A 57671-nucleotide genomic window follows, 5' to 3' on the forward strand; every position below is an offset into this window, starting at 1 on the left:
TTTGCTGCCCGAATTCATAAATACCTTGGATCTTATGCAGCCCGAATGTCAGGGGTCGACGCAATAATCTTTACGGCAGGTGTAGGCGAAAATAGTGACATTATTAGAGAAAAAGTGTTGACCGGTTTAGAATTTATGGGTGTTTACTGGGATCCATCGCTAAATAAACTGCGAGGTCAGGAAACCTTTATCAATTATCCACATTCACCTGTAAAGGTAATTGTAATTCCAACTAATGAAGAAGTTATGATTGCAAGAGATACTGTTCGATTGACGAATTAACGATTTGTCACTGTTGGGAGTGAGAAAATGTCCGTTACGGAACATAAATCAGAAAAATACCGAGTAACTTGTATGGTAGTCACAATTAGTGATACACGTAACGAAACAACGGATAAAAGTGGAAACTTAATCGTTGAGATGTTGGAAACAGCAGGATATGATGTGGAAATCAAACAGATTGTTCCTGATGAAAAAACTGCAATAAAAAATATGCTTGACGCAGGTAAAGAAAATCCAGATATAGATGTAATTTTAACCAACGGTGGAACAGGTATTGCCTATCGTGATGTAACAATTGAGACAGTTCGTCCTATGTTAGATAAAGAAATACCTGGATTTGGAGAAATATTCAGATCACTAAGTTTTACAGAGGATATTGGTTCTGCAGCAATCATGTCACGAGCGATAGCTGGTGTAGCTAATCACACAGCAATATTTTCTATGCCTGGTTCTTCAGGAGCAGTTCGTTTAGCAATGGAACGACTTATTTTACCTGAACTGTCTCACGTAGTAAATGAAATAAAAAAAGATAGTTGAAATGCCGTTCATAATTTCATTTCTTAATAGCAAAGTAATTAGCGCCCTTAAGAGCTTCTTGACAATTGGTATTGTCATTGTGCAGTTAAGGGCGCTATTTAGCTTGTTAATTAGTAAGTTAATGCTAAGCCATAAAAAAAATCATGGATTAGTATCACTTTATGGTAAAATATAGCTAAAGATTTCAAATATTCTCATCTTAACCTAACTGGCAGTTTAATGTCATAGAGGAGTGGGGTTTTGACAAAGGAAAAAGTTATTGAATTCCTATTTAACGGCGAAAAGTATCGGATCCATAATTTTGTTCTTATTATTATTTTTTGGCTAGTAGTTTATTATTTATCTTTCACCTTTCAAGTTTCTCTCCATGTAATACTTGTTCCTGTTTTAATTCTCATATCGATAATATCTGTAATCAAAATAATGTGGTACAACAAGAAAAAGAATATCAAAACAAGCGTAACCGATTGGGGAGGATTGGTAATTGCTCTTATAGTCTTAATAGTGATGTTGTTTCAATTCTTTACAGAAATTAAAATGGAAAATGCTGTTCATGATGTGATTGAAGAAAAAGTAGAAGGTGAAACTTTTACAATAAATTTTATTCATGAAGTGGAGTTCAAAGAGGAGTATATTGTTGTTGGCTATACCATCAAAGGGGAAAACGCTCAATATTTAGATCGGTATTACTGGAGAGATGGGGAATTGGTTCATGATTTAACTAGAAAAAGTGAAGATAATAATTAATTTTTTCAATTAACAGGGCTTTAATTAAATACTGATTAAAGTTAAAAAGCTTGTGGTTTAAAACCCCCCAAGCTTTTGTATTTTTATCTAACCACAAGCACATCACACTGTGCATAACGTGTAATATTTTCCGAAACACTACCGATGAAAAAACGTTCTACTGTACTCATTCCTGTGGCTCCGCAAATAATCAAGTCTGCTTTAAAACTTGGAGCAATTTCTTTGGCAATTTTAACTTTCGGAGATCCATATTCTACACACCGGACAATATCAGTAACACCTGCTGATTTTGCTTTTTCCATATAACCATCTAACAGTTCTTGTGCATAATCTTCAGCTCTTTCGGCTAAAGTACGATCATATGCCTCCGCTGTCGCAAATGTTCTAGAATCAACAACGTGTGCCAAAATAAGACGCGCATCATTTCGCTTTGCAATGTCTAACGATTTTTCAAAAGCAATTTCTGAAGCGTCCGAACCATCTACGGCAACTACGATATCCTTATATTCAAAAGGCATTTCCAATCTCCCCTTTCTTTAACTATTATTTACCCTTTTATATAGGAACATAATCAATGATGGAAAAAATTAATCATCAACTAATATCACTTTATGGACAAACTAATTATGGAGGTGGTACTATTGGGAAAGAAACAAACACAGTCATTGCAGGAAGATAAAAAAGGCATTGCAGTTGTGCAAAATCAGTTATTTGAGAGTTATCAAAGTGGTGTGGTCGAAGATCAGCTACACAATAATAAAGGTATTCACCACTTTAATAACGGAAAAAGATAATTTTTGTCAAATAGCCCCAAGATCACTTTCAAGAAGAAATATGATCCATCCTTTATTAGGGTGGATCAATTTCTGTTAATCTTCATAATATGAAAGCGTTTTTAAATTTATGCATTGTGGGAATAAATCTGATACAATTGATATGCTCTTATTAGGACATTATTTTTTCTGTAGTACATAATATCACGAATGAAAGTTAGGAGTGTGTAAAGATGAAAATTGGGGTTCCAAGAGAGATTAAGAATAACGAAAATAGAGTTGCCATGACACCTGCTGGGGTCTTAACGTTGAAAACTGCTGGACATGAAGTGTATGTTGAAACTGGCGCAGGTCTGGGATCAGGTTTTGTTGACGAACAATACCAAGAAGCAGGAGCAAAGATTGTTTCCACAGCGAAGGAAGCATGGTCACAAGAAATGGTAATGAAGGTTAAGGAGCCATTAGCGGAAGAATATGATTATTTCTATGAAGGATTAATTTTATTTACATACCTTCACTTAGCTGCTGAACCTGAATTAACAAAAGCGCTTATTGATAAAAAGGTTGTCGGTATCGCTTATGAAACAGTTCAGCTTGAAAACCGTTCACTTCCATTGTTAACACCAATGAGTGAGGTTGCAGGTAGAATGGCAGCACAAATCGGTGCTCAGTTCTTAGAAAAATCAAAGGGTGGCAAAGGAATTCTGTTAGCTGGAATCCCTGGTGTTAAACGTGGAAAGGTTACCGTAATTGGTGGTGGTGTTGTCGGCACGAACGCAGCTAAAATCGCTATGGGACTAGGGGCAGATGTAACAATTGTTGACTTGAATCCTGAACGTTTACGTGAGCTTGATGATATTTTTGGATCATCTATTAATACATTAATGTCCAACCCACTAAATATTATGGAAGCTGTTGCTGAATCTGATTTAGTAATTGGTGCTGTGTTGATTCCTGGTGCAAAAGCGCCAAGATTAGTCACAGAAGATATGGTACAAGCTATGCCTGAAGGATCGGTTATTGTCGATGTTGCGATTGATCAGGGTGGAATTTTTGAAACAACTGACCGAATCACTACACATGATGACCCAACGTATACGAAGCATGGCGTTGTACATTATGCGGTTGCAAATATGCCAGGTGCAGTTCCTCGTACTTCAACAATCGGATTAACAAATGTTACAGTTCCTTATGCTTTACAACTTGCTAATAAAGGCTATGTTCAAGCTTGCTCGGATAATGTAGCGTTACGCAAAGGTATTAATACATTAGACGGTTATGTAACGTATAAAGCTGTTGCAGAATCTCATGGACTTCATTATGACGAGGTTCAATCATTACTAAACAAATAATAAAAAAACGGACCAATTACGGTCCGTTTTTTTTATAAGTTTTCTAATACCATTAATCGATAATGCGTAACTCTTTTGGTGATTTTGTTAGAATTTCTGGTCCTTTTTCAGTCATGTAAATCATATCTTCAATCCTTACGCCACCTACATTTGGAACATAGATACCTGGTTCGACTGTGTAGCACATTCCTTCTTTTAGTGGAAGCTCGTTCTTACTATGCATCGATGGATATTCATGTGTTTCGATGCCAATTCCATGACCAATTCGGTGGGTAAAGTATTCGCCATATCCAGCATTCTCGATATGTTTTCTTGCTGCTAAGTCCACTTGTCCGACTGAAGCACCGATAGTGGAAATATCAATGGCCTTTTGTTCTGCTTCTAGAACTGTTTCATATATATTTTTTTGTTCATCCGTAATAGATTTATATGCAACCGTGCGAGTGATATCTGAACAATATCCCTCATAGATAACGCCTAAATCAAAGAGTATCATGTCACCTTTTTCAATTTTCTTCATACCAGGATTACCATGTGGTGAAGCTGTTTTTGCACCTGAAAGCGTCATTGTTGAGAAAGACATCCCTTGGATTCCTCTTTTCTTCAATTCATACTCGATTTTTGCAATGATTTCAATCTCGCGAACACCTTCACTAATAGCTTTTATCCCTGTTTCCACTCCAAAATCTGCAAGATCCGCTGCTTGTTTTAAAAGCGTATATTCTTTTTTGTTTTTAATCACACGTAAGTTGGCCAGCGTTTCTTTTGCATCTTTTATCGCCGTGTTAGGAAGAATATCTTTCACTGCATGGTATCGATCCATCGTTATTTGATCATATTCAATCCCCATTGATTGAGGCAGCTTATTACTTTTTTGTAACGCTGTCTTAAATAGGTTCCACGGATCTTCATGGTCATGATAACCAATTATGTCATAGGTCCAACCAGCAGCAACAGCGTCTTCTTTTTCCATATTAGGCAATACCAAAATCGGATCTAAGTCTGTACTTATGTAAATGGCAATTACCCTCTCATGTGGGTCAGTTAAATAGTTGCTCAAATAATAAACATTCGCACTAGATGTTACAAGCATACTATCGAGATCATTGGTCTTCATTTCTGTAAGTAGTGTTTCGATTCGGTTTGTCATGTTCTCACCTCATAAACGTAGAATATCCTTAGTATAACAAAAACCTTATTACTATTCATAAAATCAAAAAATGATACAATGAAGAAAGAATAATGAAACCTTTTCGTATGTATTAGCGTAATACAATTGTAGCAAGCAATATTTGATGTAAAAGAGGTGAAGCTGTGGGTTTATTTTCAAATATATTTAAGAAAAAGGAAACAGATAGGCCAGCACCAAAAGAACGTGATGCGTTATCGATTAAAGTAGGTGATATCATCACTTATGATTTAAGAGATTTTGAAGTCGTCGGAAAAATCACCTACCGAGACGGTAGTTATAAATGGTATGGGTATCAACTACTTGAGGGCCGTGATACCATTTGGCTAGCCGCTGAAATGGATGATGAGCTTGAATTGGGGATTTATAAGAAAGTAAATGTACCTGTTAGTAAGCCGTTTCCAAAAGAATTAGTATATGAAAATAAAACATACTACTTAGAAGAGGAAGGTAAAGCTACTGTAACAGGTGAAGGAAGAAGCTCGAATTTACATGGATCAGAGACACACTTTGCTGATTACAGCGATAGTGAGGACGAGAATTATTTAAGTATAGAATCATGGGGAACCGAATTTGAAGTGAGTTACGGATTCCCTATTGAAGAATATGAAATAAAAATATTAGCGGGATCAAATTAGAGGAGGAAAAAGAATGTTTAAATTTTTTAAACGCGTTTCAACAGTAGTTAGCTCCGAGTTAAATACATTATTGGACAAAGCAGAAGATCCAGTAAAAATGCTAGACCAATTTATGCGAGATATGGCAGAAGATATTCGTGAAGTAGAGGCTGCGGTAGCAAAACAGATTGCGAATGAGAAAATGTTAAAAAGAAAAGCGGATGACGCACAAGCTATGGTTGATAAGCGTCAACAACAAGCTGAAAAAGCATTGAATGCAGATGATGAAGATTTGGCTCGTCGTGCATTAGAAGATAAAGCTGAACATGAAAAACAAGCAACTGTATTAAAGGAATCTTGGGAACGTGCGAAAAAGGATTCAGAAGTTCTTCGCGATAAGCTTGATGAGATGAAAAAGGAATACCAAGAAATGAAACTGAAAAAAGACTCGTTAAAGGCACGTGCAGAGTCAGCTAAAACACGTACAAAAATGAATCGTACGATGTCATCGATTGGTAGCGATCAATCAAGAGCAGGTTTTGAACGTATGGAAGAAAAGGTTATGCGAATTGAAGCTGAAGCTGAAACTAGTGAAGATTTATCACAGGCAAATCGATCATTAGATGATGAATTCGAAAAACTAGACGATAACAACGTAGACGATGAATTAGCTGCATTAAAAAAGAAAATGGGCAAAAAATAAAGTGAAACTTCATCCAGTGGGGGGGCTTTTCCTCCCCACTAAATGATAGTTGAACAGAATCGAACTTTTACGGGCAGTCCTCCCTTTGTTGGAGAGCTGCCCAATATCTATGGAGAAGGGAGGGAAATTGGTGAAAAAGTGGATAGTACTAACCTGTTCATTATTTGTTTTAATACTCGTTGCTGGTTGTTCCTCACCTTTTACTGAACGAGGGATACAAGAGGATGTTCAAATTACAGCTGGTGATATTCCAGAAGAACCATCAAAAGATGAAATCATAAATAAAATAAAAAATAATTCGAGTAATGAGATAGATGATATTATTGAAGCAAACTTTCCATTTATGGGTGCAGTTAATGGAGAATCAACTCAGGCAGAAATCTATGCAACTACTCAGTTTACAATAAATGAACTAGCTTCTGCTTTAACAAATGCTATTCAACCAGAAAAAATAAGTGAAGTAATCGATGATCAACAAATACTTATTTATCCCAATTACTTTGTTACATTGAAAGTAAGCCCAGACGATAATGACGTTCTTTTAATTGAGGTTGCAGATGATGAATTTGTACGACGTAATTATTCACCAAGCTTTTTAGGTACATATTTTGCTTTTCGGATACTTGATGATGTACTAGATGCAGATGATTGGGCAAAGCGTAGATCTCGTGCGTGTAAGTCTGCGAATTGTTATGGAGGATATACAGGAATACCAAGCCGTGGGGATACTTCATTTAGAGGTGGCGGTCCAGGGTCTGGAAAATAAAATGATAAAACTTCTAATTGACTGACAAATGTGATTTTTTATACTAATTATTCATATTTTATTAAATGATTAGTCAAAAACATTCAAGGAGGGATAAAGTAAGAATACTCGTTGCAATTAGTGGCCTGATCGATAGGTGTTATTTATACGTATGACCAATATGTAGGTGGATAGAAGACAATAATCCATATAAGGGTATCAACGAACAATCAATAAAGATGACTTACGAATCAAACTTCGTTTCATCAGGCTTTTTCCAACTCAAAAAGACATTATTGTTGAATCTTTGATACACACAAAAATAGCATTAAATTTTTGGATATGATTAGTTTAAACGATTTCTTAACTCTAAAGAAGTGGGTTGTTCAAAACAATATATCTATCCTATAGTCTTTAGTTGCAGAATATATGGTCTAATAAAGTATAATAAACGAATAAAGGAGGATTATCAGGTGCAACGAGCATTTAAAACGGAAATCCAATTGACTAAAGATCAACAGAATAAATTTAAGCAATCGGTTGGTGTTTGTAGATGGTTGTACAATTTCTACCTAGACAAGAACATGGAATTATATCAAATGTATAAAGACGGCCATTTAGACAAGAAAAATTCATTTATGAGTGCGAATGACTTCGACAAATATATTAATACAGAAGTCAAAGTATTAAATGACTTTCAATGGATTAACAATTGCGGGAGTAAAGCAAGAAAAAAGTCAATCGTAAACGCAGAGCTTGCATTTAAAAGATTCTTTAAAGGACAAAGTAAATTTCCCAGGTTTAAAAAGAAGAACAGACAAGATGTAAATCTATATTTTCCTAAGAACAACAAAGGTGATTGGATAATAGCGAGACATAGAATAAAAATCCCTACTTTTGGTTGGGTTCAGTTAAAAGAAAAAGGCTATATCCCAATCGACAAAACAGTTATTAGTGGTACCATTAGTCAAAAAGCCAATAGGTACTATGTATCTGTGATCATGAACTGTGTGAGTAAAACACCAACGGATATTTCCAATACCGATGGTATTGGAATTGATTTAGGAATTAAACATTTTGCCATAACAAGTGATGGTTTCACCTATCCTAATATCAATAAAACATCTAGAGTAAAAAAACTAGAAAAGAAATTAAGAAGAGAACAAAGAAGGCTTTCGAGAAAATACGAAGGTCATAAAAAATCTAAAAACAAAAAGGAGGGATCTGCTGCTAGGCAAAATATCCAGAAGCAAGTGCTATCGGTACAAAAAGTTCATCAAAGACTTTCTAATATTCGTATGGATTACATTAATAAAGTATCTTCTGAAATTGCAGAGCGAAATCCAAGCTTTGTTACAATGGAAGATTTGAATATTAAAAGTATGATGAAGAATAGGCATCTATCAAAATCAATATCACAACAAAAATTTTATCAGTTTAGAGTTTTACTCGAAAGCAAACTTTTCAACAAAAGCATTGAGCTTAGATTTGTAGATACATTCTATCCATCTTCTAAGTTATGCTCCGATTGTGGAGATAGAAATGCTAACCTAAAATTATCTGATAGAGTTTTTCATTGTGTTAATTGTGGAACATCAATTGATAGAGATTTTAACGCGAGTTTGAATCTCAAAAGTGCCAAAGAATATAAGATCGCTAACTAACAATAGCACTTATATATGTACCGATGGCTAGTCGGGAATTAACGCCTTTGGAGTGTCATACCAACTGGAGTAGCACTTGCGAAACAGGGCACGTTGAGGAAGGAACTATCTCGATATGGGTATGCTTGTCCATATTTTGAGTAGCAGAGTGGAAAGATGGGTCCATATGTAGCAACGTTTGTTTATTTTGCAATTTCAGTAGTTATTGTTTTAATCGGTTTATTTATCTTTGAATTATTAACTCGCAAATACAAAGATTTGGATGCTGTGCATGAAGGAAATGTCGCGGTAGCATTGTCAATCGCTGGAAAGGTTATCGGGATTTGTATTATCTTAGCATTCGCAATTTATCATAGCTCAGAAATAGTTGAAACCTTAATTTGGGGTATCTATGGTGTAGTGCTTCAGATGATTGCCTACTTACTGTTTGATTTGTTTACTAGAAAATTCTCCGTGGAGGAACAACTTAAAAACAATAATATTGCTGTAGGAGTTTTATCGATCGGTGTATCAATTGGCTTAGGTTTAGTAATCGGAGCTTCCATTACGTAATTAGATGCATGAACATGTGCTAAGTTGGGTATATGATGTAAGTGACTAATTTTATACTATTTTGTAAGGAGAGGTTAAGTTGAAACTATCTTATCATGGACATTCAGTAGTGAAGGTTGAAACAGATACGCATACGATTTTAATCGATCCATTTATTACAGGAAACGAGTCGTGTGATTTAGATCCTAGCACAGTTAAAGCAGATGTTATTCTACTTACACATGGACATAATGACCATGTAGGTGACACGTTTCAAATAGCTAAGAATAATGACGCATTGGTCGTTGCTCCAAACGAACTTGCAGGCTATCTTGGTTCAAAAGGATTGAATACGCATCCGATGCATATTGGAGGCGCACATGAATTTGATTTCGGTAAGGTTAAATTCACGCAAGCTTTTCATGGCTCTGCATATACAGAAGATGACGGAACAATGATTTATACTGGAATGCCCGCTGGTATTCTACTGACAATTAACAATAAAACGATCTATCATGTTGGAGACACTGGCTTATTCTCCGATTTAAAATTAATTGGTGAATTGAATGATATTGATGTGGCATTTGTCCCAATTGGTGACAATTTTACAATGGGACCAGAAGACGCATTGATTGCAGCGGATTGGATTAAAGCAAAAACGGTAGTTCCCGTACATTACAATACGTTTCCTGTCATTGAACAAAATCCGGAAGAATTTGTTTCGAAAGTAAAGACAGGAAAAGGTAAGGTAATGCAGGTTGGAGAAATTTTAGACGTATAAAAATAAGTGTGTGAGGAAAAATTCTCACACACTTATTTTATTTCAATACATAAATATCATAACCAGAAGGTTCAAAACAACTTTTTGCGTTTTCCCGAATAGAATATTCTTTTACTGCATTCTTAGTCTTAATTTCTTTTTTAATACATAGTGCCCCCTTGGAACCTTTAAAATCCAGTGTCCCAAATATATAAAAGTTTCCTTCAACCGTAACTTTAACCTTATTTTTAATGGTCAAGTCATCTAGAAATGCAGCACTTCCTTTGACAAGATATTCATTTTGGCATTCTTCATTTTTTTTGTTTTTTAGTAAGGTATCATTAAACTTCGTATTTCCATTAAAAACACAATTCTCATTCATATCCCCTAAGGCGAAGTTCTCAGGATTCTCTTCTAAATTTAGAACGTAATCTTCTTTCGTAGATAAGGTCGTTTCAATAAAAAAACTCTCTTCTTCTGTCTTTGTGGTTAACTGAATGGAGAGTATCTCATTTGAGTTTACCCCGCTTACACATCCATCAATAATTGATAATTTGCGCTCACCATTTATAAACATGGTTTCTACTTTGTTTATTAATTTATTGCTTTCCTTAAAACAAATAGCTGACTCCCCATCATAATATTGACTCCGTATCTCAGCCATCAACACATTCGTTTCTTGCTGCAACGAAATAGAATCACTTGTTTTTTCTTCACTTTCCGCTAATTGAACGATTAAAGTTGACGATAAAACTAGTAAGATAGCAAAAAGACTGATTGCTGCTAGTAATTCTATTAACGTAATCCCATTTTCATTTTTTAATTGTCTGAATTTCATCTTTCACACATCCAATTACATGATATAATAGGTGAAAAGTCACGGTGTAGGAGAGAGTTTTCTTGATTAATAATTATTCCAAGTCAACTAGTAACGGTTTTACTCTTATTGAAATTATAGCATCAATTGCGATTTTGGGAATGGTTATTGTCGTTTTTCTTCCAATATTCCCGCAAATTTTGGCATGGAATAATAACTCTGAACAAGAACTGACAGCAGGAAATTTATTAGAACAGGCTGTTTATGATGTTAAACAAGAAGAATCAATTGTTTCTAATTTAATCGGAAAATCTATTCCGGAATGTGAGGATGGAAGGTATACAGTATCTGGTGAACTTCCGACGTACTCACTGAACGGAATAGTATATTCGACTTCCGTATTTGTTTGCCAGTCAACTAAAGAAAAAGAACTTAATTTATATCGAGCAAACATCAACGTTACATCAGCGGAAGGAAACACAAATGAAACGTATACATACCTACAAGGTGATTCCAATGAATAGCTTCAAAAACGAACGTGGAGCTGCTCTTGTCCTTACGTTGATGATTATTACATTACTTCTTTTATTTGTTATGACTCTATTTTTTCAGCTAACAAATACTGCTAAGCAGGTACAAACTGTCGAGCATACGATTGATGCACGGCTTATTGCCGAAATGGGAATCGAGTATTATCGAAGCCAAGTGGATAATTTCACAAATGAAGAACCAATCGAGGAATTTTTAAAAGATTTTGACTTGAATGTTACGCTTGATGAAAATCATTCATTCAAGCTACAGAAAAAAACTATAACAGAAGATGACGAAACAATAATTATAAAAATAGAAAGTACTGGAATAGCGTTTGACGAAATTAAGACAATCAATGATACATTAACGATAAATTTACCATAAATGGGGTTTCACGATGATTACACGTAAACGACTAGGCGATTTATTACAAGAGGCAAACCTTGTAACGAATGAACAGATTAATGAAACGCTCCAGAATAAAGGGAACAACCAAAAGCTTGGAGATGCATTGTTAGAACGCGGGTATATTACAGAGCGTCAATTAATTGAGGTCCTGGAATTCCAGCTTGGAATACCACATGTTTCTTTGTATAACTATCCAATTGATGAAAATGTATTAGGGTATGTAACAAAGGAAGTTGCACAAAAAAGTAATATTATGCCTTTGAAAATCCAAGATAATGAGTTAATCATTGCAATGAAAGATCCAATGGATTATTACGTAATCGATGATTTAGAAATGGCTACAGGACACAGTATTTCACCGGTAATTGCAGCTAAGGACGATATTCTTTATGCGATTAACAAGTATTATTTCAAAGGGGAACTAGACGATAATACAAAACAAACAACAGATAAGGCAGAAGCCCCTGTAATACGAATATTGGATCAACTTTTAAACACCGGTGTACAGCTTAAAGCAAGTGATATTCATATTGACCCACAGGAGACAAATATTCTTATTCGTTATCGAATCGATGGTAGATTGCAGACAGAAAAAGTACTACAAAAGCATTTACAAAACTCGTTGATTGCTCGGATAAAAATATTGGCCGATTTGAATATCACCGAAACAAGGCTACCACAGGATGGGAGAATTAAAACAACTGTAGGAGTAACTCCAGTTGATTTGCGTATTTCTTGTTTGCCTACGGTTTATGGTGAAAAAGTAGTAATTCGTATATTAGATTTAAAAAATGCATTAATGCAATTAAGTGAATTAAATTTTTCAGAAGAAAATTACAGACGCTACTTAAACTTAATTGAACAGCCATCAGGGCTTATTCTGTTAACTGGCCCAACTGGATCAGGTAAATCATCTACATTATATGCATCGATTAATCACTTAAATAAGGAAAATGTAAATATCTTAACTATTGAAGATCCGGTTGAATTCCAACTAGAAGGAATTAACCAGGTTCAAGTTAATAGTAAAATAGGATTGGATTTTGCTACTGGACTACGATCCATTCTACGACAGGATCCGAACATCATCATGATTGGTGAGATACGAGATCAAGAAACGGCTGAAATAGCAATTCGCGCGTCAATGACTGGACATTTGGTGTTTAGTACATTACATACTAACAGTGCAGTTGATACGGTACCTAGATTAATAGATATGGGAATTGAGCCATATCTGGTAGTCAACTCGTTAAATGGAATAGTTGCTCAACGACTAGTTAGAAAAATATGTCGTGACTGCAGAACGGAACGTCAACCGACCGAAATGGAACAAGATTTATTCCGTAAAAATGGGATGACGGTGGAAAAATTACATTATGGTAGAGGTTGTAATAGCTGTCATCAACAAGGTTATCGTGGAAGGATAGCGGTTCAAGAAGTAGTCGTGATTAATGAGACAATTAAAAATATGCTATTGAATAATCAGTCGCTGTCACAGGTTCGAGCATATTTAAAGGAACAAAACAATGCTGTATTGTTACAAGATGGACTAGCCAAAATTAAAAAAGGGTTAACCACTATGGAAGAGATCCTGCAGGTATCTATTAACATCTAGGGGGGATTATATGCGTCAACACTTTGATCATTGGTTAACGGTAGCATACAATAAAAAGGCTTCGGATGTTCATCTTACGATCGGAAAACCACCAATTTTCCGGATTAATGGAAATTTAGAAATACAGGAATTTGACGTATTAAGACCCGAGGATACGTATCAAATTGTAAAAGAAGTTATATCTGAAAAACATTGGAAACAGCTAGACGAAAATCGAGATTTGGATTTTACATATGGAATTAATGGTGTTTCCCGTTTTCGTATCAATACTTTTTACCAGCGTGGACAGCTTTCATTAGCGATTCGGTTAGTTCCGAGAACAGTTCCATCAATTGAGGAATTATATTTACCACAGGTTGTAAAACAGTTAGTTGAACATCCACAAGGTTTGATTCTAGTAACCGGCCCAACTGGAAGTGGAAAAAGCACAACCCTTGCTGCAATGATTGATTATATGAATCGAACCATGCGAAAACACATTATTACACTGGAAGATCCAATTGAATACATGCATAATCATGACAAATGTGTCATTGACCAAAGGGAGTTAGGATTTGATACCAATAGTTTTGCGAATGGACTGCGCTCAAGCTTACGTCAAGATCCAGATGTCATTTTAGTCGGGGAAATGCGTGATTTAGAAACAATCTCGACAGCAATTACAGCTGCAGAAACTGGCCACTTAGTGCTCGGAACACTTCATACGACGGATGCTGTTTCAACTATTGAACGAATTATTGATGTCTTTCCATCAAACCAACAAGCTCAGATTCAGATACAGTTATCGTCTATCTTAAGAGCAGTTATTTCGCAGCGGTTGTTGATTACGAAGGATCAGACAGACCGCGTTGTAGCGACAGAAGTGTTAGTAAACAATTCTGCAGTAAAAAACTTGATTCGAAATGAGAAGTTACATCAGGTTCAGAATGTATTGCAAACGTCAAAAGAATATGGAATGCATACACTTGAAATGGATCTTAGGCGGTTATTACAAGAAGACCGAGTTTCGTATGATACAATTGCTCCTTTTATACAAGAAAGGAATTTGTAAAAGATGAACTTTCAATATTCTGGTAAAAGAATATCAGGGCAGAAAATTAGCGGTAAAGTGGAGGCAGACACAAGAGAAGAAGCGATTAAATCGCTTGAACGCGAAGGGTATATTATTTTTGATATTTCTGAAACAAAACCATGGAATAAAGACATTATATTAAATAAAAAAGTAAAAAATAAGGATTTTGTAGTATTTTTACGACAATATTCAACGCTAATCCGTGCAGGGATTTCTATTTCAGATGCTACAAAAACGATGGTAAAACAAACCGATAATTATGCCTTACGTCAAGCGTTATCCGATATAGACAAGCAGTTAGAGAATGGTCAATCCCTTTCAGTGGCAGCTGAGCGACACCCAAAAGTCTTTCCTTCTCTATTAGTGAATATGATTCATGCAGGTGAGGTTAGTGGTAAGCTAGACGAAATTTTAAACGAAATGGCAGATTACTATGAAAAAGAATATCGGAATAAACAAAAGGTAGTTTCTGCATTGCTTTACCCAAGTGTAGTTGGAATCATTACTATATTCTTAAGTGCATTTTTACTCATTTTTATCGTTCCAAGGTTTGTTAGTATGTTCCAGTCTTTTGGGGAAGATATTCCACCTTACACACAATTTATCATTACATTAAGTCAACTAGTTGGAACTTATTGGTGGATCCTTTTTCTCCTTATTGCCATGGGAGCCTTATTGTATAAATATTTTATGCAGTTTGACAGTTTCATCTATCGGATGGATGTAATTAAAATGAGGTTTCCGTTTGTAGGTGTATTAGTCCATAAAGGTGTATTGGTTCGAATGTTGCAGACACTTAGCACCTTATTTAATAGCTCTGTCCCAATTATTCGATCTGTCGAAATAACCGAACGAGTAGTAGCAAATCGCGTTATACAGTCCGCGTTAGCGAAATCAAGGCAGTCATTAGAAGTTGGTGAATCATTAACGAATCCAATGAAGAATCACTGGGCTTTTCCAGCATTGGTCGTACAGATGATTCAAATCGGTGAAAAGACAGGGACATTAGACCATATGTTAATGAAAGCCGCTGAGTTCTACGAGGAAGAAGTAGAACAACTGTCTAATAGAATTAAAGTTTTAATAGAGCCATTAATGATAATTGTATTAACAGTAATGGTCGGAAGTATTATCATGGCAGTAGTCATACCAATGTTTTCACTTTTTGAAAATTTTCAGTAAAACTGGTAGATATTTGTCAGATTGTAAACTATAATAGACTATAAGACGAAAGTAGGAGACAATGATAGATTATCGATAGAATGGGCACTGAGATAATCTGGAGTCAGTAGTGCAACCGACCAACTGGGTCTATGGAATAATCGATCTATAAAAAGGTGGGGTCAACATGGTCGAACGATTAAAGAAAATGTTAAAGAGAGAGAAAGGTTTTACATTAGTTGAACTTTTAGCGGTTATTGCGATTTTGGCAATTGTTGTGGCAATTGCGGTTCCGACGATAGGTGGAATTATCGATGATGCAGAGACAAAAGCTGATACTGCTAGTCAAGAGCTAATTGAAAATGCCGCTAGATTAGCAAATGTAGCAGCTGGTGATAAAGGTAAAGATGAATATTCTATTAAAGACCTTGTAGATGATGGATATTTAGAAAATGTACCAGAAGGTTTTTCAGAAAGTGACACTGTAGCCAAAGTAGGAAATGAATGGGTATTCGGTGGTACGGATACTTCTAACCCAGAAGAACCTGAAGAGGAAGAAGAATAAATTTCAATTATATTTTCAACGCCTTGCATCATTTGTTGCAAGGCGTTTTCTTCCATTATACATAGTTAAGGGGAAACACAATGGAAATTGCACTATCAATCATATTTTTTATCCTTGGATTAATCTTTGGATCTTTTTTTAATGTAGTTGGGTTACGGTTACCATTAAAACAACCTTTTGCCAATGAACGTTCATGCTGTCCAAGGTGTAAGAATTCGCTTGCATGGTACGAACTGATTCCTGTATTGTCATATGTCTTACAGGGAGGAAAATGTCGGCATTGTAAATCACCAATTTCCATTATTTATCCTATCGGTGAGTTGGCTACTGGTTTATTATTTACTCTATCCTATCTTAGAATTGGAACTGAGCTCGAATTAGTCACCGCATTCATGCTCATTTCCATGCTAATGATTATCTTTGTAGCCGATATAAAATATATGTTAATACCGAACAAGATACTTCTTTTCTTTTTACCGATATTTATCGTTTTGCGCATAGTACAACCGCTTGATCCATGGTTTACTTCGCTAACAGGAGCAGTTGCAGGACTTGGAATTACTGCATTAATCATCATCATAAGTAAAGGTGGTATGGGCGCAGGAGACATGAAGTTGTTCGGTGTTCTAGGGATCGTGTTAGGTTTAAAAGGAATTTTATTGGTATTTTTCCTTTCAACAATCATCGGGGCTATCGTAGGTACTGTGTTGCTATTATGTATGGTGGTCGATCGGAAACAGCCAATACCTTTTGGACCATACATTGTGGTTGCGAGCATCATTTCCTACTTTTATGGCCCTGCTATTATTGATTGGTATACAAAATTTTTACTGTAAGTAGGTGTAGAGCAGATGGCAATCGGAGTAAATGGTAGAGTAAACATTGTAATCACTAATCGTGTTTTGCGTTACTCGTACCATAAAAACGCATCATTAGATGGTCTTGTTGAACAAGGCGAAGTAGAATTACCACTAGGTACAGTAAAAGACGGAAAAATTATGAATAGAGCAGCTTTACTTGAAATCATTAATCAACTTGTACATAAACAAAAATGGAAGCGAAAAAAACTTTTTTTTTGTGTTCCAGATGATACAGTTGTCATTCGTGAGTTGAATGTGCCTGTAGCACTTTCAGGAGAAGAGGTAAAAGGGTATATAAAAACGCAAATAGGAAATAGCTTTCACCTTCCGTTTGGTAATCCAGCAATCGATATAGAAATACTAGACACCAATAAAGAAGAACAAACCGTTTTATTATTTGCTTATCCAAAAGAGAAACTTAACGAATTTGTTTCCGTTTTTCATGATGCGGGGTTAAAGGTTGAGGCGGCTGATCTTACGTCGTTATCCATTTACCGTTATTATTATCTTCATGAAAAAAATAAAAATGATGATGTGTTACTGATTCATTGGAATGTTGATTCGTTGATTTTGACAGCTTTTAATAAACATAAAGCCATATTTACACGATATAGAAGTTTGGAAACTACCAAAGAAAAGATTGATGAACAGCTTGCTATCGAGCTAATTAACGAGCAAATCATTGAGATTAATCGAATAATCGATTTTTACCAGTTCAACATAACGAATGGAGCTTCAAGTATCACTAAGTTATTGATATCTGGTGATTTTCCTTTTTTAGATCTGGTCAAAAATGAAATGGAATCTCGTGTATCGATCCCTGTTGTTTTAATTGATGAGTTAAATGAAAACCAAGAAACGGATATCCGATTTATTGATGTACTTGGCCTTGCTCTAAAACAAGAGGCGTAAAGGGGAATAGTAATGAATACAGAAATCAATCTGCTAGAGAAACAACCGAATAAATACGCCCCCTTTATAAAGCTTGGGACAGCTTTTTTCATCTTACTGTTAATTGTTGTAGGCATCATTTTGTTTCAACAACATCATTACGATACTAAGATTGAACAACAATCATCCAAGTTGGAACAATTGGAAAATACACTTAAGGAAAATCAGGAAAAGCTAGTTGATGAGCAGCTGAAGAAACAATTGATTTCGGACGTTAACATAATTAAATCAATGACTGTCCCTAATGTAAAACTCTATCGTAATATACAGGAGTTACTCCCTAATGTAGAACAGTTTGTCTCGTATGAGGTAACGGAAACGAATGATATCGTTATGGAAGCGCAATTCAAGACGTTAACGGATGTTGCTGCATATGTAAAAGCGTTGTTTCAACAATCTTATATTCAGGGAGCAGAATTAACCTCTATTTCATTGAATGAATCAACGTACCAGGCCATCATAACTATCACTGTTAATCAGGAAATTTTGATGAAGGAGCTTGGGAACAATGAATAAACCATTAACTAAAACAAAGTTATACGGCATACTTGGGCTAATTGTAACGAGTGCTCTTATTTACTTTATTTCCTATACGATACTGATCAAACCGATGCAAGCGGAGCTAGCTTCAATGAAGGATAACGTTGCACTGTTTCAGGATCAGGTAGAAAAAATCAACAACCAATCGAGTAATGATCAGGAGACAAAAAGTAATTCTGTAACCGAACAAATTCCATTAAGCGAAGAGCCGGCATCTATTTTATTACTTATCGAAAAAATCGCAAATACGTCTGGAGTGACAGTTAATCTACTCGAGACCGTTGAGGGTGAGTCGAGTGAACGGAGTAAAGAGATACCAAAGGGAATTAATGGTCAAACCTATACGTTAGAAGCAACCGCCCCTAGCTTGGCGATGGCAAACAAATTTTTGACAGCGTTTAATCAAACGAACCGATTACTTAATGTAGAAGGTTTAACCGTAAACGAAGCAGAAAATGGTGTTACATTACTGGTTACATTTACAGCTTTTCACGCAAATAATAATTAAATCCTCCCATAAGTGGGAGGATTTAATTATTTCTCACCATCTGCTTCTGGCTTTATGGTTTTAAAGGCTAAAAAAGCAGCGATAAGTGCTAATATGGAAAGCAGACTTACTAACCAGGTTAAATTCTGTTTCATTAATATGGCAATTACTGGTGGTCCAGCTGCAACACCGACAAATCGTGCGGAGCTATAGACCGCTGTAATCGTTCCTCTAACACTCTTCTTTATACTTTCCGTTATTAAAGCGTCCATACAAGGAAGAACTGCGCCGATTCCAACACCACAAATAAGAAAAACAACGATTAAGTAAATAAACTGCTCTGAAAATCGGACTGCAACTACAGCACATCCAGCCACAACAATTCCAATAAAAGTAATCCATTTCATCATAATTAAATTGTCTTTTATTTTCTTACCGGTAATGTACGATGCTAAGCAAAGTGCGGCTAGGGGAATAGCAAGAAATAATCCCTTTTTTATACCTTTAAAATCGTATACCTCTTCTAAAATGCTAGAGAGGTAAAATAAAATGCCAAATAAAATAAACATTAATATAGCGCCAATAACAAAAATAGATAGTAGCCATCGTTTATGTTTATGGAACACCTCTTTTGTATTTTTCATAAATTCTTTAAATTTTGGTCCCTTTTTATCATCCTTTGGTTTTTTGACCAAAAATAGGATAAGTAAAATAGAAATAATGCAAAATATCGGTATAGAGAAGAATGGTAAGAACCAAATCATTCCCGCTAGTACCGCACCTAGTATTGGACTTAATACTTTTCCAAAAGTATTAGACGTTTCTATAATACCAAGCGTAGAGCTAACATCTTTATCCTTTTGAAAAATATCACCTACTAACGGTAAAACGATTGGTGCTGTTCCGGAGGCGCCGATACCTTGAAGAATTCTTCCAACAATAATCATTAAAAATGGTTCATCTAATTTCCAGGACGCAAACCCTGCTAACAAAGCTCCTATCCCCGCAATGGCTAAAGAAGGAATGATCACGACTTTCCTTCCGAATCGATCAGAGAGAAATCCAGCTATTGGTATAAGAAATATAGCTACGATTGAATAAACACTAATAATGTAACTGGATTGTAGCTTTGAAATACCTAATTCCGTCTCCATAATAGGTAAAACGGGAATTAGCATCGAGTTTCCTAAGGTCATAATTAATGGAATTGATGCCATCGAAACAATTGCCCATCTTTTATCGTGGACTTCATTGCTCTGTTGTTCGTTACCTTTCATTGTGCAAGCTTCCTCTCTAAACATAGACTATTCCTTACTATTCACTCTTTTTTTGTTCTTTATCCTAGTTGGAAAAAACTACTTTTTACCAAGTTCTGAATTGAGTCGTTGAATCATATGGTAAACCATAGGACAAGGAGGGAGTTTTATGCGACATTACGCAGTATTACGTTTATTATTAGCTTGCTTTTTTTTATATTTTGCATGGCCAGTTATTCCTACAGCAACAACACAGATGGAGGCATTGTTCTGGGGAATGTGGTTAATTTTCTTACTATTAGTTGTTGCAGCGAATAGTGCAACACTTTTTCGAATTACAGAACCTCCATCTATGGAACAGGAAAGAACTAGAGTACGTCAAAGGCTTTAACATTGAGGTTTGGCCAATTCAACTGTATAATTAACACTATGAAATTGACTAGTACAGTTGAAAGTTGGTGAGGACCAATGGCAACGAAACATGAACAAATTATTCAGCATATAGGTTCTTTGGGAATCGGAAAAAAAATATCTGTTCGTCAAGTAGCGAAAGACTTAAACGTTAGTGAAGGGACTGCTTATAGAGCAATAAAAGAAGCGGAGAATCAAGGCTTAGTTAGTACAATTGAGCGTGTTGGAACTATCCGAATTGAGCGAAAAAAGAAAGAAAACTTCGAACGTTTAACTTTTGCCGAGGTAATCAATATTGTTGATGGTCAAGTACTTGGTGGTCATACTGGATTACACAAAACGTTAAGTAAGTTTGTAATAGGTGCTATGCAATTGGATGCAATGATGCGTTACACAGAACGCGATTCGCTTTTAATTGTTGGTAACCGCGTAAAGGCCCATGAACTAGCTTTGCAAGAGGGGGCAGCGGTTCTTATTACGGGTGGCTTTGATACGGACGAACACATTAAAAAGCTTGCTGATGATAAGGAAATTCCAATTATGTCCACCAGCTATGATACCTTTACCGTGGCAGCGATGATTAACCGTGCGATATATGATCAACTGATCAAAAAGGAAATTGTCTTTGTTGACGATATTTTCACTCCAGCTGATCAGGCTTATGTATTGAAAATTAAAGATCCACTTGAGCGCTGGTATACATTAAATGAACAGTCTACCCACTCAAGGTTTCCTGTTGTTGATGATAAAAAACGTGTAGTTGGAATGGTTACTTCTAAAGATGTTATTGGTAAGGATGGACAGGCACTAGTTGAAAAAGTTATGACAAAACGTCCGCATGTTGTACAGACAAAGACATCTTTAGCGTATGTAGCCCATATGATGGTTTGGGAAGGTATTGAAGTAATGCCTGTTGTTGACCAGTCAAATAAGTTACAAGGTGTCGTTTCAAGGCAAGATGTGTTAAAGGCTTTACAACAAATCCAACGTCAACCTCAGGTCGGTGAAACAATTGATGATATTATTTCACGCAATTTAGAAGCATTAGACGAAGATCAGACGATTTTTCAAACAGATATTACGCCGCAAATGACGAATCAACTTGGGACTTTATCAAACGGGGTATTTACTTCACTTATTTCGGAAGCTAGTAGTCGTTTGCTATTACAAGTAAAAAAAGGGGATTTAGTCGTTGAAAATATTACTGTCTATTTTATGAAACCAGTTCAAATTGACAGTAAAATACTCATAAAACCAAAACTGCTTGAGGTAGGTAGAGTCTATGCAAAAATAGATGTGGAAGTATTTAACGATAATAAGATGGTTGGAAAAGGTCTACTAATGGCACAATTAATTGATCGATAAGAACAAGAGGTTGGGACAAAAGTATTTCTTATCATTAAAATCCGAACGATGGAGATCAGTGTAAAAACGCTTCGGAAATATACTTCGCTTTCCGCGGGAGAGTGTCGAGCCTCCTCGGACTGCGTCCTCCGGGGTCTCGTCAATCTCTTACTTCCCGCAGGAGTCTACGTATATTTCCGAAGCTAATTATGATTATCGTTCGTTATTTTTTAATGATAGAATAAGTTATGCCCCGGCCTCATTCCCTATTTATTCGTCTATATTCATTACGGTAATGTTTTGTCTCTTTGAAACCACGGGAAAGTTGCATCCAACCGAGAATAAGAAATACAATACCTATAAATAATGAAATTTGTGTTTGATAAAATATGTATTGGTTTATCGCGAACGCGAAAATAAAAGCACCGAGACATATTTTTGATTTTGCGTTAAAATATGCTTGTGATAGTCTATCACGAGTCCGTAAAATAGCAACTTTATAATAAAGCCAAAATACCAATGACAGCATAATAATAACTGGTAAAATAAACATGTAATCTACTCCATAACATAATTTAGTTTAGAAAAATCCTTTATTTATTGTAGCTTGTTTTTGCTAATTTTACTAGAACAAATGATTATGATGTTTTGAGAGAATGGATGTGATTGTATGAATTTTGATCAAATATTGGATGCGATTGAGAAATACGAAACGATAATAATCCACCGTCATGTACGACCTGATCCAGATGCACTTGGATCCCAGGGCGGATTAATGCATTTGATAAAAGAAACATTTCCGACAAAAAAAGTGTATGTCGTAGGTTCTGAGGATCCATCACTTACATTTCTTATACAGATGGATACAATTGAAGATAGTACATATACCGATTCGCTTGTGATCGTCTGTGATACAGCAAATGCTGCTAGAATCGATGATGAACGCTATGATAAAGGTGATATGCTAATAAAGCTAGATCATCACCCGAATGTTGATGAATACGGCGATATCATGGCAGTTGATACTACAGCAAGTTCAACAAGTGAAATTATTTACGATTTATACTTACATGCGAAAAGTCGGGGTTACAATATGAATAATGAGGCTGCACGCCTTATTTATGGTGGTATTGTTGGAGATACAGGGAGATTTCTATTTCCGAGTACTACTACAAAAACCTTTCAATATGCAGCTGAACTCGTATCTTATGATTTTGATCGAACTGCGTTATACGACGGTATTTATGACACGAAAGAATCAATTGCACGACTCCGTGGGTATATCTTACAAAACTATACGCTAGCTGATTCAGGTATGAGTACAATTAAATTAACCCAATCTACCTTAAAAGAATTTGATGTAAGCGTAATGGAGACAGGTCAATTAGTAGGTGTACTAGGTGATGTTGAAGGTATTAAGGCTTGGGCATTTTTTATTGAAGAAGAAGATTTAATCCGAGTGCGACTGCGATCAAAAGGTCCTGTAATTAATACAATCGCCGCGAAATACAACGGCGGTGGGCATCCAATGGCTGCAGGTGCATCGGTAGATTCATGGAAAGAAGTAGAACAGGTCATCCATGATTTAAATCAAGCTTGTCAAACCTACAAGAAATAATTGAAGGTTTTCTAAAAAATGTTGTTTAAAACAACAACAGGTAACTGTGAACTAGAAATGGTTCATGTAGGTCAAGGACACTTGTTGTATCGGACTGAGGATGCCTTATTTACCTTTTTCACCTCTATTTTGAGGATTAACGGACACACGATGCCTTATTCAGCAAAAAAACATGATTTTCACCTGTTTTTACCCAAATAAGGAATCCTGAGTCCGATAACAACCGCATTTACCCTTATTTTTCACAAATAAGGGATCGTGTGTCCGTTAGCTGTCATCCCGCATGCAATTATTCCAGTGCGCTCGAAAATGTTACTTCACTAGCCTTGCCCGAAGCGGAAATCAACGTTACTACAAACATGATTCACTAGTTCGCAGTTTACTTCAATTACGTAACAATAAATTTATTAATATTACCAATTAAAAAAGAGGCGCTTTTAGGCGCTTCTTTTGAAAGATTGTTTATTTTTATACACTTTCATCGAGCTCGTAGGATAGGAAATCCGTCCTAACCCTGCTATCATGAAGTGGAATGAACCAGCATCCTGAAGGTGTTTCGTCACAATGCACATGAAGATCATATTTTTGGATATCTCTTTTTATTAATCGGATTAGTTCGTTTGATTCTGCATATGCCGTTAGACCTTTTCGTAACTGGCCAATTTTTTCTTCCTTCATGCGTTTTTGATCCATAATAAACATACGAATCCACTCCTTTCAATTATCTTAGTATATGAACGCAATCCTTAATGTGTTTATAATTTTTTCAAAAAAATTAATTCTCAACATCCGCTTTAAGTGTTAACCTTACGATGCCCCCGTTAATGGTCAGTTTTTCTACAGTAAAATGATATGTCAAATCATCAACAGTAAATTCCTTATTTTCGATTGCTGAAAAAAGTAATTGATCGCTATTTGAGACTATGTCTACATCTTGACCAATGATAGTAGATATTTCTTCTTTAACTAATCCTTCCAGTTCATATTTGTTAAGCTCTCCTATATCCAGTTCATCATCATTCATTATATAGATCTCTATTTTTTGGACGGTATCCGATTCTTTTGACTGCTCATTTAAATCTTTTTTATCCTTTAGTAAGGCGTTATTTTGTTTCTCTAGTGTTTCTACTTGCGATTGCAAACTAAGGGTTTGCTCCAGTAAGCGTTCATACATAGTGGCATACATAAATAGAAAAATACAATAAGAAATTACTGAACCAAAAAACATTCCCACAAAAAAGCGCTGCCAGCTTTTTCGTTTATAATAAGGAGGTATATGCATTATTCAAACTCCTGTTGTATCGACCAAGATATTAATAACATTGCAGATTTAACTCCACCCATGGCAGCAACGATTAACAGGATTTGTTTAAATACAGCAATACTCGATCCTTCAAGACCTTTTTCAAAATTTTCAATTGCATCAAATGTTCCGCCAATCGCAGCTACGATGGCCCATATTCGTAAACCTTTCGCGATATTTTTGATCGATGAAAAAGGAGCGTCCCCTGTTAAAAAGGATCCAATACTCCCGATTATCGCTCCGCCTATAATTACCCCGAAAGCTATAAAATAACAATGGATAAATGAAGCAAAGAAACGTTCTTCTTCCATAACATACGCTCCCATACGGTATACTACTTACACTATATGAATTAATTGGACGAGATATGAATTATGCAAGACTATGCAGTATTCGTTATAATAATAAGAGGATAGTAGGAGGTGGAATAGTATGTCATTTACACATCTACAAATTAAAAGTGGATATAGTTTAATGCAAAGTACCATAACAATAGAAAAGCTTGTCAAAAAAGCTTCAGAACATAATTTCCAAGCGCTTGCATTGACGGATGAAAATGTTCTTTACGGTGCTATTCCATTTTATAAAGCATGCAAGCGCTACGGTATTAAACCAATTATTGGATTGTCCATACGGATTATCGATGCGGAATCAAATCTACATACGTGTGTTTTACTCGCAAAAAATAATGTGGGTTATCAACAATTAATGAAACTGAGTACTAAGATTCAAACGGACTCTGATAAAGATTTAAAACTAGAAGATTTATCTACGTATACAAAAGGACTAATTGGAATATTACCTACGAGTAATGCCTGTATGGAAGAACGTTTCGAAACAGAGCCATTTGAGAAAGTCAGTCATTATATACATAAATGGGAAGAGATGTTTTCCAACGATGATTTTTATCTTGGCATCGAAGGTCATAGTAAAGTCTTACAAAAGGTTCGAGCGTTTGTCGATCAAGGAAGTTATTCTGTCGTAGCTCTTAATGATGTATGTTATTTAGACGAAAAAGATAACTATGCATATGATTGTCTCCAAGCAATGAAAAATGGCCACAGCTTTAGCTCAACTACTCTACCCACATCTAGTGGGAATCACTTACGATCGGCTGAAGAAATGAGTGTATTATTTGGATATTGGCCAGAAGTACTAGAAGCAACTACTCAAATTATGGAAAAATGTCACATGGAATTGAATTTTAATGAACGCTTACTACCATCGTATCCAGTCCCGGAAAATATAGATGCTCATTCTTTTCTAGAGCAGTTATGTTGGAAAAAGCTAGAAAGTAGATTTTCAACTGTAACCGATGAGATAAAAATGCGGTTAAACTATGAATTATCCGTAATAGAATCGATGGGCTTCAGTGATTACTTTTTAATTGTCTGGGATTTTATTCATTTCGCAAAAGAAAACAACATATTGGTTGGACCAGGTCGTGGTTCGGCGGCTGGTTCATTGGTTGCATATATATTATCGATTACAAATGTAGATCCGATAAAGCACGAGTTGTTATTTGAACGATTTCTCAACCCGGAGCGGACTAGTATGCCAGATATTGATATCGACTTTGCTGATGATCGCCGTGATGAGGTCATTGAATATGTACGAGAAAAGTATGGAGCTGATCATGTCGCGCAAATTATCACGTTTGGAACATTTGCCGCACGATCGTTATTACGTGAATTAAGTAAAACAATGAATATTGATCAAAAAGACTTGAACTATATTTTAAAGGAAATACCAGTTCAAGCAAATAAGCAACTAATTGAATATGTTCAAGCGTCAGAAGACTTGAAACTATATATTAAACAATCTAATTCGTTAAAAGCTTTATTTACAATTGCTATGAAATTAGAAGGATTACCTAGACATGTTTCAACCCATGCTGCCGGAGTTGTAATTAGTGAAAAAGCACTTGTGGAGCATATCCCACTTACGATTGGCACAAGTTCGACAATGTTAACACAATATCCGATGAATGATTTAGAGTCTATTGGATTATTAAAAATGGATTTTTTAGGATTACGAAATTTAACATTACTGGATAGGGTTAGAAAATCTATACAATACACAAATAAGGTACAACTAGATATAGACAATTTTCCGGAAAATGATGAAAAAACGTTTCGCTTATTACAGTCTGGGATGACCAATGGTATCTTCCAGTTAGAATCAGATGGAATGAAACAGGTGCTTACTAAATTGAAACCTACTACATTTGAGGATATTGTGGCGGTAAATGCACTGTTTCGTCCAGGTCCAATGGAAAATATTCCGATTTATATAAGCAGGAAACATAAGCAATCGTCGATTGACTATCCACATCCTGATCTCAAGCCAATTCTAGAGAAAACGTTTGGTGTATTAATTTATCAAGAACAAATTATGCAAATTGCTAGTAAAATAGCCGGTTTTTCATTAGGACAAGCTGATATATTGCGAAGAGCGGTGAGTAAAAAACAACAACAGTTAATGGACGAACAACGCGAAGCATTTGTTGCTGGCTGTTTGCAGAACGGATATTCAAAAGAAGTTGCAGCACAAATTTTTCATTGGATTGTACAATTTTCTAATTATGGATTTAACAGAAGTCACGCAGTAGCTTACAGTAAAATTTCGTATCAATTAGCTTATGTAAAAGCGCATTATCCAGCTAACTTTTTTACCGAATTATTAACTTCCCATGCGAATCAACAGGACAAAATAAATCAATATCGTAAAGAAGCTAAAACATTTGGCCTTGATCTTCTTCCACCGAGCATCAATAAAAGCTTTGGTAAATATGTTGTTGAAAAAGGGCAGATACGAATGGGATTGTTAACGATTAAAGGTGTTGGAAATCAAGCTGTTCAAGAAATCATTCGTGCCCGGAAAGATGGCCCATTCAAGAATCTGTTTGATTTTTGCTTGCGAATATCTGTTAAAGTTGTAAACAGACAAACAATGGAACTACTAATTATGACTGGTGCTTTTGATGAAACCTATTCCAATCGTGCAAGTCTTTTGGCGTCGATTGACCGGGCAATGGAACAAGGTGAACTGTTCCGAGAGTTTGCAGATCAACCTAGTCTTTTTCAGGACAAAATGGATATCGAAACTACTTATGTTGAGATAGATGATTTTAACCTAATGAAGAAGCTAGCTGATGAGAAAGAATTAATTGGTATTTATATTTCTAGTCATCCAATAGCAAGTTATCGTGAAAAGCTACGAATGAATGGATATGTTTCGTTGAGTCAGGTGAATAATTTGGTTGGAAAGCGAAATGTACAAAGTGCTATTATTATTCAAGGAATGAAGACGATTCGTACGAAACGTGGAGATCAAATGGCGTTCGTAACAATTGGTGATGAAACAACTGACATGGAGGCAGTTGTTTTCCCTGATACATTTCGCGAAAATAAACGATTCCTAAACGAGGAATCGATATTATCCATTAAAGGAAATATAGAAGAACGAAATAATAAAATTCAATGGATAATTCAGGATGTAAGGCCATTCGATAAGAAAGAATTAGAAGTCATTCAAAATAAACGATTGTTTATAAAATGTAATGAAACAAATAGCGATAAACTGCTGAATGAAATGAAGAAAATTGCAAGTAGCTACCCAGGTGATACACCGGTCATTATTCACCAGGAAGATACGAAAAAAACGTACCAATTATCTGGTGATTATTTTGTTGATGGAACGTTTCAATGTTTACGAGAATTGAAGGCTTATTTTGGTAAAGAAAATGTAGTATTAAAAAAAGGTTAGTATGGACTAAATATGTCTATACCTCATGCTTTACACAAATATACCATCTGTTATAATGTAGTAGGTAAGTGGTCTGACCACTAGTAATGCAATACAATTTTTGTCGCTAAAAGGAGCGAGTGACGTGTCAAACTTAAAAGCTGAAGCACTACATATGCATAAATCACATAAAGGTAAGTTAACCGTTCAATCGAAAGTACCTATTCGCAATGCGAGAGATTTGAGTTTAGCTTATTCGCCCGGAGTTGCAGAACCTTGTAAAGAAATTCACGATCGAAAAGAAACAGTATACGATTATACAATGAAAGGTAATATGGTTGCAGTCGTAAGCGACGGCTCAGCAGTTTTGGGTCTTGGCAATATTGGACCAGAAGCGGCATTACCGGTAATGGAAGGGAAATCAGTATTATTTAAAAGTTTTGCTGGGGTTGAATCTTTTCCCATTTGTCTTGCAACGCATGATATAGAAGAAATTGTTCGTACTGTAAAATTGATGGAGCCAACATTTGGTGGCGTAAATCTGGAAGATATTGCTGCACCGAATTGTTTTATTATTGAGGAAAGATTGAAGAAGGAAACAAACATTCCAATTTTCCATGATGATCAGCATGGTACGGCTATTGTTACAGTTGCTGGTTTAATTAATGCACTGAAGGTAGTTGGTAAATCATTTTCGGATATACGAGTGGTAGCAAATGGTGCGGGTGCTGCTGGCATTGCAATAATTAAGTTGCTTCATAGCTTTGGAGTACGAGAGATGATTATGTGTGATTCAAAAGGAGCCATTTATGAAGGTCGTCCTTATGGAATGAATGATGTAAAAGACCAGGTTGCAAAAATGACGAACAAAGACAAAAAAGAAGGCTCACTTGATGAAGTATTAGAAGGAGCAGATGTGTTCATTGGTGTGTCTGTTGGCAATTTGTTATCAAAAGATATGGTTGAAAAAATGAACGAAGACCCTATTATTTTTGCAATGGCAAATCCAGATCCAGAAATAATGCCAGAAGATGCAAAGGCAGCTGGTGCAAAAGTTATCGGGACAGGAAGATCGGATTTTCCAAACCAAGTTAACAATGTATTAGCTTTCCCAGGAATTTTCCGTGGAGCGCTCGATGTGAGAGCTACGCGTATAAATGAGAAAATGAAAATTGCAGCTGCGAAGGCGATTGCATCATTAATTGATGAAAAAGATTTAAACGAAGATTACGTGATCCCAGCACCGTTTGATGCTCGTGTCGCACCAATTGTAGCGAAAAGTGTAGCACAAGCTGCAATGGAATCAGGTGTAGCTAGAATTGAAGTCGATCCTGAAGAAATCGCTGAAAAGACAAGAAGATTAACACAAATTGACTCTGAATAGGGTTCAAAGGAGGGAGCATGGCTGTGTCCATGTCACCTAAGCGAAAAGTATATCAAGCAGTTTTAAATGAGATTCGTGCATTCATAGAAGATAATAATTTAAAACCTGGTGATAAGCTCCCTTCTGAACGTGATCTAGCAGATAGCTTGGATGCTGGTAGATCTTCCATAAGGGAAGCACTAAGAGCTATGGAATTGCTAGGTTTAATTGAAACAAGAAATGGTCAAGGAACATTTTTAAGTGAATATAAACCTTTCCAAACTGTCGATTTATTAGCTTCCTTTATTCTTCAAGGAAAAAGAATGGAAGAAGATTTATCTACTGCTAAGACAATAATTGAAAAAGAAATAGCAAAGCTTGCTTTTCAACAATTAACTAAACAAGATGTAAGGGAATTAGAATTAATAGTTGAAAAAAAACAGGATACCCATGCCGCTTTTTTTCAACTATTATGCGATAAGACAAATAATCTATTATTAACAAAAATATGGAATCTGATGGAAGACTTTTCCCGAACGCTGAATCAATCGAAATATGATATGATATTTTATAATGATTTATTATCGATATATAATAGAAGTGCGGATACATCTATAGAGGAATTATTTATAGAACGAGTTTTAAAAGAATAATTGTTAGGACATGCCATTTTATGACAACTTTTTTATTTCTAATTCGTTATAATACATATAAAAATGGTGTGAAGTGATTTATTTAGAGATGTCTAGCTTCAGCGCCTACCCATTCTGGCCCAATGGATGTGGTTTGGTTCGATGTTGGCACAGGATAAGGAAAGCTTCTTCAAGAAACATCGCATGAAGGAAAAGCCTTTCTTTTTCGAGGACGTACCGGTTTTAATTGAACGTCCGTAACAAGCCTCTTTGTGGCAAAAAATGCCACACAGTGGATCAATTAAGCTTGTCGGGGGTAATCAAGGCGTTTACGCTTTTCTTATCACCCGTTGTCTGAAAAGGAGGAGTTACCCTTGCTAAAGGATTTTTTCGGCAAGAAAAAGAAATATGCGTCCATTCCGAGTGAACAGGGGAAAATGGATGTACCTGAAGGATTAATGATGAAATGCCAAGGATGTCATAAAATATACTACCGAAAAGAAATGAATAAAAATTTAAATGTTTGCCCAAATTGTGGATTCCATCATAAGTTAACTGCTTGGGAACGGATTGATAGTTTATTTGATGAAGGTTCTTTTCAGGAATGGGATAAAAATCTAATATCGAATAATCCACTAGAATTTCCTGGTTATGAAGAAAAACTAGAAAGTGATCGAGTGAAAACGGATTTAAATGAAGCCGTTGTAACAGGAAAAGGAACCATTGATGAACAACCGGTTGTCGTAAGTATAATGGATTCCCGCTTTCGCATGGGGAGTATGGGATCAGTTGTTGGCGAGAAGATTGCGAGAGCTGTTCAACAAGCGCAAAAAGAGTCGCTACCAATTATTATTTTTACTGCTTCAGGTGGAGCAAGAATGCAGGAAGGTATTCTGAGCTTAATGCAGATGACAAAAACGTCAGTGGCAATTAAGCGTTTTAGTGATGCTGGAGGACTAATGGTTTCTATTATGACAAACCCTACTACTGGTGGTGTATCTGCAAGTTTCGCATCAATCGGTGACTATAACTTTGCTGAACCAGGAGCGTTGATTGGCTTCGCTGGAAGACGAATTATTGAACAAACCATTCGAGAAAAACTACCAGATGATTTTCAAACTGCTGAATTTCTGTTAGATCACGGACAATTAGATAAAGTTGTTCATCGACAAGAAATGAAACAATTATTATCTACGCTGCTCGTTATGCATCAGAAGGGTGGGGATTCTGCTTGAATCAAGTATTAGACTTTGAGAAACCAATTGTAAATTTAAAAGAAAAGATCTCCGAACTAAAAAGCTTTACAGAAGATAGTGAAATAGATTTATCAGATGAAATTAGTACTTTAGAAAAACGATTAAAAAAGTTAGAGGATGATATATATTCTAACTTGCAACCGTGGAATCGGGTTCAAATGGCAAGACATCAAGATAGACCTACTACCTTAGATTACATAGGTGAATTGTTTACTGATTTTATTGAATTTCATGGTGACCGTTCGTATGGGGATGATGCTGCCATCGTAGCTGGAATTGCAAACTATCAGGGTAAGCCAATAACTGTGATTGGTCATCAACGCGGAAAGGATACGAAAGAGAATATCCACCGCAATTTTGGGATGCCACATCCAGAAGGATACCGAAAAGCACTTCGTCATATGAAGCAAGCGGAAAAATTTAACCGCCCAATCGTTTGTTTTATCGATACGAAAGGTGCGTTTCCTGGTAAAGCAGCTGAGGAACGTGGACAGAGTGAGGCAATTGCACGAAATTTGGTAGAAATGGCAGGGTTGACTGTACCAATCATTTGTATCGTAATTGGTGAAGGTGGAAGTGGCGGTGCATTAGGACTTGGGGTAGGGGATCATATTCATATGCTTGAGAACTCCACGTACTCGGTTATTTCGCCGGAGGGTGCAGCCGCACTATTATGGAAAGACTCAGGTTTAGCTCAAAAGGCAGCAGAAACGATGAAAATTACCTCCTATGATTTAAAAGAACTTGGTGTGATTGATGAAATCATTCCTGAAGTTAAGGCTGGTGCCCATCGTGACATTGAACAACAAGCGCGTAACATAAATGATGTATTATCTAAGTCACTTGTTTCCTTACGTAAACTAAATCAAAATGAATTACTTGAAAAAAGATGGGAAAAATATAAACAAATTGGCGAATATAAGGAACTTGAACAATAAGGTAAAACTTCAATCAGTAGGATGATTTTGGTCTACCATACTAGTCTAGCCTGTAGTTGAACGAATCGGACATAGTGAACGGTTATACCATAAGGTCTTTTATGGCTGAAATATCTATTTATCCTCAGTTATTGAGGTGGGGTTATACCTAGTTGTTAATGCGGAATAAATGAATGTGCTTCTTTTTTTCAATGAGGTTGACAGGCGTCAACCTCATGATTGTTTTTTTCGCGCTGATAGGGGTATATGTATTATGGATATTAGTATAATTAAATTTAACTAATGCTTTCACTATAAAAGCCTGGCGATAAATCAAGGTTCCGAATATTCTTTTTTGCGTATTCAACAAACATAAAGCAAATATTAGTCAAATCTGAAATCGAAGTAAATTGCGATTGTGGTTGGAACTGCCGTTCCGGAAATACACTTCGCTTTCCGCGGGCTTGCGCTGAGCCTCCTCGCGAGCAAAGAACGCTCACTGCGGGGTCTCAGCACTTCGCTTTCCCGCAGGAGTCTTCGTGTATTTCCTCCACTAGCTTATAGCATTATATCCTTTTTACTTTTATTATAGTTGATTGTAGCGAAGGACAGTCGACTCCTTGAAAAAGAAAAAGCACTTCTCTTCTGGCAGTGCCTTATCAGGGAAGTTTTCCTGTCCTGCGGGAAAATGGCATAGTTGATACCCCGCAGTACGTCTAATAAGGAAAGGCAACTAAAACGTCCTTTTCAGACAACGACGGAATACCCCATTGCCGGGGAAGAAGGCTCACCAGCCTAAGGTGCGCAACTGACCGTAGCGTAAATCAACATAGCACTTACGTCAAGGTTACTTATAAATGGTTCTAACAAATAGGTTTTTCTTAAAAAATGTCTGTACATGTACTAAGATAGACATTACATAATTATTTAAATGGTAAATTCAGGACTGATCGAGGTGGTAAAATGAAAAAAATAGCTGTGTTAACAAGTGGTGGAGATGCACCTGGCATGAATGCAGCAATTCGTGCGGTAGTACGTAAATCTATATATCATGGAGTAGATATTTATGGAATTGAAAATGGCTTTCAAGGTTTAATGGAAGGTCATATAAAGAAAATGGAAATCGGCTCAGTTGGTGACATTATTCAACGTGGGGGTACCATTTTACGTTCTGCTAGAAGTATGGAATTCAAAACTGCAGAAGGACAAAAAAAGGGTATTGACCAACTAAATAAATATGGAATAGAAGGATTAATTGTAATAGGTGGAGATGGTAGCTTTCGCGGTGCGCAAAAGTTAACGGAACAAGGATTCCCTTGCATTGGCGTTCCGGGAACGATTGATAATGATATCCCAGGCACAGATTTTACGATCGGTTTTGACACTGCTTTGAATACGATCATTGAAGCGATTGATAAAATTCGTGACACTGCTACTTCGCATGAAAGAACGTATGTTATTGAAGTAATGGGCCGGGATGCTGGTGATCTTGCGCTCTGGGCTGGTTTAGCAGATGGGGCAGAAAGCATTTTGATTCCCGAGAAAAAGGACGATTTCGAAGCTGTTGTGAGTAAGCTTAAGCGAGGACATGAACGTGGTAAGAAACATAGTATTATTATTCTTGCAGAAGGTGTTGGAAGTGGGTTTTCTTACGGAAAACGAATTCAAGAAGCAACGAATTTGGAAACCCGAGTTACAGTGCTAGGTCACATTCAACGCGGTGGTTCTCCTACAGCTTCTGACCGTGTATTGGCAAGTAGATTAGGTGCGAAAGCAGTTGACTTACTACTTACAGGAAAAGGTGGAAGAATCGTTGGAATTCAGAACAATCAACTGGTTGACCACGACATTCTAGAAATTTTAAATCAAAAACATGAAATTAATTTAGATATGTATAATTTATCAAACGAATTATCTATATAATCATTGTCACAATTGTCGAAGGAGGAAATATAATTGAGAAAAACAAAGATCGTTTGTACGATTGGGCCTGCCTCAGAATCCGTAGAAACATTAGAACAATTAATTAAATCTGGCATGAACGTTGCACGTCTGAATTTCTCCCATGGAGATTTTGAAGAGCATAAACAACGAATTGTTAACATTAGAGAAGCGGCGGAAAAAACTGGAGAAACAGTTGCTATTCTGCTTGATACAAAAGGTCCGGAAATTCGAACTGGATCATTTAAAAACGGAGAAGATGAAATTATAGAAGGAAAAACAGTTGTTATTTCCATGGAAGAAGTGGAAGGTACTGCAGAACGGTTTTCCATTACGTACCCTGGACTAATCAACGATGTTCATGAAGGGTCCTCTATTTTACTTGATGACGGTTTAATTGAACTGAAAGTAAAGGATATAGACCATTCAAAAAAAGAAATTATTACAGTAGCATCAAACAGCGGAACGATAAAAAATAAAAAGGGTGTTAACGTCCCAAACGTTAAAGTAAATTTACCGGGTATAACTGAAAAGGATGCAAAGGATATTGAGTTTGGTATTGAACAGGGCGTAGATTTTATAGCCGCTTCGTTTGTTCGCAGGCCATCTGATGTATTTGAAATTAGAGCTTTGCTAGAAGATCATCATGCAACACATATCCAAATCATCCCAAAAATTGAAAACAATGAAGGTGTCGAAAATATTGATTCAATCTTAGAAGTCAGTGACGGGATTATGGTTGCACGTGGAGATCTTGGTGTGGAGATACCAGCAGAGGAAGTACCTCTCGTTCAGAAGCAATTAATAAGTAAGTGCAATAATGCAGGAAAACCTGTTATAACAGCAACTCAAATGTTGGATTCAATGCAGCGAAACCCTAGACCTACACGAGCAGAGGCTTCGGATGTAGCTAATGCAATATTTGATGGAACAGATGCAATTATGCTTTCCGGTGAAACAGCGGCTGGTCATTATCCAGTTGAATCGGTACAAACAATGAGTAATATTGCAACAAAAGCAGAAACAGCACTTGACCATAAATTACTATTGAATAACCGATCAAAGACAGTCGATATGACAATTACGGATGCAATTAGTCAGTCTGTTACACATACAGCAATGAATTTAGACGTTAGTGCTATTATAACGCCTACCGAAAGTGGACATACAGCTCGAATGATTTCGAAGTATCGCCCTAAAGCTCCTATTGTTGCGGTTACCGCTTCAGATTATGTAAATCGCCAATTGTCATTAGTTTGGGGAGTTTATGCAGCTAAGGGAACAACTGCTCACTCAACGGATGAGATGCTCGATGTCGCGGTAGACGAAGGCTTAAAGACTAATTTATTTAAGCGTGGAAGTAGAGTAATTATTACAGCAGGAGTTCCTGTTGGAGAAAGTGGGACAACGAATCTCATGAAAGTACATGTAATTGGTGATGTGATTGCCAAGGGACAAGGAATTGGAAGAAGAAGTGCGTACGGTAGGGCAGTTATTGCTAAAAATGCCAAGGATGCAATCGAAAATGTAACCGAAGAAGATATCTTGGTTACGTATGGCACTGACCGCGATATGATGCCAGCGATTGAAAAAGCAGGTGGAATTATTACCGAAGAGGGCGGATTAACATCACATGCAGCTGTTGTCGGATTAAGTTTAGGTATTCCAGTTATTGTTGGATTAGAAAATGTATTTGATTTAATTAAAGATGGTGATGACATTACCATTGACGCTGCTAAAGGTGATGTTTATAAAGGACATACTAGTGTGTTATAACAAATAATGAAGGGCTCTCCCCTTCATTATTTGTGTATACAGCTAACGAAAGGATGGATCTGGAATGCGTTGGTTAATTCTTGCTCTATTGATCGTTCCTGCAATGGAAATAGGTATTTTTATATGGGCAGGTGGCATTATTGGACCCTGGTGGGTTGTCTTTTTAATCATGCTGACTGGAATAGTTGGGGTTATGATTGCTAAAAAACAAGGTGCTGACACTTGGAGCCGCGCTAGACAATCGATGAACCATGGCCAACTTCCGGCAGAAGAAATTATTGATGGTATTTGCATTTTTGTTGGTGCAGTATTTTTATTCACTCCAGGATTTGTAACGGATACGGTAGGTTTTTTACTTGTACTGCCTGTTACTCGCATACCGTTTAAGAATCTTGTGCGTGAGTTCATTAAAAACAGAATGAACAACGCTACAATAATATACCGCAAATAAGTTGTATTAAGATCCTTTTATAAAAAGAAAGATTTGTTTAAATACGCCTGTTTGATAGAAAGCATTCCAAATAATTAGTATAAATGGGCTGATGAATAATCCTAACACTCCCCATATATTTAATCCAACAAACATGGTAAGCAACGTTGCTAGAGGGCTTATACCAATACTGGCCGATAGCAGCTTAGGTTCAATGATTTGCCTTGTCACAATAATCACAGCATATAAAATAGCTAGCTGAATCGTCATGGAATAATTACCAGTAATAAATAGATAGCAAATCCATGGAATAAAGATCACACCTGTTCCGATATAAGGAAGTAAATCTAGTAATGCTGCGAGAATTGCGATTGTCAAAGCATATTTCACGTCTAGAATGGTTAAGCCAACGTAAATAGAAATTGCTGTAATAAAAATAAGTACTACTTGTGCTTTAAAGAAACCTAGTATGGAGTTTTTAACATGTTTACTTACGTTTTTTACGATTGGCTTATTAATAAATGGAACCACTGACCCCATAACTCGTTGAAGCTGCATCCAATCTTTTGTAACTAGAAAAGTAGCAAATAGTGTAACGGTAAAAATAGTTAACGAGCTCGGTAAGATGGAAAGTGTTTCTGGGACTTTCAATAAAACGCCCTTTATAATCGCTGTTCCCGTAGATGTAACTTGATCTGTTATTTTTTCCAAGTTTTGGTTTATGGCTTGCTGCTGTGATGCGTCTAATGAATGAAATAATGCTGCTAGTTTATCGTACAATGGCAGTATTTTTGTGTGAAAAAATTCTTCACATAGTTTAACAAAGTCTTGAAAATGTGCGGGTAACCGATTGGCTAAAAACGTTGTTCCCTGAATTAATTCATTGACTACTACTGCTATCCCAAGTCCACATACAAATAAAAAAGTAGAAAGTACAATTAAGGTTGCTAGGGATCTTGGGAACTTCAATTTTGTCTCTAATATATTCACAGGTGGATTAAGAATAAATGCACATAGAATTGCAATAATAAAAGGGTAGAGATAAATGAAACTATATTTTGTAATAAAATACCCTGTTATTATGATTGTTAATACAAATAAGAATCGAAGTATGCGATCAATATAATGTATATACACACGTGTCACCCCATCAGATTCCATTCAATAATAGCTTGTCTTATCTTACATATGTTCCAAAATAACTGTTTAGACTTATATTTCTAAAAAATATTGGTGAAAATAATCGCTTTCAATTCACATTGGTTGGATTATACTTTATAATTGTCCATGGGGATGACAATGTATTTGTACGAATATTGTCAAACATAGTCATTAATTCATTAATGTATCCTAATTAAATGTGTAAAACTATAGAAAAAGGAGAGGGATGTTATGACAACAACTAAAGGTCTCGAAGGGGTTGTAGCAACTCAATCGTCAATTAGTTCGATTATAGATGATCAGCTAACGTATGTTGGTTATAAGATTGATGATTTAGCCGAGAATTCGAGTTTTGAAGAAGTAGTTTATTTACTATGGAATCTTAAACTACCAACAACATCTGAATTGAAATCATTTAAAGAAGAGCTAGCTTCCAACATGGCACTTCCAGATGCGGTAATCGAACATTTACGTTCATATGACTTATCAACGGTTCATCCAATGGCTGCATTACGTACTGCTATTTCATTACTTGGACTATATGATGAAGAAGCGGATGTTATGGAAGAAGAAGCAAATAAACGAAAAGCACTTCGTTTACAAGCTAAAATTGCAACAGTTGTAACTTCATTCGCACGTATCCGTAACGGCAAAGATCCAGTTAAGCCAAAGAAAGAACTTGGCTTCGCTGCTAACTTCCTATATATGTTAAATGGAGAAGAAGGAAAAGACACAGAAGTAGAAGCAGTAAATAAAGCACTTGTACTTCATGCTGATCACGAATTAAACGCTTCTACATTTACTGCACGTGTTTGTGTAGCTACATTGTCTGACATTTATTCTGGTGTTACAGCAGCAATTGGAGCATTAAAAGGTCCATTACACGGTGGAGCTAATGAACGAGTAATGAAAATGCTTAGCGAAATTGGAGAAGAAGATAACGCAATTCCTTACATTAAAGAAAAAATCGCTAACAAAGAAAAAATCATGGGTATGGGACATCGTGTTTATCAAAACGGAGATCCACGTGCAAAACACTTAAAACATATGTCGAAAGAGTTAACAAAGATTACTGGACAATCTAAATGGTATAATATGTCCGTTAAAATTGAAGATTTTATTAAAGAAGAAAAAGGATTGCCAGCGAATGTTGATTTCTATTCAGCTTCTGTATATCATAGCTTAGGAATTGACCACGATCTTTTCACACCTCTATTTGCAGTGAGTCGTGTGTCTGGCTGGTTAGCGCACATTCTTGAACAATATTCGAACAATCGTCTTATCCGTCCACGTGCTGAATATGTTGGACCAAAAACGCAAGAGTATGTTGCGATTGAAAACCGCGGATAATACGAAACGTGAAATTGGTGCTAAATATACAGTAGCCGGTTAATAGCCGGCTATTACTACGTTCGTCAAAATATGATAAAATAAATAAGTATGATCATGACTAGGAGGTATTTTTTATATGGCACAAGGAGAAAAAATTACAGTAGAAAATGGACAAATGAATGTTCCAGCACGTCCAATTATCCCATTCATCGAAGGGGACGGAATTGGTCCTGATATTTGGGCTGCAGCTAGTAAAGTAATCGAAGCGGCAGTTGAGAAAGCATACAATGGTGAAAAAGCTATTGAGTGGAAAGAAGTATTAGCTGGACAAAAGGCTTTTGATCAGACAGGTGAATGGCTACCATCAGAAACGCTTGATGTTATCCGTGACTACAAAATTGCAATTAAAGGACCACTTACTACACCAATCGGTGGCGGTATTCGTTCGTTAAATGTGGCACTTCGTCAAGAATTAGATTTATTCACTTGCCTACGCCCAGTACGTTATTTCAATGGTGTACCTTCACCAGTTAAACGTCCTGAAGATGTAGATATGGTAATCTTCCGTGAAAACACTGAGGACATTTATGCTGGTATCGAGTGGCAAAAAGGATCTGCGGAAGTTAAGAAAGTAATCGAATTTTTACAAAATGAAATGGGTGTACATAATATTCGTTTCCCTGAAACATCTGGTATTGGAATTAAACCAGTATCTGAAGAGGGAACAAAGCGTCTTGTACGCTCAAGCATTGAATATGCAATTAACGAAGGTCGTAAAAGTGTTACATTAGTGCATAAAGGTAATATCATGAAATTTACAGAGGGTGCATTCAAAGCTTGGGGATATGAAGTTGCTGAAGAGGAGTTCGGTGACAAGGTATTCACTTGGGCAGAATACGACCGCATTGTAGAAAAAGAAGGAAAAGATGCAGCGAATAAAGCGCAGGACGAAGCAATTAGTGCTGGTAAAATTCTAGTAAAAGACTCTATCGCTGATATTTTCTTACAACAAATCCTAACTCGTCCAGATGAGTTTGATGTTGTTGCAACAATGAACTTAAACGGTGATTATGTTTCTGATGCGTTAGCTGCACAAGTTGGTGGAATTGGAATCGCTCCAGGAGCTAATATTAATTTTGAAACTGGTCATGCGATCTTTGAAGCTACACACGGTACTGCACCTAAATATGCAGGGCTTGACAAAGTTAACCCATCATCCGTTATCCTTTCTGCTGTTCTTATGCTTGAGCATTTAGAATGGAGAGAAGCTGCAGATTTAATTGCAAAAGCAATGGATAAGACAATCGCTTCTAAAGTTGTAACATACGACTTTGCACGTCTAATGGATGGTGCAACAGAAGTGAAATGTTCTGAGTTTGGTCAAGAACTAATTAAAAATATGGACTAATTAGTAAGAAAGGGGATTTTTATGGGTATTAAGCGCAAAAAGATTTCCGTAATTGGTTCTGGTTTTACCGGAGCTACAACAGCATTAATGGTTGCACAAAAAGAACTTGGAGATGTAGTGTTAGTTGATATTCCAAATATGGAAGACCCTACAAAAGGAAAAGCTCTTGATATGTTAGAAGCTGGTCCTATCCAAGGATTTGATGCGAAAATTACTGGAACTGCAAACTATGAGGAAACAAAAGATTCTGATTTAGTAATTATTACAGCAGGAATTGCGCGTAAACCGGGCATGAGTCGTGATGACTTAGTGAACACAAATGCTAAAATCATGAAATCTGTTGCAGGAGAAATTGCGAAATATGCCCCAGACTCTATTATTGTCGTATTGTCAAACCCAGTAGATGCAATGACCTACACCGCTTTTAAAGAATCTGGATTTCCGAAAGAACGTGTTATCGGTCAATCTGGTGTACTTGACACTGGACGATTCCGTACTTTTATTGCACAGGAATTAAATCTTTCTGTAAAAGATATTACAGGTTTCGTTCTAGGTGGACACGGCGATGATATGGTTCCACTAATCCGTTACTCTTACGCTGGTGGAATCCCATTAGAAAAACTAATTTCAAAAGATCGTCTAGATGCAATTGTTGAACGTACACGTAAAGGTGGCGGTGAAATTGTTGGTCTACTAGGAAATGGTAGTGCATATTACGCACCAGCTGCTTCTTTGACTGTAATGGCTGAAGCTATCCTTAAGGATCAACGACGTGTGATTCCAGCAATCGCATATCTTGATGGAGAATATGGATATTCCGATATCTACTTAGGTGTACCAACTATACTGGGTGGAAACGGAATTGAAGAAATCATCGAACTAGATCTAACCGATGAAGAAAAAGCTGCTTTGGATAAATCAGCAGATTCTGTTAAGAACGTTTTAGACGTCTTACAATAAATTAATGTAAAAACTCCTCCTTTCCATGCGGTCGGGAGGAGTTTTTAAATTGAGAGGTAAAAAATCTTTCAATTACCTTTCGATTTATCGACCGTTCTACTAGCTTAATTTAGTTGTGGATAGAAAAATGACCTATGATTTGATATAATAGTAAACGCTTACATATTTGGAGGTGGCAATAATGCTCGGGAAAAAGAGAAAACTGGGTCAAAAGATTAATGAATTACAAGTTGGGGATACCTATACTTCTGTTCATAGTATTGAGGATAAAGATTTATTATTATATCTAGGATTGACGAATGATGCAAATCCACTATACATTCAACATGATTATGCATCACAAACACCTTACAAACAACCAATTGTCCCATCGGTTATGTTATTTGGAATGATTTCATCTATTGTATCGATGCACTTGCCTGGTCCTGGTAGCCATATTATTTCTCAGGAAATAACGTATCCAAAACCGGCATTTCATAGTTCGGAGGTAACATTTACTATTGAAATAACCGAAATTAACAACGAAGAGCATTTTATTGTACTTTCAGTAGAAGGTTACAATACCGATGGGGGTTCAGTTATTACGGGGATACTTAAAGTTTGTCCGGCATACAAACCAAACTCGATCACAGCAAGTTCATTAGAGAATTTCTTTTAAATTAGAGAACTACCCCATTGCGGGTAGTTTTTTAATTAGAATAAATATGTATTTTTTGCTGGATATGTCGTATTATGTCGAACGATTTGTGTGAAAGTTTAAATTAAATAGGTACAAAGTATGAGTTTTTTTATTTGAAGACAGATTATAATTACTTTAATAAAAAGCCGTTGCCAAATCTAACCTGACAAGTCTCGTTTGGTACGGCTTTGGTATAATCCACAATCTTTAGAGAGATTGCTTAATAATTATAACATACATTATTGACTCTTTAAAAATGATTGATACGGATGAATTCTGCCAAGGAAGGAGAACGATTTAAGGAAGGGAGTATAAGTTGAGATGACTCAGTTTCGTTGGCAGTAATGATTGTTTTAGGAATAAATGTTTCTGCAGAAGAAACTAGTCCACAATTTGAACAGATTGATAATTCTTCAATTGACATACAAGATCCAGCAGTAACTGAATCAGATAACTTTATACCTAATTTTAAAGCAGATCCAGAAAATCTAGAAGTAGAAACGTATACGGATTCGTCCTTTGTAAGCAAAGAAACAGATTCACCAGACTATGCAAATGCATGTGGTTGTTATGGAGGTTCTTATTCTAATCCAGTAAAGGTTCCTACTAATGTTATTGATGTAAAGGGCATACCTTTGGAATATGCAATAATTCGTGGTAATTTCACAATCTTTAAGAAAAGCGGGTACCATTACTACACACAAAATGCTACGCAAAGTTGGTTTAACGCTGCGACTGGTACCTATGCAAAAACTGTATATAATGGTTTAGGTACATTTCTTCTTTATAGGGGTATTAACAAAATTCCATATGTATCTAAAATTTTTAATACATCTAGTGGAAAGACAATTTATAGTTATGAGTCCTTAAAATTAGCCTCTAGTACCATGATACAACATAATGCTCCAGTATGGGGGAAGATTGCATCGGCACCTGTTCCTAGTACTGGTACGAAAGAGGTAATAGTGTATATAAGCAGGACTGGAGCAGATTATTCGTGGCATAATCGAGCGCGTTTTGTTATTAAACCGGACAAATCAGTTTCTTATTCAACTTGGTATGTAAATTAACTTGGTTGTAGGGGGCTAAGTATAAAATATTTTAGTCCCCTTCTACTATAGAAGTATACGGAGGTCGCCATGGTGGATCTAAAGGAAATTATTAATATCTTTTTTGTTTTAGTAGTATTCGTCATAATAAGAAGCTCCTTTGAAAACAAAAAGCTATTTGTTCTACATAATCTAATCGAAATTCTTTTAGCTACATTAGTGATAGTACTATGTATAACAGTAACAAGAGTTTTGTTCAACTAGTCTAGCTCATTAGTCAGTCTTCTTTACTTCATAAATACTGGGGTCGCCATGGTAAATCTAAAGGAAATTATTAATATTTTCTTTGTTGTGGTTGGGTTCATTTTACTAAGAAACTTAGATAAAAAAACAAAAAGGTTTTTGTTCCATTTAAATTTATTGAAATAATTATAATAACGGCAATTATAGTAATATGCTTATCAGTAGGAAGAATTCTGTTTAATTAAGTAGGCAGTATTTATAGAAAAAGTAAAAAGATTTCTGTTCCAACTAGGATTGTAAATTTTATTTTACAATCCTCCATGTTCCCTTCTTTCGTTGTTCCATGTACTATAGTAGGTAGTAGAGTACAGTTAGGAAATGAGGGAATTGTTAATGGGAGAAAAAATTCTTATTGTAGATGATGAAGTATCGATTGTGACATTACTTACGTATAATATGGAACAGTCAGGCTTTGAAACAGATTACGCATACGATGGACTGGAAGCAATTAAAAAAGTAAGAAAGTCTCATTTTGATTTAATAATACTCGACTTAATGCTACCTGAGATGGATGGGATGGAGGTATGTAAATATCTTCGAGAGAATAAAATCGATACGCCAATTTTAATGTTAACTGCTAAGGATGACGAGGTTGATAAAATTCTAGGGCTAGAGCTAGGTGCCGACGATTATTTAACGAAACCTTTTAGTCCAAAAGAAGTGATCGCGAGAACGAAGGCAATCATGAGACGTTCCGGAAAAACACGTAAAACCTCAAACTCCTCCATGAAAATTGGAGATTTAATCATTTATCCTGAGCGTTATGAAGCTGAAATGTTCGGTGAAACGATTACATTTACACGTAAAGAATTTGAGTTGTTACATTATCTTGCAGAACATGTTGGAAATGTGCTATCTCGTGATCAATTGTTGAGTGCAGTTTGGAATTACGATTTTGCAGGTGATACACGAATTGTTGATGTCCATGTTAGTCACTTACGAGAAAAAGTTGAGCCGGATTCAAAAAAACCTACTTACATTAAGACTGTTCGTGGACTTGGATATAAGATGGAGGAGCCGATATAATGCGCTACATTTTTAAGAAACCTCTAAGTTCTTATGTAATTGGTATCTTATTAATTGTCATACTAACAGGGGTTACGATTAGTCAAATCACCTCGGATTATATCATTTTATTTTCGGTTTTAATTGTTGAATTTATTGTGTTATTACTTATGTTACTTCATATTTTTGATAAGTATATGAAGCCAATTCGAAAAGCTACAAAAACAGTAAATGAGTTAGTGAAAGGAAACTATCGCGCCCGATTACACCACAGTTCGAGTGGGATGGTTGGTGAGTTAAGCAATAAGATAAATATTCTAGCTAGAAATTTGAGTGAGTTGACTATTCAAGAAGATATGCATGAGAAGCAGCTCAGAACGGTTATTGACAATACAGAAAGCGGACTCGTGTTAATCGATGAAAAAGGATATATTCATTTAGTCAATCGTAAATTTATAACATTATTTGGGGATAAGGATTATAAAGGATATCTTTACTATGAAGTATTAGAAAATGAGAATATTCATCAATTGGTACAACAAACCTTTCTTTACGAAGAAAACGTAAAGGAATCATTTACACAAATCATTGATTTTGACAAAAAGTACATTCAGATAATTGGCGCTCCAATATTTAATGAGAAAAATATTTTAAAAGGTGCTGTTTTAGTTTTTTACGATATTACTGAATTAAAAAAGCTAGAATTAATGCGAAAAGACTTTGTAGCAAACGTTTCGCATGAACTGAAGACTCCAATAACTTCCATTAAAGGATTTGCTGAAACGCTGCTAGAAAATAAAGAAACCAATCCAGAGGTAATTGAACGCTTTCACCAAATTATTTATGATGAGAGTGATCGCTTACAAACATTGATCAAAGATTTGTTAACACTTTCTAAAATTGAAAAAGAGGATTTTATAGTAAAGTTAACCAACGTTAATATGGAAAGGCTTGTAGATGAAATATTAGCAGTTATTGGTTTACAATTAGAAAAGAAAAAACTCCAGATTACGGTTAACATTGAAGACGGACTCGAGCTCAGAGCTGATCGTGACCAGGTGAAGCAAGTTTTATTAAATCTACTTGCAAATGCTATTAGTTATACACCAGAGAACGGTGAAATTTTTCTTAACGTTGAAAAGGAAGAAGATTACGTGCATATTTCTGTAAAAGATACCGGAATCGGTATCAATAAAGAGGCTATTCCGCGTTTATTTGAACGATTTTACCGTGTAGATAAAGCAAGAAGTAGGAATACTGGTGGTACAGGATTAGGGCTCGCGATTGTCAAACATATCGTTGAAGCACATAAAGGAAAGGTAACCGTTGAGAGTACCGTTAATGAAGGGTCTACCTTCCATGTTTACATTCCTACTAACATAAACTAAATAAGCTGATCAACATTTTAATAGGTGTTGATCAGTTTTTTTGCACTATATTGTTAGTTTTTCTGTTTTTCCTTTATACTAATAGTAATACATAAATTGAGTTGAAATTGCCAAAAAAGGGAGGCGTAAACATGTCGAATAAACTTGTATTAATTGATGGGAATAGTATTATTTATCGTGCATTTTTTGCATTACCTCTTTTGAATAATGATAAAGGTGTATATACTAACGCTGTTTATGGATTTACAACCATGCTTTTACGTATTTTAGAAGAGGAAAAACCAACACATCTATTAGTTGCGTTCGACGCTGGTAAAACGACGTTCCGACATGAAACATATAAGGAATATAAAGGTGGACGTCAGAAAACACCACCAGAGCTATCGGAACAATTTCCACTTCTTAAGGAATTACTAGATGCATTTGATATTTCACATTACCAATTGGAACAATATGAGGCAGATGATATCATAGGAACGCTTTCCAAAAATGGTAAAGACGAAAAGTGGGAAGTTACTGTCATTTCAGGTGATAAGGACTTACTTCAGCTCGTATCCGATCATGTTACTGTCAACCTGACAAAAAAAGGGATAAGTGATATTGAATCGTATACGCCAAAGTTTTTAAAAGAAAAAATGGAAATTACACCTGAGCAGGTAATCGAACTGAAAGCATTGATGGGAGATAGCTCGGATAATATTCCAGGTGTTCCAGGTGTCGGACAAAAAACAGCAACAAAGCTCTTAAAACAATTTCAAACGTTGAGTGGAGTTTATGACAATTTAGATGATGTAAGTGGGAAAAAATTAAAAGAAAAATTGGAAAATCATAAAGATGAGGCATTCATGAGTCGGGAGCTTGTAACCATCGATACAAACTCTCCAATTGAAATTGGATTAAAAGATATTGCCTATAATGGTTATCAATCGAATAAAGTCAGTGCTATTTTTAAGGACCTTGGCTTTCAATCTTTGTTAAATCGGATTGATGGTGAGGAAAATGAAAATGAAGAACAGGAATCCATGAAGGAAATTGATTATGAAATAGTGGATAACGTAACAAAAGATTTCTTTACTGGAAACGAATCATTAGTAGTAGAAATGCTGCAGGATAACTATCATAAGGCAAAAATAGAAGGATTTGGAATTGCGAATGAAGAAAAAGCATTTTTTATTCCAACAGATGTTGCACTAAAATCGGACGCCTTTAAAGAATGGGCAACAGATCCGAAACAAGAAAAGTATCTGTTTGATGCAAAGGCCGCATTAGTTGCCTTTTTAAACCAAGAAGTAGACTTAAAAGGTTGCACATTTGATATGCTACTTGCTTCCTATTTGTTGAATCCTTCAGAAAATCATCATGACATTCCGGCAATTAGTAACAGACTCGGTAAGAATATGGTTTTGTTCGATGAAGAAGTGTACGGGAAAGGTGCGAAACAGGCTGTTCCCAATTTGGACAAGTTATCCGAGCATATCGCTCGAAAAGCACGAGTGTTATTTGATTTAAAGCAGGAAATGGAAAATGAATTAGAAGAAAATGAGCTTTTTGAATTGTACAAAGAACTAGAAATGCCGCTAGCTCTTATCCTGGGTGATGTAGAGCACACTGGGGTGCAAGTTGATATTGATCGATTAAAGGAAATGCGTGAAGAATTAAAGAAACGTTTAGATGAAATTGAAGCAGATATATATGAACTTGCAGGAGAAAAATTTAACATAAATTCCCCGAAGCAATTGGGACCAATTTTATTTGAAAAGCTGGAACTTCCAGTAATTAAAAAAACGAAAACAGGTTATTCCACTGCAGCAGATGTTTTGGAACAATTGGAGGATAAACATGACATCATTCCAAAGCTACTACTATATCGTCAATTAGGTAAATTACAGTCAACGTATCTGGAAGGTTTATTAAAAGTAGTGGACAACAAAACAAAAAAGATTCATACGCGGTATAATCAAGCGTTAGCACAAACAGGTAGACTAAGCTCAGTTGACCCTAACCTACAAAATATTCCGATCCGATTAGAAGAAGGGCGGAAAATTAGACAAGCTTTTATTCCTTCACAGGAAGGCTGGATTATGTTTGCAGCTGATTATTCACAGATTGAACTTCGCGTACTTGCGCATATTGCTGAAGATGAAAAATTAATGGAAGCATTCACTAATGATTTGGATATACACACCAAAACCGCGATGGATGTTTTTCATGTGGAAGCGGATGAAGTAACCGCAAATATGAGACGCCAAGCGAAAGCAGTTAATTTTGGGATAGTTTATGGTATAAGTGATTACGGTTTATCACAAAGCCTAGGAATTACCCGAAAAGAAGCGAAAAAGTTTATTGACCGCTACTTAGAAAGTTACCCAGGTGTTCAAGCATATATGGATTCTAGTATACAGGATGCCAAACACCAAGGTTTCGTTTCGACCATTATGAATCGCCGTCGATATTTACCAGATATTAATAGCAGGAATTTTAATCTAAGAAGTTTTGCAGAACGAACAGCAATGAATACACCTATTCAAGGAAGCGCCGCAGATATCATCAAAAAAGCGATGATTGACTTATATGAGAAATTAAAGGATGAAAATCTACAAGCACGTATACTTTTACAGGTGCATGATGAACTGATTTTAGAGGCACCAAAAGAAGAGTTGGATAAACTGAAGGAAATTGTTCCGGAAGTCATGGAAAAAACGGTTTCTTTAAATGTTCCATTAAAAGTTGATTACGAGTATGGTGACAGTTGGTTCGATGCAAAGTAATAAGGAGAAAAAGACATGCCAGAATTACCAGAAGTGGAAACAGTTAAACAAACACTAAAACGCTTAGTAATGAATAAATCAATTGAGCGAGTTAACGTCTTTTGGCCCAATATTATTAAGCTACCAGATGATGTTGAGGAATTTAAAGAAATGCTACAAGGTCAAACAATAGTGGATATTCATCGAAAAGGTAAGTTTATTCTTTTCGAACTAACGGATTATACGTTGATTTCGCACTTACGTATGGAAGGAAAGTATAGTGTGCATCCCGTCGCTGATCCAGTTAAAAAACATACCCACGTTATCTTTACATTTTCCGATGGAGAAGAATTACGCTATAACGATGTCCGAAAATTTGGTACGATGCATGTGGTGAATAAGGGTGAAGAATTCTCGCAAAAACCGTTAAATCAGCTCGGCCCAGACCCTTTTGATAAAACCTTTACATTGGATTACTTTTATAAAAAGCTTCGAAAAACAGATCGAGTTATAAAAGCGGCGTTACTTGATCAATCTATCGTTGCCGGATTAGGAAATATTTATGTTGATGAAACATTATTTAAAGCAAAAATAAACCCGCTAAAAAAGGCAAATAAGCTGACAAGAAAAGAAGTGAAACGCATACAGGAAGAAGCAAAAACGACCTTACAGCATGCAATTGAACTTGGTGGTACAACGATCCGATCTTACACGAACAGCACAGGTGAAATGGGTATGTTCCAGCAAACATTGTATGTGTATGGTCAAGAAGATAACCCATGTAAAGATTGTGGAAAACCAATAGTTAAGTTAAAGGTTGGCGGACGTGGTACACACGTCTGTATGAACTGTCAAAAATAAGGAGTAATCAAGATGGCGTTAATAATCGGATTAACCGGAAGTATAGCGAGCGGTAAAAGTACCGTTTCATCCATGTTTGATGAATACCAAATTCCTGTTGTAGATGCGGATAAGATAGCTCGTGAAGTCGTCGAACCAGGAGAGAAAGCATATACGCTTATTGTTGATACATTCGGTGAAGAAATCTTACTTGAGGATCGATCAATAGACCGGAAAAAACTGGGGACAATTATTTTTCCTAACAAAGAAAAACGGGATCAACTAAACGCAATCGTTCATCCAGCAGTACGTGAAAAAATGCTGAACCAACGAAATGAACATGTTGATAATGGTGCAAAATGTGTTGTATTAGACATTCCATTGCTATTTGAAAGTAAGCTTACGCACTTTGTAGATAAAACATTAGTTGTATATGTAAATAAGGATACCCAACTTGAACGGTTAATGAATCGTGACAACTCTACCAAAGAAGAAGCAAATTCTAGAATCAACTCGCAACTCTCCATGGATGAGAAAGCTGACTTAGCAGACGCAATTATCGATAATAACGGTTCAATCGAGCAAACGAAAAACCAATTGGACAAACTATTAAAGGAATGGAAAATTCAATAGCTACAAGACCGGATATAGACGTTTCGTCTATATCCATATTTTTGTAACAAAATTTAAGCACATTCCCGTTATAATATGTTATACTATTTATTAGATAAAGCTAAAAAGTATAACCTATTGTAGGAGGACTTATCATGAATAAAACTCGAATTGCGATAAATGGATTTGGTCGAATTGGACGAATGGTCTTTCGCCAAGCTATTAAAGATAATGAATTAGATGTTGTAGCAGTTAATGCAAGCTATCCTCCAGAAACACTTGCACATTTAATTAAATATGATAGCGTACATGGTATTTTTGATGGAGAAGTGAAAGCGCTTCAGGATAGTCTTGAGGTAGATGGTAAAGAAATTAAGCTTGTAAGCAGTCGTGAGCCTGAAAAGTTACCATGGAAAGAGTTAAATATAGATGTTGTAATTGAAGCAACAGGTAAGTTTAATAGTAAGGAAGGTGCTGGACTTCATCTTCAGGCTGGAGCGAAGAAAGTTGTGATTACAGCTCCAGGTAAAAATGTGGATAATACAATTGTAATGGGTGTCAATCATGAAACGTATGACCCTGAAAAAGAAGATGTTATTTCCAATGCTTCTTGTACAACAAACTGTTTAGCACCTGTTGTCAAGGTTCTTGATGATAATTTTAAAATCGTAAATGGTCTTATGACAACCGTGCACGCATTTACGAACGACCAGCAAAATTTAGATAACCCACATAAAGATTTACGTCGTGCGCGTGGATGTACGCAGTCCATTATCCCCACGTCCACTGGAGCAGCTAAGGCATTGGGGCTAGTTTTACCACACCTAAATGGTAAACTACATGGTATGGCTTTACGTGTACCTACTCCGAATGTTTCATTAGTGGACCTTGTAATCGATGTGGAAAAATCAGTATCTGCTGAAGAAGTAAACCAAGCATTCCAAAACGCTTCATCTGATAAACTAAATGGAATTGTAAAATATAGTGATGAACCATTAGTTTCTATTGATTACACAACTACGGAATATTCAGCAATTGTTGATGGATTGTCAACGATGGTTATGGAAGATAATAAAATAAAAGTATTAGCTTGGTATGACAACGAGTGGGGCTATTCAAACCGTGTTGTTGATCTAACCAAATACGTTGGAAGCTTTTTAAAAGAAGAAGTAAACGTTTCTTAATAAAGGAAACCTCAGAAGGTACAATTACCTTCTGAGGTTTTTTGTCTAATTATTTGAGTGGTTCATATTATCTTAATGATGAAGCGACTTTGGCAAGTTCTTTTTTATCAAATATATATTTGGTCTTACTAGTTGCGTTCTCTTTATGAATAGTTCCTGCGACTATAGTGTAAGATAGTCCATCCTGTTGCCAAGAAAGAAATTGTTTTATTCCATTGTTCATATATTTTGCTAAGGTACCATTTTTAAGTTTAACTGTTTGTAATTCATATTTATCGCTAAAAGTGGTGACGTTACCATTAACTACCTGTACTTCAATGAACTTCCCTTCATCCTTGCTTATATAATGAGTGTGAAACTGTTTTTTATCTGCTGCAAAGTCTGAAACCTGCCCACGTACCTTTCCTAATTCAAACGGTAATTCAGTAGGAGATTTAATCTTGTCTTTAAATGGTATTTTTTCTAGAGCGGAATTTATTGATTCCAATCCCTTGGAAGCTACTTGTAATTCATTATCATTTGCCCCCACTGTACTTGGTGAATCTGTCCAATATGAATATCCAATTCCTGCAAAAATTCCTAAGGTAATAGTTAACACTACTCCTAATGTTATTTTTTTTATATTCAATTTATTCACCCTTTCTATAATTGAAAATATAATTAACTAATTTGAAATGTAAAACTGACTTGCATGTGTATAGGTTTGACAATCTGTTGACAAGTAGCAACCAGAATCGTTTGCGTTCTGAATGTAAAGATTTGTTGTTGGTCTGCCACCACTTTCTGCATGGTAACCTGTATTATAAGAGGTGAATATACTAACAACACTATGATTTGATAGATAACTACCATAATAATCATTATTTCTATAATAGGTACTATGATAATTATCATTTATGAGATAGTACGTATAGACTGGATTACCCCTATAAACATCAGGATACCATCTAGTTCTTGAAAAATATATGTTGTACGGATCTTGAGGAGTAAAAGTGTCCCATAAATCATTAGTAAAGTATGTTACACTATCTGATGCCACTCCACTATTAATGCAATTTCTCGAGTCGTTTACTGGAGTACTACAACTTTCGTACCATGTTGAGCCACTAATAGTATAGTTTGACAAAGTAAAAGTAACAATAAAAATTGTACCTAACAGGCATACATAAAAATTTTTACTCATATGATCCTATAGATTTTTATCCACTATTATAATTTTGCTCTGTCCAGTAAGCGGGTTATAGGTTAGTACCAATCTAGTTATATTATAAACAATATTCACATAATTGTGTATTGAAGAAATACCTTTCGATACAGCCATTAATTGAGCTTTCAGGAAATTATTTTCATGATAAGTATAGTATTTTAAAAAAAGTGTATAAATTTTTTGACATTGATAAAATTTTCTTGTTATTACATGATTACTTACGATATAAAACTAATTTTTCTCAACATTTGCATCCTAATCTGTTATACTTAAGATACGGGAGTTGTTATTATTTTCATAAATTTACTGAGGTGATTATCTTGAGAAATGATATAGGAAGCCTTATTAAATACAAAAGGTTAGAAAAGAATTTAACCCAAAAGGAATTGAGCAAAGAAATATGCACAGTTTCTTATTTGAGTAAGATTGAAAATATGAAAGTTGCTGCGAATAAAAACATAATAAATTTGTTATGTAAAAAGTTAGATATAAATCTTAATGCAAATTTTTCTATTGATGGATATGAAATTGATAAAAGACTAGAGTTATGGTATGAAAAGTTGTTTGAGGAGGAGGATAATTCAATTGAAAATGTATATGAACTAAAGGATATTTGTGAAAATGCCTCCACACCAAATAACTTAAAATTTAACGTCGTTTATTCTTTATATCTAATAAAGAATAAAGATTTTGCGAGTGCGAGTTTGATATTGGAAAACCTAAAAAAAGTAATAAATCCTATATATGACAGAATTTACTTTCTTTATTCAAATATTTTAATGCTTTTAAATAATATTAAAAAAGAGTATAAAAACGCAATTAAAATAGGTTTAAATTTATTAAATCTTACACACCTTGAAAAAATTGCAAACAAAGCTGAGGTTGGCCTTCTATATTACAATATTGCAATAAACTATAATAAAGTCTTAAAATACGAAAGATCAATATATTATTCTAAAATTTCATTGGAGATATTTAATGCTAATTATACATATAATAGATGTATAGATTGCCAAATATTATTAGCTAATTCCTATAGTAGAATTGGTGACACAGTATCATCATTAAACTCGTTGGAACTCGCTAAAAAACTTGTTAAACATATTCGTAACAATGAAAAAGACAGATATATAGCAAGAATAAAACATTATATTGGTTACAATTATGAGATTAATAACGATTTTCAGCAAGCTATTGAATTTTATGAGAGTAGCATAAAATATAATATTAATCACTATATAATAGAAACAATGATTAATCTTATTAGAACAAACATTATCATAAAAAATAAAAAAGCAGCATCACAATGGTTAAAGTATGCATATGACCTTTCGAAAAGTGAGTTCCCTCAAATAGCTATCCTACACATTTATAAATGCATTCTCCAAAAGAAAGAAACCAGTTTCACAGATATCTTAAAGTTACAAGAAAATACTATTAATAAATTTGTAGAAATGAAGGATTGGGATTTGGTAAGTCAATATTCACAGATTATAGCTGAATTATTTGAATACCATAACCATTATAAAAATGCTAATGAAATGAATAAACTATCACTTATTGCATTTCATCACAGAAGCAAACCATTAGGAATATAAAAGACAATAAAAATAATATACAATGAAGTCAGCGTACATTATGTGATTGAGTGGTTTGATTTCTTTTCAAATATCATTCAAAAACTTATTGCAAAAAAGGACTAAACAGTTTATACTTTTTTGTGTACTTCTTTCATATGCTATAAATAAGACCTACTTAAAGGGTTAGGACCTCTTTGGACTAACTTTCCCCCGTGGTATGGTGATGGTACAAAAGAAGTGCTAAATAATATTTCTAGGGGGAAATACAATGGATACAATGGGAAGACACGTTATTGCGGAATTATGGGATTGTAATATAGATAAATTGAATGATATGGGCTTAATTGAGCGCACATTTGTAGATGCAGCGTTAAAAGCTGGTGCTGAAATTCGTGAGGTTGCGTTTCATAAGTTTGCACCACATGGTGTAAGTGGCGTAGTTATTATTTCGGAATCACATTTGACCATCCATAGCTTTCCAGAGCATGGCTATGCAAGTATTGATGTATATACTTGTGGGGATATTATTGATCCAAATGTTGCTGCCGAACATATCGCTAGTTCTTTAGAAGCAAAGACTTACGAAAAAGTGGAAGTACCGCGCGGAATGGGTCCAGTTAAAGTAAAACAATTTCAAGCATTATAAAATAGATTATTATAAAAGCTGGTATGACTTATCTTACAAGTCATACCAGCTTTTTTCTATTAGTCCTTATGGAAAAATCATGTTAAAATATAGATACTATTTATTATTTAGGCGGGGTGCGAAAAATGTCGATCAAACAATCAGTGGCTAAATACTTAAATAATCACGCTGAAACAAGTGATGACCATTTAAACCCTGCACTTCAAACACATTATTATAAAACGACAAAAGAAAAAGCGTTAAAAACGATTGAAGATGTACTCGCAACCATGCAAGGTTATTCTATTCATTCCATTTCAAAGGAACACGGAGAGATTGGCCTTTATTATAAAAAGTCGTTTATTATTATCACAGTAATTTCGATTCGACCGTATCGTACTGCAATAGATTTTTCGGTAACGACTGAGTCACTATTACCGTTTGATTTTGGCGTAAGTACGAAAATAATTGAGAATTTATATAGGAAATTTGATGAAAGTTTACCATCTATTCATACCTAAAATAGAAAACGAGGTGGAACGGAATGCGCTGTCCCAATTGTGATTACAGAAGTACAAAGGTGCTTGACTCAAGACCAATAGAAGAAGGTAAATCGATTAGACGAAGAAGAGAATGTGAACAATGTGCATTTCGCTTCACAACGTTCGAAAGAATTGAAGCAGTGCCGTTAATCGTCGTAAAGAAAGAAGGAGCACGGCAAGAATTTAGTAGGGAAAAGTTAGTTCGTGGGTTGATTAAAGCTTGTGAAAAACGACCTGTTCCTACAGATACGATTGAATCAATTGCGCTTGATGTAGAAAAAAAGCTACGCGACACTGGTGTATCAGAAGTAGAAAGTAAAGAAATAGGAGAAATGGTAATGGATCGGTTAGCAAAAGTAGATGAGGTAGCCTATGTCCGATTTGCTTCCGTCTATCGCCAATTCAAAGATATAAGCGTCTTTCTTGATGAATTAAAAGATTTAATTAAGACAGATAAAAGTTGAAGGAGAAATGGGTTATGGAGGATATTGGAAAAATACTGCCGGTGGATGGATATGTTGTGCTGCAAAAAAAGAGTCTGCCAGTAGACTTTGACAAAGCAATGACCCATTTATACCAACCATTAATTGGTATTGAAGCAGTGTCCCTTTACATGACATTGTTACACGAGTTGGATATTCAACAAGGTGAAGCACAAACACACCACACGCTAATGAATTATTTGGACTTACCACTTAATCATATTTATCGTGCTAGGTTGAAACTAGAAGGGATTGGTTTATTAAAAACCTACCAAAAAACGTATAATGAACAGACGATCTTTACGTATGAGTTACTTGCTCCTTTCTCACCTGAAACGTTTTTTCTAGATGAAATGCTAGCTCAATTACTCTATCATCATATTGGAGAAGATAAGTATAAACTGTTAAAAAAACGTTATGTCATGCAACATCACGATCAAAAAGGTGAAAATATAACCGTACTATTTAGTGAGGTATTTCAAACCTTTCATCCAAATAACCAGCCGGTAGATATAACTGAGTATTCAAATCGAAATGATGAAATAGAAACACAGGTTGTTGATTTTACATGGATACAAAAGATGCTAGAACAACGTATGATCCCTACCAAAAGTATTCTTACAGCTACCAATAAACGGTTAATTGTGCAAATGATGCAGCTGTATGATTTGGAATCACATGAAATAGAAAAAGGCATAATGTGGGCGCTTTCTGATGAAAATACGTTACATACAGAAGAATTCAAAAATGCCTGTCACGATCTATTTAAATCAAAGTATAACACTGCAACTATTCGATTAGCTGAGAAAGAAGAGTCAAAAGAAAGTAAACAAACAAAAACTGTTCCGCAAACTCAAGAGGAACATCTAGTACAGGAATTAGAAACGATATCACCAAAGCAGTTATTGGAAGACCTTTCGAGTGGAAATCATGCTTCAGAACAAGATATGCGTGTAATCCGAGAAGTCATGACTACACAAGGACTACCTTCGCCGGTAATGAACGTACTAATTCATTTTGTGCTACTTCAATCAAATATGAAACTATCAAAAGCGTATTTAGAAAAAATTGCTAGTCATTGGTCAAGAGCCAACCTGAAAACAGCAAAAGAAGCGATGGTCTTTGCTAAAAAAGAAAGAAATCGATACCAACAGAAAAGTTCAACTAGCAATAAATCTTCGTTCGCTAAAAGTTATTCAAATGAAGTTATACCAGATTGGTTTAAGGATCGCAAAAAAAATAAAGTAAAAGAAATGCCTAAAACTAATTCGATAGATGCTGCTAAAGAGCAAGCAGAGATGGAAGAACTATTGAAAAAGATATCAAGTAGCAACAAAAAATAATCATTTCCAAGGATGATGGCTATGAAACCAGTCCAATCAGCATTAAAAAAGTGGATGAATGAGAATAAAAACTTCAAAGAGAATTACATGAAAATTAGAAATGAAGTTTTAGAGGATCCTGAAATTAAAGAATTTCTATTTCTTCATCCAGAGCTTTCGAAAAAAGAAATAGACAAAAACTTAATAAAATTATACGAGTACAAGACGCAGTCAAAGCAGTGTGATAAATGCAAATCGCTTGGAAGTTGCATTAATATGTTAAATGGATACTCTCCGATTCTTAAAACAGAAAACAATGAGATCCATTTACAATATGAGAAGTG

At 35.6% G+C, this 57671-nt stretch carries 60 protein-coding genes and 1 riboswitch (2 of these 61 cut by a window edge); of the genes, 49 read left to right on the plus strand and 11 right to left on the minus strand.

Annotated features, from left to right (window positions below):
• From ACY9Z2_RS11205 to ACY9Z2_RS11215, 3 genes are all read left to right on the plus strand, one after another.
• On the plus strand, positions 1-282 hold the final stretch of the coding sequence (locus ACY9Z2_RS11205; protein WP_463609726.1) for an acetate kinase. It extends 903 nt beyond the left edge of the window; the window shows 282 of its 1185 coding nt (coding positions 904-1185); its start codon lies off the left edge, out of view; its stop codon occupies positions 280-282.
• A 27-nt stretch (positions 283-309) separates the two neighbouring features.
• Positions 310-819, plus strand: a complete 510-nt coding sequence (locus ACY9Z2_RS11210; RefSeq protein WP_463609727.1) for a MogA/MoaB family molybdenum cofactor biosynthesis protein — start codon at positions 310-312, stop codon at positions 817-819.
• 240 nt (positions 820-1059) lie between these two features.
• On the plus strand, positions 1060-1566 hold the full coding sequence (locus tag ACY9Z2_RS11215) for a hypothetical protein (RefSeq protein ID WP_463609728.1): 507 nt from the start codon (positions 1060-1062) through the stop codon (positions 1564-1566).
• Positions 1567-1649: 83 nt separating this feature from the next.
• On the opposite strand, the gene ACY9Z2_RS11220 is transcribed toward ACY9Z2_RS11215, so the two are convergent.
• On the minus strand, positions 1650-2084 hold the full coding sequence (locus ACY9Z2_RS11220) for a universal stress protein (protein ID WP_463609729.1): 435 nt from the start codon (positions 2082-2084) through the stop codon (positions 1650-1652).
• Positions 2085-2207: 123 nt separating this feature from the next.
• Between ACY9Z2_RS11220 and ACY9Z2_RS11225 the strand changes: the two genes are divergently transcribed.
• Entirely contained in the window at positions 2208-2360 is a 153-nt protein-coding gene (locus ACY9Z2_RS11225) for a hypothetical protein (RefSeq protein ID WP_463609806.1), read from the plus strand.
• 212 nt (positions 2361-2572) lie between these two features.
• Positions 2573-3691, plus strand: a complete 1119-nt coding sequence (gene ald / locus ACY9Z2_RS11230) for an alanine dehydrogenase (protein WP_463609730.1) — start codon at positions 2573-2575, stop codon at positions 3689-3691.
• 52 nt (positions 3692-3743) lie between these two features.
• Here ald and ACY9Z2_RS11235 read toward each other — a convergent pair whose 3' ends face one another.
• Positions 3744-4841, minus strand: coding sequence for a M24 family metallopeptidase (locus ACY9Z2_RS11235; RefSeq protein ID WP_463609731.1), 1098 nt, complete (start codon positions 4839-4841; stop codon positions 3744-3746).
• Between the two features lie 164 nt (positions 4842-5005).
• Between ACY9Z2_RS11235 and ACY9Z2_RS11240 the strand changes: the two genes are divergently transcribed.
• From ACY9Z2_RS11240 to ACY9Z2_RS11265, 6 genes are all read left to right on the plus strand, one after another.
• Positions 5006-5518, plus strand: coding sequence for a DUF4178 domain-containing protein (locus tag ACY9Z2_RS11240; RefSeq protein WP_463609732.1), 513 nt, complete (start codon positions 5006-5008; stop codon positions 5516-5518).
• Between the two features lie 13 nt (positions 5519-5531).
• Positions 5532-6200, plus strand: a complete 669-nt coding sequence (locus tag ACY9Z2_RS11245) for a PspA/IM30 family protein (RefSeq protein WP_463609733.1) — start codon at positions 5532-5534, stop codon at positions 6198-6200.
• A 130-nt stretch (positions 6201-6330) separates the two neighbouring features.
• Positions 6331-6966 carry a DUF4247 domain-containing protein gene (locus ACY9Z2_RS11250; protein ID WP_463609734.1) on the plus strand — a complete coding sequence of 212 codons (636 nt, stop codon included), beginning with the start codon at positions 6331-6333 and terminating at the stop codon, positions 6964-6966.
• 452 nt (positions 6967-7418) lie between these two features.
• The gene (locus ACY9Z2_RS11255; RefSeq protein WP_463609735.1) at positions 7419-8609 is read left to right on the plus strand and encodes an RNA-guided endonuclease InsQ/TnpB family protein; all 1191 of its coding nucleotides are present in this window, start codon (positions 7419-7421) and stop codon (positions 8607-8609) included.
• Between the two features lie 156 nt (positions 8610-8765).
• Positions 8766-9161 (plus strand): DUF350 domain-containing protein, encoded by a 396-nt coding sequence (locus tag ACY9Z2_RS11260; RefSeq protein WP_463609736.1) that lies wholly within the window; start codon positions 8766-8768, stop codon positions 9159-9161.
• A 79-nt stretch (positions 9162-9240) separates the two neighbouring features.
• Positions 9241-9921, plus strand: a complete 681-nt coding sequence (locus ACY9Z2_RS11265) for a metal-dependent hydrolase (protein WP_463609737.1) — start codon at positions 9241-9243, stop codon at positions 9919-9921.
• 37 nt (positions 9922-9958) lie between these two features.
• Here the strand turns inward: ACY9Z2_RS11265 and ACY9Z2_RS11270 are convergent, their stop codons facing one another.
• A complete protein-coding gene (locus ACY9Z2_RS11270) occupies positions 9959-10738 on the minus strand; it encodes a PulJ/GspJ family protein (RefSeq protein ID WP_463609738.1) in 780 nt (259 codons plus the stop codon).
• Positions 10739-10800: 62 nt separating this feature from the next.
• Here ACY9Z2_RS11270 and ACY9Z2_RS11275 point away from each other — a divergent pair, with 62 nt between their 5' ends.
• From ACY9Z2_RS11275 to ACY9Z2_RS11320, 10 genes are all read left to right on the plus strand, one after another.
• Positions 10801-11241: a type II secretion system protein gene (locus tag ACY9Z2_RS11275; RefSeq protein ID WP_463609739.1), complete on the plus strand. Its 441-nt coding sequence runs from the start codon at positions 10801-10803 to the stop codon at positions 11239-11241.
• Complete coding sequence (locus tag ACY9Z2_RS11280) at positions 11234-11632, plus strand: hypothetical protein (RefSeq protein WP_463609740.1); 399 nt, start codon at positions 11234-11236, stop codon at positions 11630-11632. The genes ACY9Z2_RS11275 and ACY9Z2_RS11280 overlap by 8 nt, the downstream gene beginning before the upstream one ends.
• Before the next feature lie 13 nt (positions 11633-11645).
• The gene (locus tag ACY9Z2_RS11285) at positions 11646-13271 is read left to right on the plus strand and encodes a GspE/PulE family protein (RefSeq protein WP_463609741.1); all 1626 of its coding nucleotides are present in this window, start codon (positions 11646-11648) and stop codon (positions 13269-13271) included.
• 10 nt (positions 13272-13281) lie between these two features.
• Complete coding sequence (locus ACY9Z2_RS11290) at positions 13282-14322, plus strand: type IV pilus twitching motility protein PilT (protein WP_463609742.1); 1041 nt, start codon at positions 13282-13284, stop codon at positions 14320-14322.
• A gap of 3 nt (positions 14323-14325) precedes the next feature.
• A complete protein-coding gene (locus ACY9Z2_RS11295; protein WP_463609743.1) occupies positions 14326-15525 on the plus strand; it encodes a type II secretion system F family protein in 1200 nt (399 codons plus the stop codon).
• A gap of 45 nt (positions 15526-15570) precedes the next feature.
• A riboswitch (cyclic di-GMP riboswitch) is annotated at positions 15571-15654 on the plus strand.
• 37 nt (positions 15655-15691) lie between these two features.
• Positions 15692-16069 (plus strand): competence type IV pilus major pilin ComGC, encoded by a 378-nt coding sequence (locus ACY9Z2_RS11300; protein WP_463609744.1) that lies wholly within the window; start codon positions 15692-15694, stop codon positions 16067-16069.
• 80 nt (positions 16070-16149) lie between these two features.
• On the plus strand, positions 16150-16905 hold the full coding sequence (locus ACY9Z2_RS11305) for a prepilin peptidase (protein WP_463609745.1): 756 nt from the start codon (positions 16150-16152) through the stop codon (positions 16903-16905).
• Between the two features lie 15 nt (positions 16906-16920).
• Positions 16921-17841 (plus strand): type IV pilus biogenesis protein PilM, encoded by a 921-nt coding sequence (gene pilM / locus ACY9Z2_RS11310; RefSeq protein WP_463609746.1) that lies wholly within the window; start codon positions 16921-16923, stop codon positions 17839-17841.
• 12 nt (positions 17842-17853) lie between these two features.
• Entirely contained in the window at positions 17854-18396 is a 543-nt protein-coding gene (locus ACY9Z2_RS11315) for a hypothetical protein (protein ID WP_463609747.1), read from the plus strand.
• On the plus strand, positions 18389-18928 hold the full coding sequence (locus ACY9Z2_RS11320) for a hypothetical protein (RefSeq protein WP_463609748.1): 540 nt from the start codon (positions 18389-18391) through the stop codon (positions 18926-18928). The genes ACY9Z2_RS11315 and ACY9Z2_RS11320 overlap by 8 nt, the downstream gene beginning before the upstream one ends.
• Before the next feature lie 26 nt (positions 18929-18954).
• On the opposite strand, the gene ACY9Z2_RS11325 is transcribed toward ACY9Z2_RS11320, so the two are convergent.
• Positions 18955-20184, minus strand: a complete 1230-nt coding sequence (locus tag ACY9Z2_RS11325) for an MFS transporter (protein ID WP_463609749.1) — start codon at positions 20182-20184, stop codon at positions 18955-18957.
• Positions 20185-20332: 148 nt separating this feature from the next.
• Here ACY9Z2_RS11325 and ACY9Z2_RS11330 point away from each other — a divergent pair, with 148 nt between their 5' ends.
• Together ACY9Z2_RS11330 and ACY9Z2_RS11335 are read left to right on the plus strand one after the other, a co-directional pair.
• Entirely contained in the window at positions 20333-20554 is a 222-nt protein-coding gene (locus ACY9Z2_RS11330; RefSeq protein WP_463609750.1) for a hypothetical protein, read from the plus strand.
• 77 nt (positions 20555-20631) lie between these two features.
• Positions 20632-21939 carry a DRTGG domain-containing protein gene (locus ACY9Z2_RS11335; protein ID WP_463609751.1) on the plus strand — a complete coding sequence of 436 codons (1308 nt, stop codon included), beginning with the start codon at positions 20632-20634 and terminating at the stop codon, positions 21937-21939.
• 238 nt (positions 21940-22177) lie between these two features.
• Here ACY9Z2_RS11335 and ACY9Z2_RS11340 read toward each other — a convergent pair whose 3' ends face one another.
• Positions 22178-22471 carry a YtpI family protein gene (locus ACY9Z2_RS11340; RefSeq protein ID WP_463609752.1) on the minus strand — a complete coding sequence of 98 codons (294 nt, stop codon included), beginning with the start codon at positions 22469-22471 and terminating at the stop codon, positions 22178-22180.
• A 117-nt stretch (positions 22472-22588) separates the two neighbouring features.
• On the opposite strand from ACY9Z2_RS11340, the gene ACY9Z2_RS11345 reads away from it, so the two are divergent.
• The gene (locus ACY9Z2_RS11345) at positions 22589-23536 is read left to right on the plus strand and encodes a DHH family phosphoesterase (protein WP_463609753.1); all 948 of its coding nucleotides are present in this window, start codon (positions 22589-22591) and stop codon (positions 23534-23536) included.
• A gap of 468 nt (positions 23537-24004) precedes the next feature.
• Here ACY9Z2_RS11345 and ACY9Z2_RS11350 read toward each other — a convergent pair whose 3' ends face one another.
• The 3 genes from ACY9Z2_RS11350 to ACY9Z2_RS11360 form a co-directional block, all read right to left on the minus strand.
• Positions 24005-24238 (minus strand): YtzJ family protein, encoded by a 234-nt coding sequence (locus ACY9Z2_RS11350; protein ID WP_463609754.1) that lies wholly within the window; start codon positions 24236-24238, stop codon positions 24005-24007.
• Between the two features lie 73 nt (positions 24239-24311).
• Positions 24312-24818: a sporulation membrane protein YtrI gene (gene ytrI / locus ACY9Z2_RS11355; protein WP_463609755.1), complete on the minus strand. Its 507-nt coding sequence runs from the start codon at positions 24816-24818 to the stop codon at positions 24312-24314.
• The gene (locus tag ACY9Z2_RS11360) at positions 24818-25150 is read right to left on the minus strand and encodes a YtrH family sporulation protein (RefSeq protein ID WP_463609756.1); all 333 of its coding nucleotides are present in this window, start codon (positions 25148-25150) and stop codon (positions 24818-24820) included. The genes ytrI and ACY9Z2_RS11360 overlap by 1 nt, the downstream gene beginning before the upstream one ends.
• Positions 25151-25271: 121 nt before the next feature.
• Between ACY9Z2_RS11360 and dnaE the strand changes: the two genes are divergently transcribed.
• The 8 genes from dnaE to ACY9Z2_RS11400 all read left to right on the plus strand — a co-directional run bounded on the left by dnaE (position 25272) and on the right by ACY9Z2_RS11400 (position 36922).
• A complete protein-coding gene (dnaE, locus tag ACY9Z2_RS11365; protein WP_463609757.1) occupies positions 25272-28607 on the plus strand; it encodes a DNA polymerase III subunit alpha in 3336 nt (1111 codons plus the stop codon).
• Positions 28608-28761: 154 nt separating this feature from the next.
• The gene (ystJ, locus tag ACY9Z2_RS11370; protein ID WP_463609804.1) at positions 28762-29970 is read left to right on the plus strand and encodes an NADP-dependent malic enzyme; all 1209 of its coding nucleotides are present in this window, start codon (positions 28762-28764) and stop codon (positions 29968-29970) included.
• A 17-nt stretch (positions 29971-29987) separates the two neighbouring features.
• The gene (locus tag ACY9Z2_RS11375; RefSeq protein WP_463609758.1) at positions 29988-30602 is read left to right on the plus strand and encodes a FadR/GntR family transcriptional regulator; all 615 of its coding nucleotides are present in this window, start codon (positions 29988-29990) and stop codon (positions 30600-30602) included.
• 353 nt (positions 30603-30955) lie between these two features.
• Complete coding sequence (gene accD / locus ACY9Z2_RS11380; protein ID WP_463609759.1) at positions 30956-31816, plus strand: acetyl-CoA carboxylase, carboxyltransferase subunit beta; 861 nt, start codon at positions 30956-30958, stop codon at positions 31814-31816.
• Positions 31813-32775, plus strand: a complete 963-nt coding sequence (gene accA / locus ACY9Z2_RS11385; protein WP_463609760.1) for an acetyl-CoA carboxylase carboxyl transferase subunit alpha — start codon at positions 31813-31815, stop codon at positions 32773-32775. The genes accD and accA overlap by 4 nt, the downstream gene beginning before the upstream one ends.
• A 942-nt stretch (positions 32776-33717) precedes the next feature.
• Entirely contained in the window at positions 33718-34677 is a 960-nt protein-coding gene (gene pfkA, locus ACY9Z2_RS11390; RefSeq protein ID WP_463609761.1) for a 6-phosphofructokinase, read from the plus strand.
• Positions 34678-34710: 33 nt separating this feature from the next.
• Positions 34711-36471: a pyruvate kinase gene (gene pyk / locus ACY9Z2_RS11395; RefSeq protein ID WP_463609762.1), complete on the plus strand. Its 1761-nt coding sequence runs from the start codon at positions 34711-34713 to the stop codon at positions 36469-36471.
• Positions 36472-36535: 64 nt separating this feature from the next.
• Complete coding sequence (locus tag ACY9Z2_RS11400) at positions 36536-36922, plus strand: FxsA family protein (RefSeq protein ID WP_463609763.1); 387 nt, start codon at positions 36536-36538, stop codon at positions 36920-36922.
• Positions 36923-36928: 6 nt separating this feature from the next.
• Here the strand turns inward: ACY9Z2_RS11400 and ytvI are convergent, their stop codons facing one another.
• Positions 36929-38038, minus strand: a complete 1110-nt coding sequence (ytvI, locus tag ACY9Z2_RS11405) for a sporulation integral membrane protein YtvI (RefSeq protein ID WP_463609764.1) — start codon at positions 38036-38038, stop codon at positions 36929-36931.
• Between the two features lie 255 nt (positions 38039-38293).
• On the opposite strand from ytvI, the gene citZ reads away from it, so the two are divergent.
• The 11 genes from citZ to ACY9Z2_RS11460 all read left to right on the plus strand — a co-directional run bounded on the left by citZ (position 38294) and on the right by ACY9Z2_RS11460 (position 51569).
• Complete coding sequence (gene citZ, locus ACY9Z2_RS11410; protein ID WP_463609765.1) at positions 38294-39412, plus strand: citrate synthase; 1119 nt, start codon at positions 38294-38296, stop codon at positions 39410-39412.
• Positions 39413-39530: 118 nt separating this feature from the next.
• A complete protein-coding gene (gene icd, locus ACY9Z2_RS11415; RefSeq protein WP_463609766.1) occupies positions 39531-40802 on the plus strand; it encodes an NADP-dependent isocitrate dehydrogenase in 1272 nt (423 codons plus the stop codon).
• Positions 40803-40823: 21 nt separating this feature from the next.
• Entirely contained in the window at positions 40824-41762 is a 939-nt protein-coding gene (gene mdh / locus ACY9Z2_RS11420) for a malate dehydrogenase (protein ID WP_463609767.1), read from the plus strand.
• A gap of 181 nt (positions 41763-41943) precedes the next feature.
• Positions 41944-42420: a MaoC/PaaZ C-terminal domain-containing protein gene (locus ACY9Z2_RS11425; RefSeq protein ID WP_463609768.1), complete on the plus strand. Its 477-nt coding sequence runs from the start codon at positions 41944-41946 to the stop codon at positions 42418-42420.
• Positions 42421-42776: 356 nt separating this feature from the next.
• On the plus strand, positions 42777-43511 hold the full coding sequence (locus tag ACY9Z2_RS11430) for a hypothetical protein (RefSeq protein WP_463609769.1): 735 nt from the start codon (positions 42777-42779) through the stop codon (positions 43509-43511).
• Positions 43512-44126: 615 nt separating this feature from the next.
• Positions 44127-44819 (plus strand): response regulator, encoded by a 693-nt coding sequence (locus ACY9Z2_RS11435; RefSeq protein ID WP_463609770.1) that lies wholly within the window; start codon positions 44127-44129, stop codon positions 44817-44819.
• Entirely contained in the window at positions 44819-46186 is a 1368-nt protein-coding gene (gene pnpS, locus ACY9Z2_RS11440) for a two-component system histidine kinase PnpS (protein ID WP_463609771.1), read from the plus strand. The genes ACY9Z2_RS11435 and pnpS overlap by 1 nt, the downstream gene beginning before the upstream one ends.
• A gap of 131 nt (positions 46187-46317) precedes the next feature.
• On the plus strand, positions 46318-48954 hold the full coding sequence (gene polA, locus ACY9Z2_RS11445) for a DNA polymerase I (protein ID WP_463609772.1): 2637 nt from the start codon (positions 46318-46320) through the stop codon (positions 48952-48954).
• Positions 48955-48969: 15 nt separating this feature from the next.
• Positions 48970-49794 (plus strand): DNA-formamidopyrimidine glycosylase, encoded by an 825-nt coding sequence (mutM, locus tag ACY9Z2_RS11450; protein WP_463609773.1) that lies wholly within the window; start codon positions 48970-48972, stop codon positions 49792-49794.
• Positions 49795-49806: 12 nt separating this feature from the next.
• Positions 49807-50406: a dephospho-CoA kinase gene (gene coaE / locus ACY9Z2_RS11455; RefSeq protein ID WP_463609774.1), complete on the plus strand. Its 600-nt coding sequence runs from the start codon at positions 49807-49809 to the stop codon at positions 50404-50406.
• Between the two features lie 134 nt (positions 50407-50540).
• Positions 50541-51569: a glyceraldehyde-3-phosphate dehydrogenase gene (locus ACY9Z2_RS11460; RefSeq protein WP_463609775.1), complete on the plus strand. Its 1029-nt coding sequence runs from the start codon at positions 50541-50543 to the stop codon at positions 51567-51569.
• Positions 51570-51636: 67 nt separating this feature from the next.
• On the opposite strand, the gene ACY9Z2_RS11465 is transcribed toward ACY9Z2_RS11460, so the two are convergent.
• Together ACY9Z2_RS11465 and ACY9Z2_RS11470 are read right to left on the minus strand one after the other, a co-directional pair.
• Complete coding sequence (locus ACY9Z2_RS11465) at positions 51637-52197, minus strand: hypothetical protein (RefSeq protein WP_463609776.1); 561 nt, start codon at positions 52195-52197, stop codon at positions 51637-51639.
• Between the two features lie 36 nt (positions 52198-52233).
• Positions 52234-52608, minus strand: coding sequence for a hypothetical protein (locus ACY9Z2_RS11470; RefSeq protein WP_463609777.1), 375 nt, complete (start codon positions 52606-52608; stop codon positions 52234-52236).
• 488 nt (positions 52609-53096) lie between these two features.
• Here ACY9Z2_RS11470 and ACY9Z2_RS11475 point away from each other — a divergent pair, with 488 nt between their 5' ends.
• The 6 genes from ACY9Z2_RS11475 to dnaI form a co-directional block, all read left to right on the plus strand.
• Positions 53097-54374 carry a helix-turn-helix domain-containing protein gene (locus ACY9Z2_RS11475; protein ID WP_463609778.1) on the plus strand — a complete coding sequence of 426 codons (1278 nt, stop codon included), beginning with the start codon at positions 53097-53099 and terminating at the stop codon, positions 54372-54374.
• Between the two features lie 250 nt (positions 54375-54624).
• On the plus strand, positions 54625-55002 hold the full coding sequence (gene speD, locus ACY9Z2_RS11480; protein ID WP_463609779.1) for an adenosylmethionine decarboxylase: 378 nt from the start codon (positions 54625-54627) through the stop codon (positions 55000-55002).
• A gap of 143 nt (positions 55003-55145) precedes the next feature.
• Complete coding sequence (locus tag ACY9Z2_RS11485; protein ID WP_463609780.1) at positions 55146-55502, plus strand: cytosolic protein; 357 nt, start codon at positions 55146-55148, stop codon at positions 55500-55502.
• 23 nt (positions 55503-55525) lie between these two features.
• Entirely contained in the window at positions 55526-55987 is a 462-nt protein-coding gene (gene nrdR / locus ACY9Z2_RS11490; protein WP_463609781.1) for a transcriptional regulator NrdR, read from the plus strand.
• Between the two features lie 14 nt (positions 55988-56001).
• Positions 56002-57348 (plus strand): replication initiation and membrane attachment family protein, encoded by a 1347-nt coding sequence (locus tag ACY9Z2_RS11495; protein WP_463609782.1) that lies wholly within the window; start codon positions 56002-56004, stop codon positions 57346-57348.
• A gap of 21 nt (positions 57349-57369) precedes the next feature.
• Positions 57370-57671, plus strand: the 5' end (the start) of a protein-coding gene (gene dnaI, locus ACY9Z2_RS11500; protein ID WP_463609783.1) for a primosomal protein DnaI. The gene runs 631 nt beyond the window's last position; 302 of the gene's 933 nt are visible here — the first part of the coding sequence; the start codon lies at positions 57370-57372; its stop codon lies off the right edge, out of view.

The sequence above is a fragment of the Virgibacillus sp. GM2-2 genome, assembly GCF_055329585.1.

What these genes read in the sequence shown, in the direction of transcription:
- ACY9Z2_RS11210 (WP_463609727.1), top strand. Translation starts at nt 310, where the DNA reads ATGTCCGTTACGGAACATAAATCAGAAAAATACCGAGTAACTTGTATG.
- dnaE (WP_463609757.1), top strand. Translation starts at nt 25,272, where the DNA reads ATGTCATTTACACATCTACAAATTAAAAGTGGATATAGTTTAATGCAA.
- mutM (WP_463609773.1), top strand. Translation starts at nt 48,970, where the DNA reads ATGCCAGAATTACCAGAAGTGGAAACAGTTAAACAAACACTAAAACGC.
- speD (WP_463609779.1), top strand. Translation starts at nt 54,625, where the DNA reads ATGGATACAATGGGAAGACACGTTATTGCGGAATTATGGGATTGTAAT.
- ACY9Z2_RS11320 (WP_463609748.1), top strand. Translation starts at nt 18,389, where the DNA reads ATGAATAAACCATTAACTAAAACAAAGTTATACGGCATACTTGGGCTA.
- ACY9Z2_RS11435 (WP_463609770.1), top strand. Translation starts at nt 44,127, where the DNA reads ATGGGAGAAAAAATTCTTATTGTAGATGATGAAGTATCGATTGTGACA.
- ACY9Z2_RS11375 (WP_463609758.1), top strand. Translation starts at nt 29,988, where the DNA reads ATGGCTGTGTCCATGTCACCTAAGCGAAAAGTATATCAAGCAGTTTTA.
- coaE (WP_463609774.1), top strand. Translation starts at nt 49,807, where the DNA reads ATGGCGTTAATAATCGGATTAACCGGAAGTATAGCGAGCGGTAAAAGT.
- ACY9Z2_RS11290 (WP_463609742.1), top strand. Translation starts at nt 13,282, where the DNA reads ATGCGTCAACACTTTGATCATTGGTTAACGGTAGCATACAATAAAAAG.
- ACY9Z2_RS11340 (WP_463609752.1), bottom strand. Translation starts at nt 22,471, where the DNA reads ATGTTTATTTTACCAGTTATTATTATGCTGTCATTGGTATTTTGGCTT.
- polA (WP_463609772.1), top strand. Translation starts at nt 46,318, where the DNA reads ATGTCGAATAAACTTGTATTAATTGATGGGAATAGTATTATTTATCGT.
- ACY9Z2_RS11295 (WP_463609743.1), top strand. Translation starts at nt 14,326, where the DNA reads ATGAACTTTCAATATTCTGGTAAAAGAATATCAGGGCAGAAAATTAGC.
- ACY9Z2_RS11305 (WP_463609745.1), top strand. Translation starts at nt 16,150, where the DNA reads ATGGAAATTGCACTATCAATCATATTTTTTATCCTTGGATTAATCTTT.
- ACY9Z2_RS11345 (WP_463609753.1), top strand. Translation starts at nt 22,589, where the DNA reads ATGAATTTTGATCAAATATTGGATGCGATTGAGAAATACGAAACGATA.
- ACY9Z2_RS11300 (WP_463609744.1), top strand. Translation starts at nt 15,692, where the DNA reads ATGGTCGAACGATTAAAGAAAATGTTAAAGAGAGAGAAAGGTTTTACA.
- ACY9Z2_RS11235 (WP_463609731.1), bottom strand. Translation starts at nt 4,841, where the DNA reads ATGACAAACCGAATCGAAACACTACTTACAGAAATGAAGACCAATGAT.
- pfkA (WP_463609761.1), top strand. Translation starts at nt 33,718, where the DNA reads ATGAAAAAAATAGCTGTGTTAACAAGTGGTGGAGATGCACCTGGCATG.
- mdh (WP_463609767.1), top strand. Translation starts at nt 40,824, where the DNA reads ATGGGTATTAAGCGCAAAAAGATTTCCGTAATTGGTTCTGGTTTTACC.
- ACY9Z2_RS11260 (WP_463609736.1), top strand. Translation starts at nt 8,766, where the DNA reads ATGGGTCCATATGTAGCAACGTTTGTTTATTTTGCAATTTCAGTAGTT.
- ACY9Z2_RS11495 (WP_463609782.1), top strand. Translation starts at nt 56,002, where the DNA reads ATGGAGGATATTGGAAAAATACTGCCGGTGGATGGATATGTTGTGCTG.
- ACY9Z2_RS11285 (WP_463609741.1), top strand. Translation starts at nt 11,646, where the DNA reads ATGATTACACGTAAACGACTAGGCGATTTATTACAAGAGGCAAACCTT.
- ACY9Z2_RS11280 (WP_463609740.1), top strand. Translation starts at nt 11,234, where the DNA reads ATGAATAGCTTCAAAAACGAACGTGGAGCTGCTCTTGTCCTTACGTTG.
- ACY9Z2_RS11330 (WP_463609750.1), top strand. Translation starts at nt 20,333, where the DNA reads ATGCGACATTACGCAGTATTACGTTTATTATTAGCTTGCTTTTTTTTA.
- ACY9Z2_RS11220 (WP_463609729.1), bottom strand. Translation starts at nt 2,084, where the DNA reads ATGCCTTTTGAATATAAGGATATCGTAGTTGCCGTAGATGGTTCGGAC.
- ACY9Z2_RS11315 (WP_463609747.1), top strand. Translation starts at nt 17,854, where the DNA reads ATGAATACAGAAATCAATCTGCTAGAGAAACAACCGAATAAATACGCC.
- ACY9Z2_RS11270 (WP_463609738.1), bottom strand. Translation starts at nt 10,738, where the DNA reads ATGAAATTCAGACAATTAAAAAATGAAAATGGGATTACGTTAATAGAA.
- ACY9Z2_RS11325 (WP_463609749.1), bottom strand. Translation starts at nt 20,184, where the DNA reads ATGAAAGGTAACGAACAACAGAGCAATGAAGTCCACGATAAAAGATGG.
- ald (WP_463609730.1), top strand. Translation starts at nt 2,573, where the DNA reads ATGAAAATTGGGGTTCCAAGAGAGATTAAGAATAACGAAAATAGAGTT.
- pilM (WP_463609746.1), top strand. Translation starts at nt 16,921, where the DNA reads ATGGCAATCGGAGTAAATGGTAGAGTAAACATTGTAATCACTAATCGT.
- ACY9Z2_RS11350 (WP_463609754.1), bottom strand. Translation starts at nt 24,238, where the DNA reads ATGTTTATTATGGATCAAAAACGCATGAAGGAAGAAAAAATTGGCCAG.
- ystJ (WP_463609804.1), top strand. Translation starts at nt 28,762, where the DNA reads ATGCATAAATCACATAAAGGTAAGTTAACCGTTCAATCGAAAGTACCT.
- icd (WP_463609766.1), top strand. Translation starts at nt 39,531, where the DNA reads ATGGCACAAGGAGAAAAAATTACAGTAGAAAATGGACAAATGAATGTT.
- ACY9Z2_RS11335 (WP_463609751.1), top strand. Translation starts at nt 20,632, where the DNA reads ATGGCAACGAAACATGAACAAATTATTCAGCATATAGGTTCTTTGGGA.
- ACY9Z2_RS11425 (WP_463609768.1), top strand. Translation starts at nt 41,944, where the DNA reads ATGCTCGGGAAAAAGAGAAAACTGGGTCAAAAGATTAATGAATTACAA.
- pnpS (WP_463609771.1), top strand. Translation starts at nt 44,819, where the DNA reads ATGCGCTACATTTTTAAGAAACCTCTAAGTTCTTATGTAATTGGTATC.
- nrdR (WP_463609781.1), top strand. Translation starts at nt 55,526, where the DNA reads ATGCGCTGTCCCAATTGTGATTACAGAAGTACAAAGGTGCTTGACTCA.
- ACY9Z2_RS11360 (WP_463609756.1), bottom strand. Translation starts at nt 25,150, where the DNA reads ATGGAAGAAGAACGTTTCTTTGCTTCATTTATCCATTGTTATTTTATA.
- ACY9Z2_RS11460 (WP_463609775.1), top strand. Translation starts at nt 50,541, where the DNA reads ATGAATAAAACTCGAATTGCGATAAATGGATTTGGTCGAATTGGACGA.
- ACY9Z2_RS11400 (WP_463609763.1), top strand. Translation starts at nt 36,536, where the DNA reads ATGCGTTGGTTAATTCTTGCTCTATTGATCGTTCCTGCAATGGAAATA.
- ACY9Z2_RS11245 (WP_463609733.1), top strand. Translation starts at nt 5,532, where the DNA reads ATGTTTAAATTTTTTAAACGCGTTTCAACAGTAGTTAGCTCCGAGTTA.
- citZ (WP_463609765.1), top strand. Translation starts at nt 38,294, where the DNA reads ATGACAACAACTAAAGGTCTCGAAGGGGTTGTAGCAACTCAATCGTCA.
- ytrI (WP_463609755.1), bottom strand. Translation starts at nt 24,818, where the DNA reads ATGCATATACCTCCTTATTATAAACGAAAAAGCTGGCAGCGCTTTTTT.